Source organism: Microcoleus sp. T3_B1, assembly GCF_036700445.1.
Taxonomy (GTDB): Bacteria; Cyanobacteriota; Cyanobacteriia; order Cyanobacteriales; family Microcoleaceae; genus Microcoleus.
In genome coordinates this window covers 253,231-303,703 of record NZ_JAUBOX010000001.1, presented here as the reverse complement: position 1 = coordinate 303,703, position 50,473 = coordinate 253,231, and the positions used below count along the sequence as shown (strand labels likewise).

At 44.8% G+C, this 50,473-nt stretch carries 47 protein-coding genes and 1 tRNA gene; 31 read left to right on the top strand and 17 right to left on the bottom strand.

What is annotated here, in order from left to right:
• Together QT990_RS01290 and QT990_RS01285 are read right to left on the bottom strand one after the other, a co-directional pair.
• The coding region (locus QT990_RS01290) for a serine/threonine-protein kinase (RefSeq protein ID WP_333143666.1) at positions 1-1,055 on the bottom strand (1,055 nt) is incomplete at its 3' end.
• 309 nt (positions 1,056-1,364) lie between these two features.
• On the bottom strand, positions 1,365-1,754 hold the full coding sequence (locus tag QT990_RS01285) for a CVNH domain-containing protein (protein WP_333143633.1): 390 nt from the start codon (positions 1,752-1,754) through the stop codon (positions 1,365-1,367).
• 465 nt (positions 1,755-2,219) lie between these two features.
• On the opposite strand from QT990_RS01285, the gene QT990_RS01280 reads away from it, so the two are divergent.
• The 5 genes from QT990_RS01280 to QT990_RS01260 all read left to right on the top strand — a co-directional run bounded on the left by QT990_RS01280 (position 2,220) and on the right by QT990_RS01260 (position 3,832).
• On the top strand, positions 2,220-2,624 hold the full coding sequence (locus tag QT990_RS01280) for a Nif11-like leader peptide family natural product precursor (protein WP_333143634.1): 405 nt from the start codon (positions 2,220-2,222) through the stop codon (positions 2,622-2,624).
• Between the two features lie 46 nt (positions 2,625-2,670).
• The gene (locus tag QT990_RS01275) at positions 2,671-2,910 is read left to right on the top strand and encodes a hypothetical protein (RefSeq protein WP_333143635.1); all 240 of its coding nucleotides are present in this window, start codon (positions 2,671-2,673) and stop codon (positions 2,908-2,910) included.
• A gap of 76 nt (positions 2,911-2,986) precedes the next feature.
• Positions 2,987-3,220, top strand: coding sequence for a hypothetical protein (locus QT990_RS01270; protein ID WP_333143636.1), 234 nt, complete (start codon positions 2,987-2,989; stop codon positions 3,218-3,220).
• 64 nt (positions 3,221-3,284) lie between these two features.
• Complete coding sequence (locus QT990_RS01265) at positions 3,285-3,545, top strand: hypothetical protein (protein ID WP_333143637.1); 261 nt, start codon at positions 3,285-3,287, stop codon at positions 3,543-3,545.
• Between the two features lie 146 nt (positions 3,546-3,691).
• A complete protein-coding gene (locus QT990_RS01260) occupies positions 3,692-3,832 on the top strand; it encodes a hypothetical protein (RefSeq protein WP_333410086.1) in 141 nt (46 codons plus the stop codon).
• 362 nt (positions 3,833-4,194) lie between these two features.
• Here QT990_RS01260 and QT990_RS01255 read toward each other — a convergent pair whose 3' ends face one another.
• The 4 genes from QT990_RS01255 to QT990_RS01240 all read right to left on the bottom strand — a co-directional run bounded on the left by QT990_RS01255 (position 4,195) and on the right by QT990_RS01240 (position 12,968).
• Complete coding sequence (locus QT990_RS01255; protein WP_333307603.1) at positions 4,195-7,164, bottom strand: NHLP bacteriocin export ABC transporter permease/ATPase subunit; 2,970 nt, start codon at positions 7,162-7,164, stop codon at positions 4,195-4,197.
• Between the two features lie 294 nt (positions 7,165-7,458).
• On the bottom strand, positions 7,459-9,669 hold the full coding sequence (locus QT990_RS01250; RefSeq protein WP_333307600.1) for an NHLP family bacteriocin export ABC transporter peptidase/permease/ATPase subunit: 2,211 nt from the start codon (positions 9,667-9,669) through the stop codon (positions 7,459-7,461).
• 279 nt (positions 9,670-9,948) lie between these two features.
• Complete coding sequence (locus QT990_RS01245) at positions 9,949-11,736, bottom strand: NHLP bacteriocin system secretion protein (protein WP_333307597.1); 1,788 nt, start codon at positions 11,734-11,736, stop codon at positions 9,949-9,951.
• Between the two features lie 1,082 nt (positions 11,737-12,818).
• Positions 12,819-12,968, bottom strand: coding sequence for an isochorismate synthase (locus QT990_RS01240; RefSeq protein WP_333143642.1), 150 nt, complete (start codon positions 12,966-12,968; stop codon positions 12,819-12,821).
• Positions 12,969-13,076: 108 nt separating this feature from the next.
• Between QT990_RS01240 and QT990_RS01235 the strand changes: the two genes are divergently transcribed.
• From QT990_RS01235 to QT990_RS01185, 11 genes are all read left to right on the top strand, one after another.
• Positions 13,077-13,271 carry a hypothetical protein gene (locus QT990_RS01235; RefSeq protein WP_333307594.1) on the top strand — a complete coding sequence of 65 codons (195 nt, stop codon included), beginning with the start codon at positions 13,077-13,079 and terminating at the stop codon, positions 13,269-13,271.
• Between the two features lie 197 nt (positions 13,272-13,468).
• Positions 13,469-14,893: a nicotinate phosphoribosyltransferase gene (locus QT990_RS01230; protein WP_333464822.1), complete on the top strand. Its 1,425-nt coding sequence runs from the start codon at positions 13,469-13,471 to the stop codon at positions 14,891-14,893.
• 83 nt (positions 14,894-14,976) lie between these two features.
• Positions 14,977-15,576, top strand: coding sequence for a nicotinate-nucleotide adenylyltransferase (locus tag QT990_RS01225; RefSeq protein ID WP_333307586.1), 600 nt, complete (start codon positions 14,977-14,979; stop codon positions 15,574-15,576).
• Positions 15,537-16,286: an NrtR DNA-binding winged helix domain-containing protein gene (locus tag QT990_RS01220; RefSeq protein WP_333307583.1), complete on the top strand. Its 750-nt coding sequence runs from the start codon at positions 15,537-15,539 to the stop codon at positions 16,284-16,286. The genes QT990_RS01225 and QT990_RS01220 overlap by 40 nt, the downstream gene beginning before the upstream one ends.
• 70 nt (positions 16,287-16,356) lie before the next feature.
• Entirely contained in the window at positions 16,357-16,650 is a 294-nt protein-coding gene (locus QT990_RS01215; RefSeq protein ID WP_333105335.1) for an isochorismate lyase, read from the top strand.
• An 87-nt stretch (positions 16,651-16,737) separates the two neighbouring features.
• A complete protein-coding gene (locus QT990_RS01210; RefSeq protein ID WP_333464821.1) occupies positions 16,738-18,564 on the top strand; it encodes an NAD+ synthase in 1,827 nt (608 codons plus the stop codon).
• A gap of 19 nt (positions 18,565-18,583) precedes the next feature.
• Entirely contained in the window at positions 18,584-19,513 is a 930-nt protein-coding gene (locus QT990_RS01205) for a DUF192 domain-containing protein (protein WP_333307577.1), read from the top strand.
• A 135-nt stretch (positions 19,514-19,648) separates the two neighbouring features.
• Entirely contained in the window at positions 19,649-20,017 is a 369-nt protein-coding gene (gene crn3, locus QT990_RS01200) for a CRISPR-associated ring nuclease Crn3/Csx3 (protein ID WP_333464820.1), read from the top strand.
• A gap of 140 nt (positions 20,018-20,157) precedes the next feature.
• On the top strand, positions 20,158-20,355 hold the full coding sequence (locus QT990_RS01195) for a hypothetical protein (protein WP_333307574.1): 198 nt from the start codon (positions 20,158-20,160) through the stop codon (positions 20,353-20,355).
• A gap of 191 nt (positions 20,356-20,546) precedes the next feature.
• A complete protein-coding gene (locus QT990_RS01190) occupies positions 20,547-21,176 on the top strand; it encodes a hypothetical protein (RefSeq protein ID WP_333286513.1) in 630 nt (209 codons plus the stop codon).
• A gap of 155 nt (positions 21,177-21,331) precedes the next feature.
• On the top strand, positions 21,332-21,475 hold the full coding sequence (locus QT990_RS01185; RefSeq protein ID WP_333143650.1) for a hypothetical protein: 144 nt from the start codon (positions 21,332-21,334) through the stop codon (positions 21,473-21,475).
• Here the strand turns inward: QT990_RS01185 and ureC are convergent.
• The 6 genes from ureC to QT990_RS01155 all read right to left on the bottom strand — a co-directional run bounded on the left by ureC (position 21,472) and on the right by QT990_RS01155 (position 26,980).
• Positions 21,472-23,244, bottom strand: a complete 1,773-nt coding sequence (gene ureC / locus QT990_RS01180) for an urease subunit alpha (RefSeq protein ID WP_333410093.1) — start codon at positions 23,242-23,244, stop codon at positions 21,472-21,474. The two genes, QT990_RS01185 and ureC, sit on opposite strands and share 4 nt — an antisense overlap.
• A gap of 73 nt (positions 23,245-23,317) precedes the next feature.
• Entirely contained in the window at positions 23,318-23,989 is a 672-nt protein-coding gene (locus QT990_RS01175) for a DUF4276 family protein (RefSeq protein ID WP_333464819.1), read from the bottom strand.
• Positions 23,986-25,179, bottom strand: coding sequence for an AAA family ATPase (locus QT990_RS01170; RefSeq protein ID WP_333464826.1), 1,194 nt, complete (start codon positions 25,177-25,179; stop codon positions 23,986-23,988). The genes QT990_RS01175 and QT990_RS01170 overlap by 4 nt, the downstream gene beginning before the upstream one ends.
• A gap of 105 nt (positions 25,180-25,284) precedes the next feature.
• A complete protein-coding gene (locus tag QT990_RS01165) occupies positions 25,285-25,596 on the bottom strand; it encodes an urease subunit beta (RefSeq protein WP_333286519.1) in 312 nt (103 codons plus the stop codon).
• Positions 25,597-25,629: 33 nt separating this feature from the next.
• The gene (gene ureA / locus QT990_RS01160) at positions 25,630-25,932 is read right to left on the bottom strand and encodes an urease subunit gamma (RefSeq protein WP_006635319.1); all 303 of its coding nucleotides are present in this window, start codon (positions 25,930-25,932) and stop codon (positions 25,630-25,632) included.
• 172 nt (positions 25,933-26,104) lie between these two features.
• Complete coding sequence (locus QT990_RS01155) at positions 26,105-26,980, bottom strand: urease accessory protein UreD (RefSeq protein ID WP_333286522.1); 876 nt, start codon at positions 26,978-26,980, stop codon at positions 26,105-26,107.
• 203 nt (positions 26,981-27,183) lie between these two features.
• On the opposite strand from QT990_RS01155, the gene fmdA reads away from it, so the two are divergent.
• From fmdA to QT990_RS01135, 4 genes are all read left to right on the top strand, one after another.
• The gene (fmdA, locus tag QT990_RS01150; protein WP_333286524.1) at positions 27,184-28,359 is read left to right on the top strand and encodes a formamidase; all 1,176 of its coding nucleotides are present in this window, start codon (positions 27,184-27,186) and stop codon (positions 28,357-28,359) included.
• Between the two features lie 281 nt (positions 28,360-28,640).
• Positions 28,641-28,904: a zinc ribbon domain-containing protein gene (locus QT990_RS01145; RefSeq protein WP_333286526.1), complete on the top strand. Its 264-nt coding sequence runs from the start codon at positions 28,641-28,643 to the stop codon at positions 28,902-28,904.
• Between the two features lie 320 nt (positions 28,905-29,224).
• Positions 29,225-31,948 (top strand): DNA methyltransferase, encoded by a 2,724-nt coding sequence (locus tag QT990_RS01140; protein ID WP_333464818.1) that lies wholly within the window; start codon positions 29,225-29,227, stop codon positions 31,946-31,948.
• Between the two features lie 227 nt (positions 31,949-32,175).
• Positions 32,176-33,951, top strand: a complete 1,776-nt coding sequence (locus tag QT990_RS01135; protein ID WP_333410098.1) for an ATP-binding protein — start codon at positions 32,176-32,178, stop codon at positions 33,949-33,951.
• Positions 33,952-34,161: 210 nt separating this feature from the next.
• Here the strand turns inward: QT990_RS01135 and QT990_RS01130 are convergent.
• Positions 34,162-34,246: transfer RNA gene (locus QT990_RS01130), tRNA-Leu, on the bottom strand.
• A 198-nt stretch (positions 34,247-34,444) separates the two neighbouring features.
• Between QT990_RS01130 and ndhL the strand changes: the two genes are divergently transcribed.
• From ndhL to QT990_RS35750, 8 genes are all read left to right on the top strand, one after another.
• A complete protein-coding gene (gene ndhL, locus QT990_RS01125; RefSeq protein ID WP_193972727.1) occupies positions 34,445-34,660 on the top strand; it encodes an NAD(P)H-quinone oxidoreductase subunit L in 216 nt (71 codons plus the stop codon).
• Positions 34,661-34,966 carry a DUF3007 family protein gene (locus QT990_RS01120; protein WP_333104690.1) on the top strand — a complete coding sequence of 102 codons (306 nt, stop codon included), beginning with the start codon at positions 34,661-34,663 and terminating at the stop codon, positions 34,964-34,966.
• Positions 34,967-35,288: 322 nt separating this feature from the next.
• Complete coding sequence (gene trpA / locus QT990_RS01115; protein ID WP_333286531.1) at positions 35,289-36,086, top strand: tryptophan synthase subunit alpha; 798 nt, start codon at positions 35,289-35,291, stop codon at positions 36,084-36,086.
• Positions 36,087-36,604: 518 nt separating this feature from the next.
• Positions 36,605-37,252, top strand: a complete 648-nt coding sequence (locus QT990_RS01110) for a DUF6658 family protein (protein ID WP_333464817.1) — start codon at positions 36,605-36,607, stop codon at positions 37,250-37,252.
• 882 nt (positions 37,253-38,134) lie between these two features.
• The gene (locus QT990_RS01105) at positions 38,135-38,344 is read left to right on the top strand and encodes a hypothetical protein (RefSeq protein ID WP_333464816.1); all 210 of its coding nucleotides are present in this window, start codon (positions 38,135-38,137) and stop codon (positions 38,342-38,344) included.
• A 252-nt stretch (positions 38,345-38,596) separates the two neighbouring features.
• On the top strand, positions 38,597-41,014 hold the full coding sequence (locus QT990_RS01100; protein WP_333464825.1) for an ATP-binding protein: 2,418 nt from the start codon (positions 38,597-38,599) through the stop codon (positions 41,012-41,014).
• Between the two features lie 433 nt (positions 41,015-41,447).
• Positions 41,448-41,645 (top strand): hypothetical protein, encoded by a 198-nt coding sequence (locus QT990_RS01095; RefSeq protein ID WP_333307548.1) that lies wholly within the window; start codon positions 41,448-41,450, stop codon positions 41,643-41,645.
• Positions 41,638-41,760: a transposase gene (locus QT990_RS35750; RefSeq protein WP_445252049.1), complete on the top strand. Its 123-nt coding sequence runs from the start codon at positions 41,638-41,640 to the stop codon at positions 41,758-41,760. Before QT990_RS01095 ends, QT990_RS35750 begins: the two co-directional genes overlap by 8 nt.
• A 324-nt stretch (positions 41,761-42,084) precedes the next feature.
• Here the strand turns inward: QT990_RS35750 and QT990_RS01085 are convergent, their stop codons facing one another.
• Both QT990_RS01085 and QT990_RS01080 read right to left on the bottom strand, forming a co-directional pair.
• Positions 42,085-43,416, bottom strand: a complete 1,332-nt coding sequence (locus tag QT990_RS01085; protein WP_333138158.1) for a serine/threonine-protein kinase — start codon at positions 43,414-43,416, stop codon at positions 42,085-42,087.
• 91 nt (positions 43,417-43,507) lie between these two features.
• Positions 43,508-44,503, bottom strand: coding sequence for a pentapeptide repeat-containing protein (locus QT990_RS01080; RefSeq protein ID WP_333138160.1), 996 nt, complete (start codon positions 44,501-44,503; stop codon positions 43,508-43,510).
• Positions 44,504-44,614: 111 nt separating this feature from the next.
• Between QT990_RS01080 and QT990_RS01075 the strand changes: the two genes are divergently transcribed.
• A complete protein-coding gene (locus QT990_RS01075; protein WP_333305905.1) occupies positions 44,615-44,848 on the top strand; it encodes a hypothetical protein in 234 nt (77 codons plus the stop codon).
• A 9-nt stretch (positions 44,849-44,857) separates the two neighbouring features.
• On the opposite strand, the gene QT990_RS01070 is transcribed toward QT990_RS01075, so the two are convergent.
• Positions 44,858-46,549 carry a hypothetical protein gene (locus tag QT990_RS01070; protein ID WP_333464815.1) on the bottom strand — a complete coding sequence of 564 codons (1,692 nt, stop codon included), beginning with the start codon at positions 46,547-46,549 and terminating at the stop codon, positions 44,858-44,860.
• Positions 46,550-46,619: 70 nt separating this feature from the next.
• Here QT990_RS01070 and QT990_RS01065 point away from each other — a divergent pair, with 70 nt between their 5' ends.
• On the top strand, positions 46,620-48,119 hold the full coding sequence (locus QT990_RS01065; protein WP_333464814.1) for an NAD(P)/FAD-dependent oxidoreductase: 1,500 nt from the start codon (positions 46,620-46,622) through the stop codon (positions 48,117-48,119).
• Between the two features lie 457 nt (positions 48,120-48,576).
• Here QT990_RS01065 and QT990_RS01060 read toward each other — a convergent pair whose 3' ends face one another.
• The gene (locus QT990_RS01060; RefSeq protein ID WP_333464813.1) at positions 48,577-49,587 is read right to left on the bottom strand and encodes a leucine-rich repeat domain-containing protein; all 1,011 of its coding nucleotides are present in this window, start codon (positions 49,585-49,587) and stop codon (positions 48,577-48,579) included.
• A 283-nt stretch (positions 49,588-49,870) separates the two neighbouring features.
• Between QT990_RS01060 and QT990_RS01055 the strand changes: the two genes are divergently transcribed.
• A complete protein-coding gene (locus QT990_RS01055; RefSeq protein ID WP_333464812.1) occupies positions 49,871-50,344 on the top strand; it encodes an ABA4-like family protein in 474 nt (157 codons plus the stop codon).
• The last annotated feature ends 129 nt before the right edge of the window (positions 50,345-50,473 follow it).

The following is a 50,473-nucleotide window of genomic DNA, read 5'->3' as shown; positions in this document are numbered from 1 at the left end:
TCTTGCCTGTGACTGCTTGTGGCACAGGCATCTTGCCTGTGACTGCTTGTGGCACAGGCATCTTGCCTGTGACTGCTTGTGGCACAGGCATCTTGCCTGTGACTGCTGACTGTTTCAAAAGCTGTTAGTAAACTATCAATTTCTCGCTCTCTGCCATAAAGTTTTTGCGGAATTTGAAAGCGATCAGAAATATCTTGACATCCTAGCGAAAAAAAGGATATATTGTTATTGCTGTGCAGTTGATTTAAGCATTCTTCTAAATCCGCTTTAATGCCGATCGCACTTTGATAGCGCTCCTCAGCATTTTTCCCCATCAACTTCATCACAATATCGGAAAGAATTTGCGGAATTTCAGGATTCACCTGAGATGGAGACAAGGGCTGTTTAGCGAGATGACTGTGTACTAATTCCAGCACATCGTTAGTGTCAAAAGGCAGTTGGTATGTCAGCAGTTCGTAAAAGGTAGCGCCCAGGGAATAAAAATCCGTGCGGTAATCTAAACTTCGGTTCATCCTGCCGGTTTGTTCCGGCGACATATAAGCAAGAGTTCCCTCTAAAATGTTGGGATTTTTGATGGTGTAATTCTCGCGCGTCAACTGCGTAGAAATGCCAAAATCGATGATTTTGAGTTGTCCGTTAGCTGGATTGAAGACAATATTTGAAGGGTTAATGTCTTTGTGAATGATGTGGGCGCTGTGAATTTGTTGTAAACCTTCTGTTGTGGCGATCGCAATTCGCAAGAATTCTGCAATACTAAATTTTTGCTGCTGCATCCAAATTTTCAAGGATTCGCCGCCAAAATCCTCAACAAACATCACCAGCGTGTTTTGATATGGCTGCAAATCATAGGCTTTGATACAGCCACTCAGATTCAGAGATTGTGTAATTTTATACTCTGTGCGATAGCGGGCGAGTTCTTGGGGTGTGGGATAATTTTCTTTAAGGACTTTGATCACGACGGGGAGACAGTCGGGTTGTCGGAATGCTCGGTAAACTAGGGAGTTTGCGCTTTCGTAGATGAGTTCTGTGACTTCAACGCCAGGAAAAGTGAGCATATTCAGCCTGCGGTCAACTTTGCAGTCGAACATAGCATAAATTTGCTCCTCACACCAGATGTGCGTGAGCCATCAGTCGATTTTAGATGTTAGATTTTAGATTTTAGATTTGACTCCACATCTGAGATTTTAGATTTTAGAAGCCAAAACAGGCTTCCCAGTCAATACAGCTTGTTCGATAATGTCAGCGGCGCGCTTGACTCCGCCCGATCGCCTCTTGCATCTCGATCGCCCTTTGTTTATACGACTCTTGGGTTAGGACTTTCACAATTGCCGATCGGACTTTAGAAACGCTCAATCCTCCTATAATTAATACATTAGCTTGCCATCGTTATTATTAATTCCCAGTAATGTGACAGAAGAATGCCGATAATCACCGCTAGATGTGCGGCAATTGGCAGAAATTTGAGATCCATTAATACCGAAGTCTGTGCAAGTTCGGTTGAACGTACTTGCTTCCCCAATATTGCCTTGTACCAGTTGTCCATTTTTATTATGAACTCCTTGAATGGTAATGGAAGTGCGCTGATTAGTGCCATCTTTTTTGTCACAAGTTGCAGATAATTGAGCGCCATTGATTGAAAAATCCGTGCAACTGGTAGCAAAGGTACTTGCTTTTTGAGCATGGGTCGGCTGCTGAAAGATGGAGAACGATAGTACGATTGAAGCCGACACTCCAAACAATTTAATGAATTTCATGGTTTTTTTTGTTGATTTACTATTTTTAGCGTAAGATAATAACCCTAAAAACCTTCTAGCTTTTAGTTGAGTATGAACTTAGCCAAATAGTCAGTTGGCGACTCAGCCTCTGTGAGGTAAAATCCTAAACTTTTGGCTGGATGTCGCCCTCAAATATAGGCTGTCATTGCTTATACAAGACTTACGGAGGTATGGAACGCAGGCTTTACTCATTGCACAGAAACGGAGTATTACCAGTCTATAGTTCCGTGGAATATTCGATACCTAACCAAAAGTTCAGGTAATCTCCTCAACTAAAGGTGAGTTAAAGCTCTGTTGTTTTTATAGGTTCAAAACTAAACTTGGAGCTAGCTACTTTAGCTGGGTAATTTCCTAAACTAAATTTACGCATAGGCCAGCACTAGCCTAGCTGGAAAAAACAAATAAGGAGTTACTTCCTTAACAATTCAATTAGGAGCAAATCTCATGTCTTTTGAATTTGAAAGCGTCAATCATTTTTTTCAAGAAGTCTCGCAAGATCCAGAACTCCAGCTACAGTTCCAATCGGTAACGGATCGGGAAAGCTTAGTGAATAAAGCGGTAGCCCTGGGCAAAGAAAAAAGCTACAGTTTCTCCTCAACAGAGGTTTCTGAGTGGCTGGAGTCGGTGACTGCTCAGCATCAGAGCCAGTCAGATACTTCAGGCGAGTTGTCTGACAGTGAATTGGAGGCTGTTGCTGGCGCAGGAGTTATCGGAGCTGGTATAGGAGCAGTTCTAGGTGCTCTAGGTGGATTTCTCGGCGGTCTTTTCGCAGGAGAAGACCCCTTTAAGGAATCCGCAAAAGGAGCTATTTCTGGAGCTGTAGTCGGTGCGGCGACTCCAACACCGTAGGTAATCTTTGTCTTAATACAACACCGAAATCAAAAGGAGCAATCAGATGGACAGCACTAATCAGTTTTGCCAAGAAGTCGATCGAGATTCTGCCGTACAACAGCAACAGTCGCCAGCCAATCCTGTTGCTGAAGAATTGGACGATACGGAATTAGATGCGATCGCAGGCGGTCTTACGTTTTTCAATTGGAGTAGGCTCCAGTGGTACGGTCCGACCGAGAGAATTTCGACCGAGGATTTTGCTAGCGATTTTGCTAGCCACATAGCGGGTAAAAAGGCTGGATAGCAGCCAACTTTGCTAGGAGTTGGTTCGATCGCTTTTGGAAGCAAATTTCACTAATTATCGAAGGAGAAAACATCTGATGGAAAGCAACAATCGATTTTTGCAAGAAGTACCCTCCGAGTCGTCCGCAATCACAGCATCCGCACCGGATAACTCAACTAATCAAGAATTGAATGATACGGAATTAGATGCGATCGCAGGCGGTATCCGTACTATCACAGCCAGCGGTCCAAAGCCCGACTTTTTGTTGCGTATGGGTCCGGTCTTCCAAATAACTGAAGAAACGCTGTCCTATTTGGGACGGAAGATATGAGCTGCTTGTAACTAGAAGCGATCGCGCTTCTGCTGAGTTTAAACATCCAAGGAGAAAACATCTGATGGAAAGCAACAATCACTTTTTGCAAGAATTACCGTCCGAGTCGTCCAAACTCACAGCATCCGAATTGGGAAATTCAACCGATCGAGAATTGAACGACTTGGATCTCGAAGCGATCGCGGGTGGTCATTCTAATATGGCCGATCGCGCTCGGGCTGCCGGTATGCCTGTGGTCACAAGCAACAGTCCCCGACCTCATTTTAAAGGCCCCGCTATCAGTATGGAATTCTTTGAAGCATTAAGGAATTTCGATCGCGGATAGAAGAAATGAGTTGCTTGTAATGAGCCACTTGTAATTGCCAACTGTAACGCGATCGATGAGGCTAAAATTCGCAAAGCAATCGTATACTCTGCGATTGCTTTTTTGTTACAAAATGACAAATACAACAATCCAAATCTACAGAAAATATGAATGCAATACAGCCACTATACCTGATGCAGCAAGCCCCCGATATGAGTAACGCTACAATATTTAGCGTTGGCTTAGTTATCGCCTGCTTGCTATTGCTAATTTTGTTGTGGTTGCCCGATTTGGTAACAAAAGAATAAGCCTAATTTGGCTCGATTCATAGTGATGGCTGTAGGGGCGGGTTCACCGAAATCTCTCGGACCGATCGAACAATCCCATAAACCCGCCCTCCCCCGCCTTGATTTACATCAACATTTTCCCAATAAATTAGCGGTACATTGGTATTGTTGGTGGGGTGGGGGCGGGTTTACGAGATTGTCGATTTTTGCCAGATATTGTTGGTGAACCCGCCCCTACGGGTTGGATTTACATCAACATTTTACCCCGTAAATTAGCGGTACATTTGTATTGTTGGTGGGTAGGGCGGGTTTACGAAATTGTATATTTTTGCCAGAGATTGTTGGTGAACCCGCCCCTACGGGTTTGTGAAATCGCGTTTACATTACTCTATCTGCCGCGCCACTAATCTAGCAAATAATCCTCCCTGTTTTACCAATTCCTCAAAGGAACCAAATTCCACCAAGCGGCCGGCTTCAATTACATAAATACGATCGGCATTGCGAATCGTACTCAGGCGGTGGGCGATGACAACTCGCGTCACATTTAACTTATCCAAACTCTCAGTAACGATCGCCTGGGTGCGGTTATCCAAAGCACTCGTAGCTTCATCCATCAGGATAACCTTTGGTTTGACAACCATTGCGCGCGCAATTAACAATCTCTGCCGCTGTCCTCCCGAAAGATTCGTGCCTCCCTCGCTGACAACCGTGTGCATTCCCATCGGCATTTGTTCGATATCGGCGGCTAAACCGGCCATTTGCGCCGCTTCCCAAGCTTCCTCCTGCGTTACCATCGCCCCGCAGGTAATATTGTCAAACATCGAACCAGCATTAATTCTGCCGTTTTGCAGCACTACTCCTAACTGCCGCCGCACAGCTTGAACGTCGAGGCCTGCTAAATCTTGATTGTCGTAATAAACAGTGCCACTTTGTGCTATTTCAAATCCCAATAACAGCCGAAATAATGTTGATTTACCGCTACCCGACGGCCCGACGATCGCGATAAATTCTCCCGGTTGAATATTGATGCTGACATCATCTAAAATTGGGGGCCCGTCCTCCCGGTAGCGGAAAGTTGCCCTATCGACAGTAATTTGACCTTTTAAGCGCCCCGGATCGGCTTTTGTCGGGTCAGATTCCGGGATTCCCTGGACGATCGGTTTGGCTCGCTCCCACAGCGGTACAATTCCTAAAATATCAGTTAGGGTATTGCTCAAATCTGTGACGCCGGAAAGAAAGGTTCCGAAGGCGGAATTAAAAGCGAGAAACGTCCCCATATTCAGTCCGCTGCCTTCTGTTTGAGAGGTTTGCATGAACACAATTGCAAACCAAAACATCAGAATAGAACTAACTAACGGCAGCGCTTCGTTAAATACAGAAACGCTGTCGTCAATTCGTTTAATGCCAGTTCTTAATTTAATTTGTTTGCTGTATTTTTTCGCCCAAGCTGCAAAGGCTCGCCCTTCTGCTGCAGCTACCCGCAGCTTTGATACTCCGTTAATTAGTTCTACTGTCAGCCCGTTAATGTCGCCTTCTCCTGTTTCCATCTGCCGCTCTTTTGGGATTAAGAGCAAGCTCGATGTGACTGTTACTATAACCGCCAGAAAAGTTAAGCCAATTCCGACTAAAGTCAGCGGCAGGCTGTAAACAAACATCAGCCCCAAATTCAGCAGGGAAAATATGGCGCTCAAAAGTGTCCGCTGCGTCGCGCCGCTGAGTTGGGCGCGAATTTGATTAACTGCTAATAAGCGAGTCAGCAAGTCGCCAGAGGAATAGCTGCGAAAAAATGCCGGTTTTAATCTCAGCAATCGATCCCAAACTGCCGGCTGGAGAGTGCCGCTGGCAGCATTTTCGATCCGCAGCGTCAGAATTGTTTGGGCCATGCTAAATACAGCCCGTCCGATCGCCGCAACTAACAATACCAGCCCTAACTGCCACAGTAACAAACGATCGCTGTCAGGAATAGCATCATTGACCAAAATCGAGGTAGCTTGCGGCGTCACCATCCCCAGCAGCGTTCCCAATATCCCCAGCCCGAAAGCAACGATCATGTCTTTTTCGTAGCCCTTCGTCCCGAAGCGAAACAGTTCCGCAGCGTTGTGAAGCAATAGCGGCAGGGGCCGGTAAAACATGAGAGTTTCTGACGACAACTCTTGGGCGATTGCTTTAGTTACCCGTTTGCGAGTGCGGTCGATCGGATCGAACAAAGTATAGCGAGATCCCTTACCGGGCAGCAAAGCTACAGGTCGATTTTCGGACTTTGTATAAGCCAATAGCGGGCCGCAGTTTTGCCGCCACCAATCCCCAGCCAGCAGCACGTGGCGGGTGCGAAATTGGGACGATCGCGCGATCGCCTCCATCGGATCTTTAACTCGACTCAAATCTTCGGAACCCGCCGGGGGATTGACGGTTATACTTTGTGCCTTACCTACAGCCCCAGCAGCGATTAACAGCGGCGTTCCTTCCTCAGACAAGGCAGTTTTCCGGGGATGCAAAACCTCGGTTAAATCTCCCAAAGCTGTCTGAGTTACTTGGCGGTTTAGCTGTTCGCGTTCCTGAAAGCGGCGGAAGTCCTCTGCTTTTTGCTGGGAAACCAGCAAGTTCAAGCAGCAGCAAAAATACTCGTGCAGCAAAGCTAAACTCGCGGGCAGCCAGTCGGCATTTTCCACCTCTGCTGTTGAGAAAATTTGCACCTCAACTTCCCCGGATGCCACCAGTAGCATATTCCCAGCCAAAGGAAATGCTGGGGAAGCGGAATTTAACTGCAATTCCCCGACACTCGCATCGCCCGACGAGACGCGCACCCAGACAACTGTTTCCGGCGGCGATCGCAGAATTTGACCGGGAAGTAGCGATATCTGCTGCGAGGCTGCTGCGACAACCGCAGTTTCTGGGGCAACTTTTTCCTCCGGGGCGTGAAGCGCAGCTATCCCGTAGGGAATCACTCGTTCTCCCAAATGCTGTATCCACCCTTCCACAAGCGATCGCGTTTTGCTGTCACCAGCAGCAACTAAAGCGGCACAATCTGCGATCGCGATCGGTTCCAGTTCCGTTTCGGCGATCGCGATCGCCAGAAGTCCCCAACCTGGTTTTAAATTTTCTCCCCCCCTTGTAGGGGCGGTGCCCCCGTGCCCGCCCTGGTTGGGGGGGGTAGCAGCGCCGAACAAAGCCTCGCCGGCACCGACGCCGAACAGATAATGGCGGTTGCCCGCAGGCTTCTCACTTTGTATCTTGGCTGCAAACACTGCGATCGCGCCCGACTTAACAATCCATACCTGATGCGGGTCATTCAGCAGCAGCGGTTCATTTCCTTTAATTCGGTGCAGTTTCTTAACAGGATTTAGATCGAGCATAGCTAGTAATTTGCGAGTAGTAATATCAAGTCCGGCAGGGGTTTAAAGCCTTGCCTCAAAGAAGACAGTGCGATCGTATCGATCGGGCTAATCCACAGATCCTAGGAGTGATTAAAATCCCCGTCTCATAGCTAAAGTCGGTTTTAACCGACTGAATAGCTAAGACTCTATAGCCAACACTGAATAGCCCAATCAAACCATCGCTCATTTCAGTCCTCTTCAGAGGACTTTAGCTATTAGACAGGGAATTCATTCCCTGGCGGACTACCGGGTTGGCTACTGTATTTCTGCTGTTTATTGTTCATTCCCAACCAAACGAGCATAAGGCCCTCCCAGCTTTTGCAACTCCTCATGAGTGCCTCTTTGAACTACTTTCCCCCCTGCGAGCATAATAATTTCATCGCAATCTCGAATCGTACTCAAACGGTGAGCAACCACAATACAAGAAGTACCGCGACGCCTCAAATTGCGATCGATAATTAACTCTGTTTCAGCATCCAGAGCACTCGTTGCTTCATCCAGCACCAACACCGCTGGATTCCTCACTAATGCCCTGGCAATTTCCAAGCGCTGTCGCTGTCCGCCGCTCATATTTGTCCCCCCTTCATTGAGTTGAGCATCGTATCCTCCCGGCATATTCAAGATAAGTTCGTGAATTGCCGCATCAATGCACGCTTGCACTAAATCTGCTTCCGGTACTGTCGGGTCCCAAAGCGTGAGATTTTCCCGAACTGTTCCGGCAAATAGAAATATCTCTTGTTCGACCATTGCCAGCGAATTTGCTAGGATAGAACGGGGAATCAAATTGCGGGGAACCCCGTCAAATAAAATTTCGCCATTCATTGGTTCGTAAAGCCCGGTCACAAGTTTGGCAATAGTAGATTTGCCCGAACCGCTTCCCCCCACTAACGCTACCCGCTGACCAGGTTTTACGGTTAAGTTCAAGTTGTCAATTAGCGGCGCTTCCAAGCGGCTGTAGCCAAAACTGACACCGCGCAATTCAATGCTTCCTTGCAGGTGAAAAGAATCTGGTGCAAGGGCGATGCGACAGTTTTTACTATTAAAAGAATCGCGGTCTGTTTCGGGGTCGATCGGGTTTTGCAGAACGTCATCAAGTCGGCTTAAATCGGCTTCTAATTCTTGCAGAGTGCTGCCAAAATTGACTAGATTGTTGACGGGTCGGAGGAATTGCTGAGTGAGACTTTGATAGGCAATTAACATCCCGATACTCAAACCGCCGTTCATCACCCGCAAGCCGCCGACAACTAAGATAGCAGTTGCAGCTAATGCCGTTAAAAATGCTGGTAATATTGACAATACTTGAGTGGGCAAAGCCAATTCTTGCTGGGCGTTGCTCATTTTGGCATAGTACCCGGCAAACTTAGAAAATAAATCGAATTCTAAACCGCTAGCTTTGACAGTTTCTATAGATTGAATGCCTGCGATTGCAGCACCGCCAACCTTACCTGTTTCCTGAGCTAATCTGGTGTTAGCATCGACGCGACTGCGGGATAAAGATTGCAGTGCCAGAAAGTTTAAGGCCGCAAAAACAGCGGCAACACTGGTCAATACCCAGTCGTACATAACCATAATTATCGCATAGAAAACCATCATCACTGCGTCGATCGCAGTTGCAGCAAGTTTCCCCGATAAAATTTCAGCAACCTTATCATTAACTTGGCAGCGGCTGCTAATTTCACCTGCAAACCGCTGGGCGTAAAATCCCACAGGCAAGCGCAACGTATGCCAGACAAACTGTCCCGACATCGAAATCGCAAGCTTGTTTGCCAGCCGCCGCAAATAGAAAAGCCGCATCCGCGCTAGCAACCCTTGAATAGCAGCGGCAAACAACATTCCTAATATTAAAGGTCGCAGCCACTCGTGACGGTTTTCGACGAGAATTTCATCCACAAAAATTTGGGTAAATGCCGCGCCAGCCAAACGGGGAACAGTCAGTAATAAACCAGCAATTAAACAAAATGCGATCGCCCAACGGGAACTTTGCAATCGGGAATCTAAAGCACTGGCAATACTCGGTTTTTTCCCGCCCTTTTTAAACTCAGGCCCCGGCTCAAAAGTCAAAACAACGCCAGTATAAGCCGACTTAAATTCTTCTAGGGAAACAGTCCTCGGCCCCGATGCGGGGTCGTTGAGGTAAACGCGCTTTTTCTTAATACCCTCAACTACCAAAAAGTGATTGAAATTCCAAAAAACAATAAAAGGCGGCGGTACAGTTTTCAACTCTTCGACAGTTTTTTTAAACCCTTTAGCATCTAAGCCGTAAATTCTGGCTGCTTTGAGGATATTAGAAGCTTTACTGCCATCGCGAGAAACGCCGCACTCGCTCCGCAATTGAGCTAAAGGTACTGGGTGTTCGCAGTAACTTAAAATAATTCCTAAAGCAGCAGCACCGCATTCTACTGCTTCCATTTGCAGCAGCGTGGGAGTACGAACTCGCCTTAATTTGCGCGGTGTAAAAAACTTGTCAATCCAGGGAGTTTTCATCTGTTATAAGGCTAAAATCCATAATAAACTTTGCTTGTATTCGAGTCTAGATCCCCCTAAATCCCCCTGATTGTTGGGGAGTAGGGGTTGACTTTGACTGCTCTTGTCCCCCCCTTGTTAAGGGGGGTTAGGGGGGATCTAGACTTCGATATAAACAAGAGAGACGGTCGGTTTAATAGTAAGGTGCGTTAGACCCGAAATCCTCGATAATCATTCTAGAACTTCGTCTGACGCACCCTACAAGTCGATGGGAGTGTGACAGTTAGCCTTAGTCCTAAATTAATAAACTCCTGTCAAAGACCGAAAAATAGGAATCACGTAAGAAATCGGCGCTAACTGCCCGATTTGAACCCGCACTAGCGCAGTAGTACCGGGGGAAATCTTGAGAGGAGGCCCGTTCGAGGAAGACCATTTGTAACCGCTGATAGTGTTCGGATCTTGTTGCAATTCCACAAATATTTGCACGGGAGCACCGCCACCAGCTATGTTTTTTGCGATGCTGTCAGCCAAATTTTCATTGCCGATAATTGACGACATATCTTGATTAGTAACCGGAAAAGGAGAAACTTGGGTTACTTTGCCGACAATGCCGCCGTAGCGTTCCCGCTTGACGACGCTAGGGGTAACTTGTACGGTCATTCCCGGTTTAATTTGCTTGCCGTCTCTGTCAGCAAAATAAACAAGACTGACCATTTTTTCGCGAGAATTTTTAGATTCAACTGTCCCGATCCTTGTACCGATGTTCAGTATTTGACCTGCAACGGCGCTAACTTCTAAAACGCGGCCGTCGTATTGGCTGGTAATTTTGCTGTCGGCTGTCAACTGATTCTGCAAGTGGGCAATCTTGCGTTTAACTTCCTGAATTTGATTTGTTTGGGCGATCGACTTCTCTAAATCTTGTTGAGCTAGTTTGACCGCTTGGGTTTCCATGTCTTTAATCTTAGTTTTGATTTCGTCAATTTTATTCAGGTTTTGCAGGTACTCCCGTTCGGTGTTACTTTTCTGAACTTTAAGTTCTTGGAGATTGTTTTTAATTTCGTTAAGGCGGTTGAGATTTTGCAGGTACTCCCGTTCGGTATTGGTAGCTTCTACCTTGAGTTGCTGCCGGCTGTTTTTGAGGTCGTCAATTTTATTGAGATTTTGCAGGAATTCGCGATCGCTATTGGTTTTCTGAACGTCGAGTTCTTTTAACTGCGTTTCAATATCCGCCAGTTGCATCTGAGAGTCCGCGAATTCCTGTCTCGCTTGCAGCATTACATCCTCGCTGATCGCCCTCTCTTGTTCGTAAAGAACGCGGCGAGTTTCAAACCGCTGCTGTAAAGTTTCCACCAAAGAAGTGATGTGCTGTTTTCGCTGCAAAAGACTCTCGCGTTTTTTGGCGATCGCGGCCAGAGTTTGCTGCCGCAATATCGGTGCAACTTGTTCTCGCCGCAAACTTTCTTCCAAACTTTGGCGTTTTTCTGCTAAGGCTGTCAGAGTTTGCTGCCGCAGTACCGGCGCAATTTGTTCTCGACGCAAACTTTCTTCCAAACTTTGCCGTTTTTGCTCTAATGCCGCCATACTTTGCTGGTGCAGTATCGGTGCAACTGACTCCCTATTCAAGCTTTCTTGAAGGTCTTTTTGCTGCTGTTCTAGCGTTTTTAATTCCAGGGCAATTTGCTGTTTTTGCAGCTTATTAGTATCTTGTTTTTGCCCTTGCAGTTGGGCTAATTTCGCTTTTTCTTGCTCTAACTGCTGCTTGAGGTCTAGTTTATCAATTCTACCGATTTCCTGACCCCGTTTAACAACATCTCCCGGCTTGATATTTAGCTTTACCAATTGACCGGAACTAGCAGCTTGAAATTGCACGACTCGGCGGGGCAGAAGCAACACGCCTTGACCGGAAACAGTCAGCGGAATTCGCCCGATCGCACTCCAAACCCCCGCAGCAGCAACTAAACAGCCAATTGCAGTTAGTGGCAGCCACGATCGAGGACTAACCACCTGCATCATTTGGTCAAGGCGTTCCGGTGAAGATAAGCGATCGATCGCTTCAGTAGTGAAAAGTTTGTTTTGTTTTACCTGCATCAGCTATTCCTTTCGAGAGTGCGATCGCGGCTGTAAGCAGGGGTGTATTTGAAAGGGAAATTCCTTGCAAGTCAATTGAGGCACAAACAATTTCCCAACAAACGTTCAAAGCTTCCGTGCAATTACTTGAATGTTCTCACTCCTGTTTGCAGCTTGCCTGTAAAATCACTTTACGACAATTAACCCTCGTAAGACCTAACTAACAGTAGAGTTTTCAGCTAACAAAAAGACCAGCGTACAGCCAGTCTTCAGACGGGGGAATGACCCGAACTTTCGGCTAGGTATCGCCCGCAGCCAGGGCCTACACATTGGTCACCAGTTAAGCTAAAAACACTTTGGTCAATGGGTAGAATTACTCTAAAGTATCGAAGTAGCAACTTAAAATGTGGTGCGATTTGTTCAATGAGGTGGGTAAAACATTTACGACACCTGCAAGGATTGCTATATAGTTTGATTTTTGATAAAATTAGTGAACCAACCCCAGTGCAACAAAAGGTTCTAGTTTTGCTTGTGTTTCTCTAACTTATACGCAGTAAACCGGGCGCCCGAATCTTTCTTTAAAAAGCTTACTCTACACTGAATATACCTTTTATCTATTGGGGAAGTTCAGTGTAATTGGTGATTGGTAATTGTAGGTTGGGTAGAACTAAGGAATGAGAATTAAATAACTTACAATGCGTGATGGTTCTTGTGGGATGGGCGTCCCGCCCGTCCAGAAAGGGCGGGACGCCCGCCCGTCCAGAAAGGGCGGGCGTCCCGCCCAACCCACAAACTTGTGTAAATTATTTAATTCGCGATCCTAAGAGAAACCGCACCTACAATTACTATTAACAGTCAATCGATTTTAGATTAAAGAATTGAAGCATTGACCCCACGGATAAATTCGGGGGCTTGCTTATCGGATACAGGTTTTTGATTTCTCCGTCCTGAGTCTGCAAAGGAATGAATCACGTGGCGGGTATCCTGGATGCTTTCGGTCAAAATCAACAGTCAAAAGTTAACAGTCAACAGTTAATTGTTAACCGTTGACTGTTAAACTGAATGCCTGTGCCGAACTCGCTAGAAACGGCGGGAATGGCTGTTCATTCTTTGGATTTAGAACTTTTGGAAAGCTTACCTTCAAAAGGTTGAACTCCACTATTGGGATAGTTGTCATCGCTGGGGCTAAAAATCCGCACCGCTGCTTCCGAAACGTAACGCATCGCGTTTGCCAAAGATTTAGAAAGATTCATAGAATCTGCCTCTCTTGTCTGAGTTCTGATACTTTTAATATTACTCAGATTTTTGGGCGGTGGATGACTTTAGCAATATTTATTTGAATTACTTATTGGTCTGCAACAATGAAGCAAGCTGAAGCTTGGAGAAATTACGCATTTTTGGACGATCGACCTTTTGGTGGTAGATTTTTCCTTGCTCAACTCAAGCAGTCGCGATCGCCCTCCCGACGCTTAGAAACCGCGTTGTCTAACTCTATTCAAGGGCTGCAACGAAATATTTTCGCAAAAAACCCGCAACGCTTGAGTGTTTATGCTTAATTCCTGAGTTGGTTAAATTAAGTATTTATATGGGTTTTACCATAATATTACTCTCCAAATTAACCGAAATCCGCTATTAAAGGGCATAATCAGCGAATTTTTCCGACAAATATCTGCAATCTTTATCAAAAGTTTACAAAAAGATATGGTATTTGTCACTATAATTAAGAAAAAGAAGTTTGTCCGGGGTTTTTCTTATGGAAACTGCGACAGAAAGCCTGCAGCTCACAGGTTTTGAAGAAATCTTAGAAGACCGGGAACTGACGGTTTCCTCAGCAGATTACAGCCTTTTGACCGATCTCTACCAGCTAACGATGGCCGCTTGTTATGTCGGGGAAGGGCTCGACGGGCGGGCCGCGAGTTTTGAGTTGTTCGCGCGCAGGCTGCCAGAGGGTTTTGGCTACGCGATCGCGATGGGTTTGGCTCAAGTTATCGATTATTTGGAAAAATTTCGGTTTTCGCCGGCGCAAATTCAGGCTTTGCAGTCCACTGGGATTTTTGCTGGCGCCCCGGAACGATTTTGGACTTTACTCGCCACAGCCCGCTTTACTGGCGATGTTTGGGCGGTGCCGGAGGGGACGGCGGTGTTTGCCAACGAGCCTCTGCTGCGAATTGAGGCTCCTCTGTGGCAGGCTCAGTTAGTGGAAACTTATTTATTGAATGCCATAAATTATCAAACTTTGATTGCGACGCGGGCAGCGCGGCTGCGCGATGTGGCGGGCCCGGAGGCTAAATTGCTAGAATTCGGGACGCGGAGGGCTTTTGGGCCTCAAGCTGCTGTATGGGCTGCTAGGGCTGCCCTGGCTGCGGGGTTCGACGGAACTTCTAATGTTTTGGCTGCTTTGAAGTTAGGCAGCAAACCTGTAGGTACGATCGCCCATGCTTTGGTAATGGCTGTTGCCGCCCTCGAAGGCAGCGAGAATCAGGCGTTTGCAGCTTTTCACCGCTATTTTCCGGGGGCGCCACTGCTGATAGATACTTACGATACTGTGGCGGCGGCGCGGATGTTGGCCGATCGAGTAAACAGCGGTGAAATGCAGTTGGAAGGCGTGCGGCTGGATTCGGGCGATTTGGCGGTGCTGTCTCGGGAAGTTCGATCGATCCTGCCTGGGGTTCCAATTTTTGCTAGTGGCGATTTGGACGATCGAGAAATTGCTAAATTAAAAAGTAGCGGCGCTTGCATTGACGGTTACGGTTTGGGAACGAAGTTGGTCAGCGGTTCCCCTGTGAACGGTGTTTATAAGTTGGTGGAAATTGACGGAATTCCGGTGATGAAAGAGGCAAGCGGCAAGGTAACATATCCAGGAAGAAAGCAAATTTTTAGACATATTGAAAATGGACACATTCTCGGAGATTGTTTGGGATTGTCAGGAGAAACTATTCACAATTGCGATTCTTACTTACCATTAATGGAGTTGGTTGTAAAGGACGGCACACGAGTGCAGAACCAGGAAAGTTTGGACGATATCGCCAAACGAACTGCTGCTTCTGTCGCCAGTCTGCGCCCCGAAACTCGCCAACTTGACAACCCGATTTCGCCGCCTGTGGAAATTTCTACAGATTTGCAGAGTCTCACCCAAAAAACGAAAAAGAGTCAATCGATTTTAGATTTTAGATTTTAGATTTTAGATTGAAGTCAGTAGTCAGTAGTCAGTAGTCAACAATCAACAGTCAACAGTCAACAGTCAACAATTACCGATTACCTATGCAGAAGATTGCTCTTTTTGGAACCAGTGCCGATCCGCCCACAGCAGGACACAAAACAATTCTGAGTTGGCTTTCCCAACATTTTGATTGGGTAGCAGTTTGGGCTTCGGACAATCCTTTTAAGTCGCACCAAACTTCTCTAGAACACCGATCGGCAATGCTGCTGTTAATGATTCAAGAAATTAATTCGCCCAGACACAATCTTTGCTTGCATCCAGAACTCAGCAGTCCGAGGACGGTGGAAACTGTGGAACAAGCAAGATTGCTGTGGCAGGATGCAGATTTGACACTGGTAATAGGTTCTGACTTGGTGGGGCAACTGTCTCGCTGGTACAAATTTGAACAATTGTTAAAACAAGTGGACTTGCTGATAGTACCGCGACCGGGTTATCCGTCAGAACAATTAGATTTGTGGCAGTTGAGGCGCATGGGTGCAGAGGTGGCGATCGCATCTTTGAATGGTCCCAATGTTTCTTCTACCTTCTATCGGGAAACAGGAGACACCCAAGCCCTGACTCCGACCATCGAAGATTACATCAATAGGGAGCATTTGTACGCATGGCACGAGGCACGAAAAAGAGCGAAGGTTGCTCATTAGCTGACTTTAAAGTAGGAGTAGATAATGTGATTTTTTCCGTCGATGCCGTGCAGAACCGCTTGTTGGTACTGTTGGTAATGCGGCAAGACGAACCGTTTATGGATTCTTGGAGTCTTCCTGGTACTTTGGTGCGGGACGGAGAGTCTCTTGAAAATGCGGCTTACCGAATTTTGTCTGAGAAAATTCGGGTAAAAAATTTGTATCTGGAGCAATTGTATACTTTCGGAGAACCGGGGCGCGATCCTCGGGAAATTACCAGGGGCGATCGTTATCTTTCGGTGAGTTATTTTGCTTTGGTTCGCTTTGAGGAAGCTGAGTTAATTGCTGGGAGTGTAGTGGCGGGTGTGGGCCACCGCGTCGGCGGCATTGCTTGGTATCCCGTGCAACAAGTTCCTAAGCTGGCCTTCGATCACAATCAAATTCTCGAATACGGATACCGGCGACTGCGTAACAAACTTGAATACAGTCCGGTAGCTTTTGAAGTTTTGCCGGATGTTTTTACTTTGAGCGATTTGTATCAGCTTTATACAACTATTTTGGGGGAAAGTTTTTCGGATTATTCTAATTTTAGATCTCGATTGTTAAAATTGGGTTTTTTGTGCGATACCGGTGTTAAGGTTTCGCGGGGGGCTGGCCGCCCTGCTAGTTTGTACCGCTTTGATGCGGCCGCTTTTGCTCCTTTAAAAAATAAGCCGTTGGTTTTTATTTAGCTGTTACTTAGATGACATTCGGGGATCAATTTAGTAACATTAGAATAGAAGCTATTAAGGAGTGCAGACGATGAAAGACCCTGATGAATGCGCTAATATTCACGAAGTTCGGGAGGAAATTGATATCATCGATCGAGAAGTGATCGAGGCTTTGAGCAAGAGATTTCAATACGTCATCGCGGCCGCAAGGTTCAAAACGAGTGAAGCTAGCGTTAAATCGTTCGATCGCTTTCACGATATGTTACAGCAGCGGCGCGAGTGGGCTCAAGAATCGGGTTTGAATCCTGATGTGGTTGAAAATATTTACCGGGATTTGGTAAATTATTATATTGAAGAAGAGTTGAAACATTACAAATCCAAGTAATCTTTCGCTACATTCAAATCTAGGACTATAGGAAAGTGAGTCCGCGCGGGCGGACTGTTAGCAATATTTATTAGGTGATTTGGTGAGATGAAAATTGCGATCGCACAACTCAATCCTACTATTGGTGATATCTTGGGCAACTCCAACCTAATTCTGGAGGCTGCGAAAAAAGCTGATGTTGAGGGCGCAAACTTATTGCTAACACCGGAACTTTCCCTGATCGGTTATCCGCCGCGCGATTTGTTAATCAATCCGAGTTTCATTGCAGATGCAGGTGCACAGTTGCTGCAACTGGCGCAAGCTTTGCCGCCGGAGTTGGCAGTCATAGCAGGCACTGCCTTACCTAATGCTAATGCTGTTAAACTCGGCGGAAAATCCTTGTTTAATAGCGCTGTTTTGTTGCAAAATGGCGTGGTCAAACAAGTTTTTCATAAACGCTTGTTGCCTACTTATGATGTATTTGATGAAGATAGATATTTTGAACCGGGAGAAAACAGCAATTACTTTACTATTGGCAAAGTCAAAATCGGCGTTACAATTTGTGAAGATTTGTGGAACAATGAGGAGTTTTGGGGTAAACGCAGTTACGCGGGCGATCCTGTTTCCGATTTGGCAAAATTGGGTGTAGATTTAGTGGTGAATTTGTCGGCATCGCCTTATTCTGCGGGAAAGCGGGGAGTGCGATCGGCGATGTTGCAGCACAGCGTCATCCGCTGCGGGAAACCGATTATTTACGCTAATCAGGTAGGGGGAAATGACGATATTATTTTTGACGGCAGCAGTTTTGCTGTGAATCGAAAGGGTGATTTAATTCAGGTATTGGCTTCTTTTGAAACTGATTTTGTGGTGCTGGAATATGACCCAGCTAAACAAGATTTAGTTGGCAGCGGGAACGGGCAATATGCCCGTTCCACAACTGATTTGGGATTATGTGAAGGACGACAAAAACTAGGTTCGATCGGCAGTGGCGTTGGCAGTGGCGGGAACGGGCAAGATGCCCGTTCCACAACTGATTTGAGTTTTCATCCGGCAGAGGGAGATGCAGAAATTTGGGCTGCTTTGGTTTTGGGAGTGCGAGATTATGTTCGCAAGTGCGGTTTTTCTAAGGTTGTACTCGGTTTGAGTGGCGGGATAGATTCGGCTTTGGTGGCGGCGATCGCCAGTTGCGCGATCGGGCCCGAAAATGTTCTAGGGGTGTTGATGCCTTCTCCTTACAGTTCGGATCATTCTGTTAACGATGCTTTGGAATTAGCCCGAAATCTGGGCATTGCGATCGAAATGTTGCCGATCGGCGATTTGATGGAAACTTACGATCGCACTCTCGCCAATTTGTTTGTCAATACAACTTTCGGGATTGCTGAGGAAAATATTCAATCGCGGATTCGAGGCAATCTGTTGATGGCAATTTCTAACAAGTTCGGACATTTGCTGCTTTCGACGGGCAATAAGTCGGAAATGGCGGTGGGTTACTGCACTCTCTACGGCGATATGAATGGGGGATTGGCGGTGATTTCCGATGTGCCGAAAACTCGCGTTTATTCGCTTTGTCGGTGGCTAAATTCTGGCGGATATGTAGGGGCGGTGCCCCCGTGCCCGCCCCAGGGAAAGGAAATTATTCCGGTTAATATTATTAATAAACCGCCGAGTGCTGAACTGAAACCGGGGCAAATTGACCAAGATTCTTTGCCGGATTACGATGTTTTGGATGACATCTTGCAGCGGTTGATCGAACATCACGAATCGGTTCAACAAATTGTCGCTGCAGGACACGATGAAGCGGTGGTTAAACGTGTAGTAAAATTAGTGAGGCAAGCGGAGTTTAAACGGCGGCAAGCAGCCCCGGGTTTGAAAATTAGCGATCGAGCTTTTGGTACCGGTTGGCGGATGCCGATCGCCAAATCTTCCTTTTATTAAACGCATCATTAAACGCAAAATGGTTAACATCGACGGTACTTCCGGCTTCGATTTTCTCGCGGGAACTCTCAGCAACGATACCATTAGAGGATTTGCAGGTAATGATACTATTCAAGGTTTGGGGGGAAATGACCGAGTTTTTGGCGATCGGGAAAATGACTTGCTAGCAGGAAATGAAGGCGCTGATACGCTGTCTGGCGGGCAGGGAAGCGATACAATCTATGCAGGACAAGGTGAAGATGCGATTTTTGGCGATCGGGGTCACGATTTGCTAATAGGTGGCGAAGGCAGGGATATCTTGACAGGAGGCGCGGGGGAGGATTTATTTGTGATGGAAAAAACATCCGCCGCATCTACTATTAGTCAAGCCGATATAATTACAGATTTTGGCAACGGCAATGATAAAATTGTCTTGACCGAAGGCATGAAGTTTAGCGATTTAGAGCTTTCTGTTACCGATAACCAAACTATTATGAAAGATAAAAACTCTGGTAATTATTTAGGAGTTGTTCCGGGAAATTCTAATCTGACTGAATCCCACTTTATGTCGCTGTTTGCCGGGATAGATATGGGTCAGCTTTTGCCAATTTCTGTTAACACGATTATAGCCGATCGCGCGATCGGACTGGAAGTGGCGCAAACTCCCCAAGAACAAGCCACAGGTTTAATGTTTCGCACAGAATTGCCAGACGACAGAGGAATGCTTTTCCCCATCGAACCCGCGCGAAACGTGCGTTTTTGGATGAAAAACGTGTTTATTGAGCTCGATATGGTTTTTCTGCGGGAAGGCGTCGTGCAGGCGATAATTCCTAACGTACCGCCGTGTTTGAGCGAAACCTGCCCCAACTACGGCCCGGATGTTCCCGTTGACGGAGTTATTGAACTCAAAGGCGGAAGGGCGGCCCAATTGGGACTCAAAATTGGCGATCGGATTCCCAATTTACCCTAAAAAGGTAGATGATATCATGTCTGTTTGATTCGGACTTGTATGATATTAAATTTTGTAGGGGCGGGTTCACAAACAATAATTGCCCATAATCTACAATATAATAAACCCGCCCCCGCCCATACTACCAGACATGATATGATTTTATCGCAGCATTCAACATTTGTGCATCCCATGAATCCTATTGAATTAAAAATAATCCCCCATCAAACTCAAGACGGTTTAGCTTACCAACATTTGCGCTTGCGAATTACAACTCAAGACGGTATTATCACACCCGATGATTTACAAGGTTTGAAACTTCCTCAAGACGTTCAATTAAGCCAAGGAATTGTCATTGAAGGTAGAGGAGCAATTTGGCTGTACGGGTATTTAGTGCACGAATGTCATCCTGCTGCTTGGGTGGGATGTTACGATCCGCGATTAGAAGGTGCGGTGGTAGTAGCGACGCACAAGCACGAGGTATCTGTTGGACAGGTATTAAAATTGAGTTTACCAAGCGATTAAGACTCTCCTGAGTTTTAGGTGATAATAAATAAAAATAAAACTTCCCGTGGTGGGGGCATATTACCTGCGTTAGCGACACGCTAACACTAATGTTTCCACCACAAATCCAGGAGAGTCGCGATTAAATTAGAGCGTTTTGAGTGAATAGTCCAGACTATTGTGCACCAGACTATCCAGCTATGAATGCCGATCGCGGCAGAATTGCTGTGGGAGGAATTGATATAAATGGCAGGAGAGATAAATTCTCTAACCGTGCAGGTTCCACACCTGTGGATGAGGTAGTTGCACCTCGACTAGATATCTTTTCTACAACTCGCTATCACACCTACGAAACCTAATATCTCACCTTTACTCAAAGAACACGATCGCGAATTACGCACTCCGACAGAGAAACCGGGTTTTTTACCGAATCTGCGAGTCACAACGCAGTATTTTCCTAAAAAACCCGGTTTCTGAACCCCCGTGCAAAAGCCCTAGCAAAAAATGGTTTGACGCGCAATATACTGTTGTTAGCTTTTAGTTATTAATTATGGCAAATTACAGAACTGTATTGTTGTTCAATAGTCTAACTTTAGTGCTAGTTGGGCTAGTGACGGCGTGTCTGAGTTTGTTCGGTTCTTCAGTAAAAGGGTTATTTTTGCCGCCTTGTTCTGCCACGTATCCGGGTGCAGGTTTCTTTTTTTTGGCGTTTCAAATGTTATTTTATTTATCGGTAATGGTGTGCGCTTTTACCTTTGGATTGCTGAGAATTATTCAACCCGATCGCCCAGAAAATCGATTTATTTTATATTCGGCACTGTTTGCAGGTTGCTTTCTGTTCAATGAAGTTTTTCGCACCCACGTTCATCTGGGACGTGCGGGTTTTCCGAAAGTGACAATTGTCATATTTTACGCTGTGCTGGCAATTGCATACGGATTAGCTTTTCGGAGACAAATTCGCTCGACTCCCTATGCTTTACTGCTGAGTGGCGTGGGTTTGTTATTTGTTGCCTTTTTTGCAGAAGCGCTGCCTTTGAAAAACGAGATAATTTCGAGCTTGCTGGAGGGAATACCGAAGCTGTTGAGCGGGATTAATATTGCACTTTATTTTTGGTTTTTGTGTCAGGGTTTGATAGTGCGATCGCTCAATTTTTCTAACAGGAAATCACATCCCGAATGAAGTAAGATGAAGATTTGCCGTTGGGTGGGGGCGGGTTTTTGAGATTGTCGGTTTTTGGCAAATATTGTTGGTAAAACCCGCCCCTACATGATTGTATAATCGGTTAAAACTGAGATATTGCACCCTTTTCAATTAATTGTTTAGGAACAGGCAAGATGCCTGTTCCACAAGAAAATTTATATGTTGTGGAACAGGCATCTTGCCTGTTGCTGAAAATGGTGCCTGTTCCACAAGAAAATTTATATGTTGTGGAACAGGCATCTTGCCTGTTGCTGACAATGGTGCAAAATATCAGTTAAAACAAAAAGTATCGCTGCGCCATTGGCAAAACTGTTGCCGGTTCGCAAGTTAACAATTCCCCATCCGCCCTGACTTCATAAGTTTCTGGATCGACTTCCATTTGTGGCAAATAATCGTTGAGTTTCATGTCTCTTTTGGTAATTTGTCTGGTGCCGGAAACTGCTACCGTGGGCTTTTGCAAACCGAGCTGTGCGGCAATATCTCGATCGCGCGCAGCTTGGGAAACAAACGTCAGACAAGTCGCCCCAATCGCACCGCCAAAACTGCCAAACATCGGCCTCATATGCACCGGTTGCGGCGTCGGAATGCTGGCGTTAGCATCTCCCATCTGCCCGTAGGCGATCGCCCCTCCTTTAATTACCAGTTCCGGTTTCACCCCAAAAAAAGCCGGCCGCCACAAACACAAATCCGCCAATTTCCCCTCTTCCACCGAACCGACATACTGACTAATTCCGTGAGTTATTGCCGGATTAATTGTATATTTCGCAATGTACCGCTTCACCCGAAAATTGTCATTCATCCCCTCTGTTCCCCCCCCTTGGTAAGGGGGGGTTATCCCTCTTGTTTCCCCCCCTTGGTAAGGGGGGGTTAGGGGGGGTAAATTCCCCCTTTGAACCTTCATTTTATGTGCCGTTTGCCAAGTCCGAATAATCACCTCTCCAACTCTTCCCATCGCCTGAGAATCAGAAGAAATCATACTAAACGCACCTAAATCGTGCAAAATATCCTCAGCAGCAATAGTTTCCCTTCTAATTCTCGATTCAGCAAAAGCCACATCTTCAGGAATGCCTCGATCCAAATGGTGGCAAACCATCAACATATCTAAATGTTCTTCTAAAGTATTGACAGTGTAAGGGCGAGTCGGGTTAGTTGACGAGGGCAAAACATTAGCTTGTCCGCACACTTTAATAATATCCGGTGCGTGTCCGCCGCCAGCACCTTCGGTGTGGTAAGTGTGAATAGCGCGATTTTTAAATGCGGCAATTGTAGCTTCCACAAATCCCGCTTCATTGAGAGTATCGGTGTGAATTGCAACTTGCACGTCGTACTCGTCAGCTACACTCAAACAAGTGTCGATCGTTGCTGGTGTAGTTCCCCAATCTTCGTGGAGTTTCAAACCCATTGCACCGGCAAAGATTTGTTCAACTAATCCTTGAGGTTGACTGCTATTTCCTTTACCTAAAAACCCTAGATTTACGGGGAAAGCGTCAGCAGCTTGCAGCATTCGGTACATATGCCAAGGCCCCGGAGTGCAAGTTGTGGCGTTTGTACCCGTTGCGGGGCCAGTGCCGCCGCCGATCATTGTCGTGATTCCAGAGGCGATCGCCACTTCAATTTGCTGCGGACAAATAAAGTGAATGTGAGTGTCAATTCCCCCGGCAGTCAGAATCATTCCTTCACCGGCAATTACTTCAGTACCAGGCCCGATAATAATATCTACCCTATCTTGAATGTAAGGATTTCCGGCTTTACCAATTTTGTAAATTTTCCCGTTTTGAATCCCAACATCTGCTTTAACAATTCCCCACCAGTCTAATATTAAAGCATTAGTAATCACCGTGTCAACAGCTCCGTCTGCATTAGAAATAGGCGACTGTCCCATGCCGTCGCGAATGACTTTGCCACCGCCAAATTTAACTTCATCCCCGTAGGTTGTGAAGTCTTTTTCAACTTCTATGAATAATTCTGTATCGGCTAACCGGACGCGATCGCCCACAGTCGGCCCGAAGGTTTCCGCGTAGGCGCGGCGATCCATTCTGTAACTCATTTTAATGCACTCCTAATCAGATTTCCTAGAATTTTTGTCATTGCCCAAATACTTGAGTATACATTAATTTATGCTAAAAGCCTTCTGTGTGTATACCTTCTATAAACTCAACAAATGGTTTGAAACATTGAGTACATTTCTCGGCAATTTCTTGATACGAAGTCTTCCCTAGTATCAATTTTGCATCCACTTTTTTATTGTATCCTTTGCCAGCATCTCGGAAAAGTTGCTCTACAATTTTCGAGGGGGGGCGATCGTGATTTTGGTCTTCTACTGGTATTGTCCAGGTGACAGCTAGAGAAGTAACTCCTAGTTTACCTCGTAATGCAGATTCAGCCGCCAAAATCAAAGCTTCCATTTCGTATTTAAAACAAAAAACTTTGAAGCGTTCTTTGAGACGTTCATCCTGAATACCTTTCTTTTGTAATGCTTGATAAAAATTCTCCCTAATTCCAGCTTTTAGCTGTTGAAAAGTCTCATGGGGAAACCCTTTATTCTTAGGATATAAGTCTGGCAACAGAATTACAATTGAATTCGGAGTCCTGCAAAGAATATTAACAGCTTTTATTGGAGCATTCAGCAGCAACTCTTTTTTAGCGTCACCTCCTCTATCATTGTTCTCTCCTTTGATTGGAAAAAACTCTATACTGACACCTTCTTCAGATTTTTGGTCAATCAAATTTACTAACAATGCTTCCATTGCATTTTTATCTGATGGCCCTTCTACATAGATAATTACCCTCATGGTAGAAGCTCCAATTCATCACTGCGGTGGAGTTTTTCAATTTCCTCTGTCCCAAAGTCATCAACCATATCTGTTAAAACTTTGGAATTACCAGGTTTAATAAACTTTGATTCTCCATTCTCCTTTCGCATCACAGCAATTTGGGAAATATCAAATTGGGTTAAAAAATAAGAAGAATGAGTAGCCAAAAGAACCTGAGTGCGTTCAGCAGCTTTTTCAAACAATCCTGCTAAAAGAGGGAGTGTCCGAGGATGAACACCTTGATCCGGCTCATCAATACAAATTAGAGAGGGTGGTTTCGGGTGCAAACAAAGACAAATCCAACAAATTAATCTTAGAATACCATCGGATAAATCCGCAAGACTTAAATCCTGGTTAATCCCCTTTTCCTGCCAAAATGCGATAACTTCTCCAGGCCCGCCGCGAGCTTTTACAGTCAATTTTTTGAATCCTGGAATAACTGATTGTAAATGTTGTTGCAGGTCATCAAAAACGGCGCTATGTTCAGTCCTTAAATAGTGTAATACTGAACTCAAATTGCCTGCATCTTCATCCAACACTGGTTCTTGTTCAATGAGAACAGATTTGCGAATTTTGTGATTAGCAATGTTAAATGAACTGTAAAATTTCCAACCCCCGATATACTCTCGTAGTTTATAGAGAGTTGCTAAATCTGGATTTGTTATTGTCCTGAGTGCGAGTTGATTGCGTTTGGGAAATACGCGATTTGTCTCTGCATATCCTGGTTCGCGATACAAACCTTCAGTACCTTTAATATCCATGAACAAATGTTGAGATGACTCCACTCGCTCGAAAGAAATTTGCGGATTGCTTCTCGGCCCCATGAGTTCTCCTTGATAGGAGATATTAGACTCACCTGTATCAATTTTAAGCTCCCATTCAAACTTTTCTGAGCCGGTAATATGGAAAATCTGTTGACCGATAGAACCCTTAATAATTTCGTTAGGAATCTCGCTTTCCATACTGTCGGTCAAAAATTTTAGAAACTCAAACAGGCTTGATTTCCCAGAACCATTAGCTCCCACAATAATTTCTAGTGGTTCCAATGGAGCAGTAAAATCTCGGAATGGTCTATAACCCTGAATTTTGATTGAGGTTATTCGGGAGTGCGGTGTCATTTCGCTACCTGTCGTTTTAGTAATATTGTTGATAATACAGGACTTACGCACGGCTGCCAAAAACCAGGTTTTTCTGTCAATATCTATCGCATAGATGCACAATTTTTCTCAGAAACTGGGTTTTTCGCGTAAGTCCTATAATAGTCTAATTGTCTCTCATCCATCTAACATACCATTCACTTTTCCATTAAAGCCGTAGACTTGACGACTACCAACAAACGGCACTAATTGAACTTCCCTTTCATCTCCCGGTTCAAACCTGACTGCTGTACCTGCGGGGATATCCAACCGCATTCCTTTGGCTTGTTCTCGATTAAACTCTAAGGCTTCGTTGGCCTCATAAAAGTGATAGTGGGAACCGATTTGAATGGGTCGATCGCCTTTATTTCCTACAAGCAACCGCAGCGTTGGGCGATCGGCATTTAATTCTATTTCGCCTGCTGAAACAATCATTTCTCCTGGAATCATTTTTTCCTCCTCTGAGTCTCTGTGGTTAATTTTTTAACGGATCGGATCGTGCACTGTTACCAACTTAGTTCCGTCGGGAAAAGTCGCCTCCACCTGGACTTCATGCACCATTTCTGCTATCCCTTCCATCACATCTTCCCGCGTCAGGAGAGTTGTTCCATAACTCATTAAATCGGCGACGGTGAGGCCATCTCTTGCTCCTTCTAAAATGGCGGCGGAAATGTAAGCTAGCGCTTCTGGATAGTTTAATTTTAAACCTCTTTGTTTGCGGCGCTCTGCTACCAGGGCGGCGGTGAAAATCAGCAGTTTGTCTTTTTCTTGGGGGGTGAGTTGCATTTTTATTCTTGTAAGTGCGATCGCATTATTTGGTTATGATATCGTTTACGGTTGTTGCTGAATGATTAAGAATGATTAAACCGCAGAGGGCGCAGAGGGCGCAGAGTCAGAGAAGAGAGAGATGAATAATCTAATTAGGAGGGCAACTATAGATTGAAACTCAAAGATCATCCTATTTTATCCAAACTCTGGGCAAACAGCAAGGGCGTTCTGAAAAAGATAAGCGCAGCAAGTGCCAAATGTTGACAAACCAGTCTCTAGCTGCGGTGGTGGATGTACCGCGATATCGGCACAGCAAACCGTTAGGAATACGAGTCACGCCGACGGTGGAATTACCAGGATAAATTGTTGCCTCACATGGCAAATTTCGCACTTTTTCCACGATTTCTGTGGTTACGGGTTCGCCTACCCAAGCGAGGGTGGCGACTACGGGTTTTCCTGCGAGGCCGTGAGGACTTTCGAGCATTTTTTCTCCACCTTTGAGCAATTGTCTGTCAATCCATAAAGGGCTGTTTTGTTGCCAGATTTCGGTGTGCGAGATCCATTCTCCAGACAAGAACTTTTCGCCCCTAGCACTGCGTCCAAATCTGGTAATTTCCCACAGTAAAATCCTCGCTGTTGGTGCTAATTCTACCCGCAAATTTTGCCGATATATTGCGCCGTCAAAAACTATTGTTTCTTGTGGCAGCCATTCTAAATTAGCACCGGGTTCTAGTTTGATGTCAATATTTTGTTGTGATTCTAGTCCGCTGCTACGATATATTTTACCAGCGGCGGCGCTGGTAATCAAGGCTTTGGCGTTGGGTTGGAGGTGAAAATGGCTGGAAAGTCGATCGCCCCCGACAACTCCACCAGCCGTGTGCAAGATGACGCTGTGACAAATCTCTTTACCTTCAGGATAAAACGGGCGCTGCACCTTTAGGGGCGCTTGCATTTGATTGTGAATGATTTGAGTTGAGCCGCTGCGGTTAGCGTAGACTAAATCCAGGCTGCCGTGCCATCCATTTTCAACTTGATCTATATGTTGTTTGGTCAAATTTTCCGTCACTAATTTTTAAATTTAAAAACATTCCCAATCAAAAACATACCACGACTGCGGCGCTTCCCTGCAATTAGTTAAATAATGATAATCGTTCTCTGAAATATTTTTGGTTTCTGCACTTATTAGTATAAGAATTTACATTTATCAACCATCAGATCGGCGAAGATGCGCGTACCATGTAAAAATCAGTAACTAGAGGAGTGCAGAATATGCCTCAAGTTCTCTTCAAAGTTGATTTGACCAAACCGATGTCAGAACAGGAATTAGTCGGTCACAATCGCTGGCATCCAGATATTCCAGCAGTAGTTTCCGTCAATCCCGGCGATGTATTTCGCATCGAGTGCAAAGACTGGACAGACGGACAAATTAAAAATGACGACAATCCCGACGACATTCGCGATGTAGACTTAACAGTAGTTCACGTTTTGAGCGGGCCAATTTACGTTAACGGCGCGCAGCCGGGGGATATTCTAGTAGTCGATATCCTCGATATCGGGGCTTTGCAAGGGGACGAATGGGGTTTTACGGGAATTTTTGCTAAAGAAAACGGCGGCGGTTTCTTAACCGAACATTTTCCGACTGCTGCTAAAGCAATTTGGGATTTTCAGGGAATTTATACCGCTTCCCGACACATACCAAAAGTCAGGTTTGCTGGGATTACTCATCCGGGTTTAATCGGCTGCGCTCCTTCTCAGGAATTGTTGAATAAATGGAACAAACGGGAAGCGGAATTAGTAGCAACAAATCCCGATCGAGTGCCGCCTTTAGCAGCGCTGCCGAACTCCAAAAATGCAATTTTGGGCTCGCTGCAAGGGGCAGAATTCGATCGAGTGGCGGCAGAAGCGGCGCGCACTGTTCCTCCCCGCGAACACGGCGGCAATTGCGATATTAAAAACCTGTCGCGGGGTTCGAGAATTTATTTCCCGGTTTATGTCGAAGGCGCGAAACTTTCGATGGGAGATATTCACTTTTCTCAAGGAGACGGGGAGATTTCATTCTGCGGGGCAATTGAAATGTCGGGCTACATCGACCTCCACGTTGATATTATCAAAGGTGGCATGGATAAATACGCGATGGTCAACCCGATTTTCAAACCAGGGCCGGTGGAACCCCGCTATTCTGAGTACCTCGTTTTTGAAGGGATTTCTGTTGATGAATTTACGGGTCAGCAGTATTATATGGATGCCCACGTTGCTTATCGACGAGCTTGTTTGAATGCGATCGAATATTTGAAAAAGTTTGGTTTTACCGGAGAACAAGCGTATTTGCTGTTAAGCTGTGCTCCTGTGGAGGGTCGCATCAGCGGCATTGTGGATATTCCCAATGCTTGCTGCACGATTGCTTTACCGACAGAAATTTTCCAGATGGATATTCTGCCGTCTTAATTAGTAGGGCGGGCCGGGCCAGTCAAGGGGGTGTGAACTTAAGACTAAAGCCCTCTGTATCTCTCGCTTTTATCCGAGTCTAGATCCCCCTAAATCCCCCTTAAAAAGGGGGACTTTGAGCGCTCTTCTCCCCCCCTTTTTAAGGGGGGCTAGGGGGGATCTAGAGGAATGTGACTCAGACAGCAGACTGATACTAACTTTGACCTTAAGTTGAACTTAAATTAACACAAATGCGCGGCCCGCCCTAGTCATTGCATCCAAATTTACCCTCAAAAATTGATATGCCTCTATACGATTTTAAGTGTGAAACTTGCGGCATTTTTGATAAGTGGCGCCCTCTTGCAGAATCAGATACACCGGTGCTTTGCCCGAATTGCGAAACTGTTGCTAAACGCATCTTTTCGCCGCCGATGATTTTAACGGGAAAGCTGCGGTTGAAAGGTCAAGAAAATCGGGAACCGGAGGTAGTTAAGCGTTCTGAGCAACCTAAACCGCAGCGGAATCGCGAACACCGAGGGGGACGACCTTGGATGATCGGTCACTGATCCAGTTTGATATTCCGACAGTCCGATAGTCCGGCAGGGAATGAATTCCCTGCCTCAAAGCGAAAGTCCTCTTAAGAGGACTGTAAAGTTAGTATTTGCTTGCTGTGCGTAAGTCCTGTATTTCAGTCGGTTTCAACCGACTTTTGCTATTAGACAGGGACTTCAGTCCCTGGCGGGCCTGGCGGGCCTGGCGGGCAAAGGAAGTATGAATCAATTCTACTCTCTTTAAAAAAGGCTAGGGAGTATCGAAATTTTAAGCGATCGCTGCGTAACTTCTAACCAGATTATACTAATTAATATGCTTTTTAAATTATCCTCCCATGCCAGCCACCCCTGAAAGCCTCCAGAAATTCGTCACCTACTGCCAGCAACACATTACAGGGGATGAAAAAGGACAAGCACAAGTATTTTTAGACCGCTTCTTTCGGGCTTTCGGCCACGAGGGGGCATTAGAAGCTGGCGCAACCTATGAGGAACGCATAGAAAAAAGCAGCAAAAAAGGTCAAATGGGATTTGCTGATTTGGTGTGGAAAAAGCACGTTTTGATTGAAATGAAAAAACGCGGTGAAGATTTGACTAAAAGAGAACACCGCACCCAAACAGAACGCTATTATATTCGCCTCAAAAAAGACGATCGCCCGCGCTACGTGATGATGTGCAATTTTGACGAGTTTCACATTTACGATTTCGACCTTCAGCCGGATCAGCCTGTAGACATTATATCCCTAAAGCAATTGCCCGCGCGATCGCCCGCTTTTGCCTTCATGGAATCTACTAGCCGCCGCCCCATATTCAAAAACAACCAAGTCGAGATTACCGAAAAAGCTGCTAGCAGAATGGGGATGCTGCTGGAAATGCTAATCGAGCGCGGCCAAGAGCGCAAATTTGCTAAATTTAATCAGTTTCAAGCACAGCGATTTGTGTTGCAGTGCGTCTTAGCAATGTTTGCCGAAGATAGGGGACTTTTGCCGCCGGCACTCTTTACTCGCTGCGTCAAAGATTGTCTGGAAGGAGCAAGTTCTTACGATGTCTTGGGCGGCTTATTTCAAGCAATGAATCAGCCGGGAGTCACGCCGGAAGGACGTTATGAAGGAGTCGAGTATTTCAACGGCGGATTATTTTCGGAAATACACCCCATTGAACTGCAACAGGGAGAGTTGAAAATATTAGAAGTTTGTGCAGAACAAAACTGGAGTCAGGTACGCCCTTCTATTTTTGGCAATATCTTTGAATCGGCTTTGAAAACAGATAAAAAACAGCGCCGCGCTTACGGGATTCACTTTACTACTGAGGGAGACATTCGCCGCATTGTTCTGCCCACAATTAGCTATTACTGGGAAGAGCGAATTAACGCTGCAAATACCGTAGCCAAACTGCAAAATCTGCACCAAGAATTAGGTCGCTATCGCGTCCTAGATCCGGCTTGCGGTTCGGGTAATTTTCTGTATGTAGCTTATCAGGAACTTAAGCAAGTTGAAAAGTTACTTTTAGATAAGCTAAACGAGTTCGACGGTACAAGAGGTTATATGAATTTAGTCACGCCGCAGCAATTTTACGGCATGGATATTAACTCGTTTGCGGTAGAGTTGGCGCGGGTGACGTTGATGATTGGCCGCAAGGTGGCGATCGATAATTTGGGATTGAAAGAACCTTCTCTGCCTTTAGATACTTTGGATAAAAATATTGTCTGTGCTGATGCTTTATTTACTGATTGGGTGAAGGCTGACGCGATTATCGGCAATCCTCCGTTTTTAGGCGGAAAGCACATGAGGATTGCCCTGGGAGATGAATATATTGACCGCGTGTTTAAACGCTTTCCCGACGTGAAAGATTCGGTGGATTTTTGTGCTTATTGGTTTCGCATAGCTCACAATAATTTAGAACTCAATGGCAGGGCAGGTTTAGTTGCTACTAATTCAATTAGTCAAGGTAAAAGTCGTGCTGCTGCTTTAGATTATGTCGCGCAAAATGGCGGTCACATTTATGCGGCAGTTTCTACTCAGCCTTGGTCGGGGGAAGCTAAGGTTCATGTTAGTTTGATTAACTGGAGCAAGGAAAAGCCGAAACTTTATTATTTAGATAACCTCGCGGTTTCTAGTATCAACTCTTCGCTGCAAGCTACGATTGATGTTTCTCAAGCTGCTAGGTTGTCAGCGAATTTAAATAAATGCTTTCAAGGGGTAATTCCGGTGGGTATGGGATTTATCGTTACTCAAGAACAGGTTAATGATTGGATTAAAGAAGATACTAAAAATCAAGAGGTTCTTAAACTTTTTTCAATGGGTGCAAATCTAGCAAAGAATCCTAACGGTATGCCGGAACGCTGGATTATTGACTTCAATGATATGAGCATTGAAGAAGCGAGTGAATATGTGCTGCCTTTCGAGTATGTAAAAGCTCATGTCAAGCCTGAACGAGATAAAAACCGCAGAGAAGTAACTAAAGTTAATTGGTGGAAATATGGCGAAAAACGACCAGCAATGAGAAAGGCGATCGCCCCTTTATCTCACTACTTTGCAGTTCCAGAGGTATCCAAATGGGCTGTTTTCGTTCCTTGCTCTTGTGAATGGCTGCCCGGAAATAAAACTAAAGTCGTTGTCTCTGATGATTTTTATATTCTCGGCATTCTCTCATCTAAAATTCACCGAATTTGGATGCACGCTCAAAAATCAACTCTCAAAGGAGATATCGCATACACCCACAATACCTGCTTTGAAACTTTCCCATTTCCCCAGACACCGACTCGTAAATCAGTAGAGCAAATTCGGGCAACGGCGGTCGAATTGCATCAATACCGCACTCAACAAATGTCAGCAAAGCAGTGGGGAATTACTCAACTTTACAATAAATTTTTTGAAGAGCCAACAAGTCAACTTTATAAACTTCATGCTAAGCTCGATCGCGAATGTAATGCAGCTTACGGATTTACTGACAGCGACTATATTTTACCAAAAGTGCTGGAATTAAACCGAGAACTGGCAGAAAAAGAAAAACGGGGCGAATCGGTAGTTGGGCCTTGTGTCCCAACTGACTACAAATACTAATCGCTGTTATCAGAAATTTTGTAAATCTGGGTATAATCACATAGATTGTTGATAGAGATCACAAACACTCTAGTCTAAAAAGAGAGATACTAGGGGAAGCGTTGAGTTTTGAGTGAAAGATTTCAAAATTCAAAATTCAACACTCAAAACTGCTTTCGACCTTCAGCATAAGTGCATTCTGCTTTTCTTCGCTCAATTACTCCTGATTAGTTTGGGAGGAACTTCCAATGTTATTATTTAACCACAGTCAGTCCAAGAATAGCAAGGTAGAGCAAGAGCACTATGCTCAAAAACATTTGTTACAAAAATCAACTATTAATATAACTGGGCTAAAGGCAGAATGCAACCGTTTGCGGATCGGTCAAAAGATTAGCTATGGCTATGCTTTAGCTATCGGCATAGCGATTTTGGGAACTGGTGCGGGACTGAGATTGGGAGACTACTTTCGCAAGCAAGCTTTAGTTCAGGTGAATGTTGCTGGGCAGCAGCAGCAAATGTTGCAAAATTTGCAAAATACCGTATTTGAAGCCCGATCGCACGCGGCGAGATTGCCGGCCGTTTTGGGAAACACGGTGTTGCTGCAATACGAACAAGATCGGTTTTTCGGGCAAATCACTCAGGCGAAAATCCTGATTTCAGAAATTGAATCTTTTGCACTAGAAAATCATGATAGACTAGCAACAGAAGAGGCAGCATTGCAGGCTCTCTTGAAGAAATCTGCCCTCGTCATTGATTACTACGCTCAGCTAATTAAATTGCAGTTAAAAGAAGCGGAAGTAGGGAACTTGCCACCCAACAGCATCGAGTCCGCACAGCTACAAATGTTGAGGACTAGCAGCGGCAAAGAGGCGATCGTACTAGATAACCTTGCTCAACGTTTAACTGACCTAATTTCAACAGTAGAACTTCACAAACAGGAAGGAACCCAAGCATTAGAAGAATCTGAAAATTTGCGAAACCGAATTATTCTCGGAAGTATGCTAATTTCAGCACTCATCGCTGTGGCACTGGCGGACAAAACCAGCCGCGCGATCGCCCAACCCCTCGAAACCGTCACTAATGTGGCTCAGCAAGTCACTCGCGAATCAAATTTTAACCTGCAAGTACCAGTCACAACCGACGACGAAATCGGAGTTTTAGCGGTCTCTTTCAATCAATTAATTCAGCGAGTTAGCGAGTATACAAAAGAACTAAAAGAAACTCAATCCCAATTAATTCAAACCGAAAAAATGTCATCTCTCGGTCAAATGGTTGCAGGGATAGCCCACGAAATCAACAATCCTGTCAACTTCATCGGGGGCAACATTGACTATGCCAACCAATACATCAAAGATTTGGTAGATTTGGTAACTCTCTATCAAGAATATTATCCCAACCCACCAGATGCCATTCTAGAGCGCATCGAAGACATTGAACTCGAATTTCTCAGAGAAGATTTACCAAAAACTCTCTCTTCGATGAAAATGGGAGCCGACCGCATTCGCGAAATTGTCGTCTCCATGCGGAATTTTTCGCGATGCGACGACGGAAAAATGAAATCAGCCGACATTCACGAAGGAATTGATAGCACCCTCGTAATTCTCAATCATCGGCTCAAACAAGGTATTCAAGTTATTAAACAATACGGCAAGTTGCCTGCGGTTGAGTGCTATCTGGCCCAACTAAATCAAGTATTTATGAACGTGATAGGCAATGCAATAGATGCGCTGGAAGAGGTGAAAAAGGAAGACAAAGGCTATTCGCCAACGATTTGGGTTAGCACGGAAGTTACGGCCGACAATACTGTCACCGTCAAGATTCGGGATAACGGGCCGGGAATTGCCTCCGCAAGCGTCCAACAGATATTTGACCCATTTTTTACTACAAAGTCGATCGGCAAAGGTACTGGATTAGGATTGGCTATTTCCTATCAAATCCTTGCCAAGCATCAAGGCAAAATTGAGGTAAATTCTCAAATAGGACAGGGCACGGAATTTGTGATTACTTTGCCAGTTGCTGCGTAATATAGGACGGGCTAGAAGCCCATTCCACAAATTTGGGACGGGCTAGAAGCCCATCCCACAAATCCTGCAAGAATTACTATAAGCTGGCGCGCATCTAATTTGAAGAATCCTCTTTCTGAAAACTCTTGTGGGCTGGGCTTTGAACATCGCCCGAAAAAAATAAAGTTAAATGCCGCAACAGCTTATTAACTCACAAATGATTGAAATGGATGGGGGCGGAGGGACTTGAACCCACACGACCGTTTCGGGTCAACGGATTTTAAGTCCGTAGCGTCTACCATTCCGCCACGCCCCCCTTTGGTCAAGCTGCTGTGGTTTTGAGCCACTAAGAGCAACAGCCTTTTATTCTACAGCCAAAACCCCAATTTACGCAACCCCTAATCAAAAAATTCCCAAAAGTCGCGCTGGATCTCCGCAAGCGGTACAATAGTTAACCAGCTAACGCAGCGTGCCAACTGACTTACCCGTGTTATTATTCCCCTAAAGCAAATCTATGTATATTACCTTACTGCTTTACGCCGTCTTGGCAGGAGCCTACCTCCTGGTAGTACCCGCGGCCACCTACGCTTACCTGAACAGCCGCTGGTACGTCGCTACCTCTTTTGAGCGCGGCTTCATGTACTTCTTGATGTTCTTCTTCTTCCCAGGTATGTTTCTGCTAGCTCCGTTTTTGAATTTTCGGCCCAAACGGCGGCAGATAGAAGCATAAATGCGACGTATTGACGTAATTGGAATCAGTGTCGGCTTTTTTGTAGCAGGTGGGTTTGTCTACTTGCTACTGCAATTTGCCGGACTCGACAGCATGAATGCAGGGATTTGGAGTCAGTTATTTTTGGTCGCCGGCTTGATTGGCTGGCTGGTGACTTATTTATTTCGAGCACTGACTCAAAATATGACCTACAGCCAGCAATTGCAAGACTACAAAGAAGCTGTCTTGCAGAAGCAGCTAGATGCACTCACTCCTGAAGAATTAGCCAAACTTCAAGCCGAAATTGAGCAGGAAAAAGATAATTAGTCAGTGGTTAGTTGTCAGTTGTCAGTTGTCAGTTGTCAGTGGTTAGTGGTTAGTTGTTAGTTGTCAGTGGTTATATCATGTCCGGTCGAGCGATCGCGCTTTTTGTAGGGGCTCCCCTCGCCAACAATACCTGCTAATAATTGACAATCTCAAAAACTCGCCCAGACCGGGATATTATGGTTAATCGATCGGACATGATATTAGTTGTTATTAGCTAATACCAACTGCCAACAACCAACTGCCAACTGACACCAGACAACAACCAACTGCCAACAACCAACTGCCAACTGCCAACTGACACCAGACAACTGACAACTGCCTAATGACTATTTCTAATTGTTTTGAAACGTTACGCAAGAACCACCAATGTGCCTTGATTCCTTTTATTACTGCTGGCGACCCAGACTTGGAGACAACGGCTAAAGCACTGCAAATTTTGGATGATAACGGTGCAGACGCGATCGAGCTTGGTGTTCCATATTCTGACCCGCTAGCTGACGGGCCGGTGATTCAAGCCGCTGCTACAAGGGCTCTACAGCGGGGGACGCGGTTAGATTCGGTGCTGGAAATGGTAGCGAAAGTTAGTCCGAATTTGCGATCGCCCATCATTCTATTCACATACTACAACCCGATTTTGTACCGAGGTATAGAAACCTTCTTGCAGCAAATTAAAAGTGCTGGAGTTCAGGGATTGGTTGTACCAGACTTGCCCTTAGAAGAAGCCGACAGTCTCATCCAACCTGCTAACAAATTAGGGATTGAACTAACATTATTAGTTGCTCCGACAAGTCCCAAAAGTCGTATAGAAGCGATCGCTCGTCAGTCTCAAGGATTTATTTACTTAGTCAGTGTGACGGGGGTTACGGGAGTACGCGAAGGCTTAGAAACGAGAGCAAAAGAGTTGCTGCAAGAACTCCGCACCGTCACCGACAAACCCATCGGCGTCGGGTTTGGTATATCGAAACCTGAACACGCTCGCCAAGTGAAAGAATGGGGTGCAGATGCTGCGATTGTTGGCAGTGCTTTTGTCAAACGCTTGGCCGAAGGAACTCCAGAACAGGGTTTAGAGGCGATCGGCGAATTCTGCAAAAGTCTAAAAACAGCGATTCAAAATGCTTAGTAAGTGTGCACATACTTTCAGCCATTAGACAGATGTGTGCGATCGGGATAGGCCACGACAATTGCGATTAAAGACCTTGTTGTACTTGAGATCATACATCCACTGCCTTCTGGTTCCTGACCGGAAGGTTTTTTTTGAACTTAAAAGGCAAAACATCTTAACCTAGTGCGCGCACAGAGAACCAAACAGCTATCTAGGGAAACAGCATTGCCGTGTCCGGCACGGCGTGCTGCGACTTTTAATAATGGGTAAAATATTGAGGATTGTCCATTCCTTCTTCCTGATTGCTGATTTCTATCCGCTCGCAAAGCCGAAGAGCCTTCTTCCTTCTTATTTCTTCCTTCTTCCTTCTTCCTTCTTCCTTCTACTATAACTTTAGGAATCTAACTTGAGATAGATGAAAAGCTCCTGTTTCTATTCGTATACTAAAAAAGTGTTTAAGTGCCTAATTTGGTAAGGCTAGACATCTACAAAGCCACAAGGCATTTGAGAATCTCACAATAGAAAGGAGCATTTTTATGAAGAGACTAACTGCATTTCTGAAAAAAATTCGAGCTGTACAAATTTTAACCGTGTTTCTGGCTGGCATTTTAGTATTAGTGAGTACGGCCTGCAGCGGCGCTGGTGTGGCGGCAGGAAAAACGGATGTGATGGCAGGAAAAGCTGATGCGAGGGTAGGAAAAACAGCCGACCAAATTAGAGAAGAAGTACCTTCAGGGGCTGTAACGTCTGAATTCAAAGGGGGCATGAACGACTACCCCGATGTCGATCCCAGAAACAAAAAGCTTACAACACAAGAAGCAAAAGCTCAGCTTCTCAAAGAGGAAGCGCAGCACCGCATCGATACCAAATCTAGCAACAATGTAGGCGAAAACGTGCGACGGGTAGCGGATGACGCCCCTGAGAAACTAGGCCAAATTGGGGACAAGGTGAAGGAAGATGCTCGCACCGCCCAGCGCAAAGCTGATAACTTTGGCGACAAAACCAAACAAGGCTTTTCTAATCTTAAAGAAAACACTCGCGAAGGCTTGCAGGGAGCAAAAGATATTGTTAAAGAAGCCACCCAGGGAGCCAAAGAAAGAGTATCAGAGGGTACTGAGTCTCTGAGATATGGTACCAGCGGCGGCCAAGAAAATATCAATGATGCAGCACGAGATGCAAGATAGAACGCTGAAGAGGCCTCGGACAAGGTTCCCTAGAAAGTGAGTCGAGATATTGACTGACCTCAACGAGCGACAAAAAGAGCGACAGACGACTAATCTCAAATAACGCTGTTTCCTTCTCGGGAAGCTACATTCCGACAGGGGTTAAAACCCCTGTCGGAATGTAGGTAAAGTCAATCGATTTTAGATTTTAGATTTTAGATTTTAGATTAAAGAATTGAAGCCTTGACCCCACGGATGAATCCGAGGGCTTGTATCCTGGATGCTTTCGGTCAATCGATTTTAGATTTTAGATTTTAGATTTTAGATTAAAGAATTGAAGCATTGACCCCACGGATGAATACGGGGGCTTGTATCCTGGATGCTTTCGGTCATGTGAAGACTACTGCCTATTAATATTTGATTGGGTTTTAACCCCTGGCAGGGCTATTAGCCCGGAAGTAGAGTGCAGGGGGGTTTCACCACAATGCAACGGCCCTGTCCTTTTCTAGGGGGGAGTGGAGTGTCACTCCTTTCACGACGGATTTTTTATTATTTCTATACATTGTATTTTCATTTTTTAAGGTAAAAAATTTTCCATATAGTAGCGGAAAGTTGGTCGATCGCGCTATATTAAATTCACTTAATTAGCAATTGTATTTTTCAAGACATGATAAGGCAGCGTTTCTACCGTATTACGCCTCCATTGAATCGCATTTGAGATTAACAGCAGAAACTTATACGTAAGTAAAAAGCTTTAATCCCGATCGCCAAAGTATAAAATGTTTTTTATTAACACATAATAAGTAGAATTTCTGATCGACCGCTGGAAAATTATGGTATTTATGCCCTAAGATAGATACACTACGTTTTGTTACCTTAATGTCTGGGTGGAGGCCAGCGGATATGGACGCCATAGTAGATGCAGTAGATTTGACTGCGGTAAGGCAGGGATATCGCCCGATCGCGCAATTGTACACAGATTCTCGATCGGCTATCGATCGGTTCCTGCGCGAGAAAGACCGACAACCCGCCGCTAAAATTCTCCAACCTACCTCGTTGTGGCGGAGGATTTCCGGGACGCGGTGCTGCCCAAATCCCAAAAAGTTGCATTAGCGATCGTTAATTGCATCGGGAGAAATAGTCCTCAACCGAACAGACATTCTCGACTAACTCGAACGCAGACCGATTATTTACAAATACATTAAACCTTTTAATCTTTCAATTAATCTTGGCTGTTATCTTCCAGATGGAGGTGTATAAATTTTAGGAAAAAGAGGCTAAGGATTCGGGATATATTCGAGCCGTAATCCGTAGCAAATCGACAGGGGAAATGGAGGCAAACCTTATCTTAGGAATTCTGTTTTGATGCTAGTAACTATGATGCACGACTTTTATGATGCGCTGGCCGATTTGGGAATCTATGCAGATGCCACACCGGCGGAGCGCCAACAAATCCTTAATCGCGTTGGGGCTAGTCAGAAAAAACTCAAAGAATTCGCGCACCATACGCCGATCAATTACCAACACAAGTTCGATCTGGTTGAGGCCGAATTGCTCGGCGTTTTGGGACAGACAGCAGAAGCAATGGAACTTTATGATCGAGCTATTACCGGAGCTAAAGCGAACGAATATGTCAATGAAGAAGCTCTTGCCTGCGAACTCGCTGCTAAGTTTTACCTGTCATTGGGAAGAGAAAAAATTGCCCGAATCTACATGATAGATGCCTATGATTGCTATGTGCGCTGGGGAGAACGAGCAAAAATTGATGACTTAGAAAAACGTTATCCTCAATTATTAAAACCGATTTTAGAACCCGCAAAACTCCCTGCAAATCCCTTAGCAAATTTTCCAACACCTGCTGGGCAAAATCAATCGCTTCATCCATCCATTCATCCATCCATTCCTCCGTCTGTTTCGGCGAGCGTCTCAGATTTCGGGAATTTTTCAACACTGCTAAAAGCTTGTCAAGGGCTCTCTAGTGAAAGAGAACTCGATCGACTGATTGCCAAACTGATGCAACTGGCGATGAAAAATACAGCAGCTAACAAAGGGGCGCTGATTTTGCCAAATGGCAATCAATGGGAAATCGCGGCTACAAGCGCGCTCGACAATTCGGGACTCGAATGGGCCATCAACTTATCATCCGCAACACTCAATGAAAACAGCGATATCTTGCCCCTTAAAATTGTTGAGTGCGTTAAAAATTTATTGAAACCTGTGATTGTTCGAGATCTCGCTCAACAACGTGATTGGGATTCCGACTCCTACATCCTCAAATATCAACCGCAGAGCCTGTTGTGTTGGCCGATTCTCGATCGAGGCAAGTTAGTCGGCATTTTGTATCTGGAAAATCGCTTAACAGCAAGAGTTTTTACCCGCGATCGCCTGCAACTTCTCAATCTACTGTGTTCCCAGGCAGCCATCTGTTTGCAAAATGCTCTGCTTTATAAAAAATATCAGGATTACAACCAACAATTAGAGCGATCGCTAGTAAAAATTAGTCGAACCGAAGCTCAGCTTGCAGATCAGAAAACAATGCTCCAAGCGATTCTTGATGTCGCTCCGATTTGGATTTGGATGGTGAATCTCAGTGGTAAAGTACAGTTTTTGAACAAGACATTTTCTCAAGATGTGGGCGTGTCTCTGAGCGATTTCCTAGCGGTCGAGCATTATAAAGATATACTGGGGGAGAATGCAGCGGGCTGTCTGGTTTCAGATGCCGCCTGCCTTGCTCAAGATTTGCCGCATTACTCCAGCGAAATTCTCAGACTTGTTGACGGCAAACTACACGATTTAGAAATCACGAAAGTCCAGTTAAAAAATTCCCAGGGCGAGACGATCGGGATTATTGGTTTGGCTGTTGATGCCACCGATCGCAAGCGAGCAGCCGAACTTTTGCAAGAGCAAAATCAACAGCTAGAAAGAACTTTAAAAAATTTACAACAAGCACAACTGCAAATCGTGCAAAGTGAGAAAATGTCTGCCTTGGGTAATTTAGTCGCCGGAGTTGCCCACGAAATTAACAATCCGATTGGGTTTATTTCTGGCAATTTAAGCGAAGGTAAAAGAAGTTTGGAAGATGTTATCGAACACTTAGAATTGTATCGCTCCGGTGCATCCCAATCGGAAATAGCCGACCACGCCGAAGAGATAGACCTCGATTATCTTTTGGAAGATTTACCGAAGATGATTGATTCAATGCAACTTGGATGCGATCGCATTTGCAGCATCAGCAACAGTTTGCGTACCTTCTCGCGAGGCGACAAAGACTACAAAGTTCCTTTTAATATTCACGAAGGCATTGATAGCGCTATTTTAATTTTGAAACACCGTCTCAAAGCAAACGAACACCGCCCGCAGATCGAAGTGATAACTAAATACGGCAATCTCCCTAAAATCGAATGTTTTCCCGGTCAATTGAATCAAGTTTTCATGAACCTGCTTGCCAATGCGATCGATGCCTTAGAAGAGTCAAATATAGGACGCAGTTTTAGCGAAATTACCGCCAATCCCAACCGCATCACGATTTGCACGGAGCTAGTCGGCGAAGGGTACATTAAAATTAAAATTGCTGATAACGGCATCGGAATCAAAGAGGAAATTAAACAGCAGATATTCGACCATTTGTTCACGACGAAAGGTGTCGGAAAGGGAACGGGATTGGGGTTGACAATTGTCCACCAGATTGCGGTAGAGAAACATGGCGGAAGCATTGAGGTGAAGGGAGAGCTTGGAGTTGGCACTGAGTTTGCGATCGTTTTGCCTGTGAAGGGAGAAATTTGAACTCAAATTCAATGTTTTTTGGGCGATCGCGTAATAAGATATACTGAATTTTATTGGGGTCTTTTTTTGAAAGCCTTGGCATAACTATTTTAAAGTAGCATCATTTTTTTATCCAGCAGTTGTTCAATCACATCAATTTTTCCAACCAACTTTAAGGAAAATCCGCCATCGGTAGAAAGGGAAGCTAGATTTTTTAGTTCTCCCTAAGCTGTTGTGCACCTAATTTGACACTCAATTTTTCTACAATTATTGTGGAACGGGCATCCTGCCCGTCTCTGGATTCAATTTAAATGCGTAGCAGCTTAGCCAATGGGCGAGTTTTTGAACCAAGCTTTGAGCTACCTTAAAATGTTATGAGTTGCTCGCCCTCATAATAGTAGAGGATTGGTGTGTACGAGGCCAAAACGCTAATGAATTTTACTGAGTGTACCTTATGCGGTTGATAACTGCTATATTGGCTCAGGTGATGTATCTGACGGAGGAAGTAAAAACGATGAAACTGCAAACCATTGGCTCGACGTTACTCTTCTCACTTCTAGCCGCGCTGAGTGGCGGCGATTTTCCCTTCCTCCCTAGTGCTCAAGCCAAAATCCCTTCTCCTATTGATCCCTTGATTCAATCGGCTGGCTAAGCGTCTACTCAATTTATCACCCTATTCTCCAGACTTTAATCCGATAGAATTATGGTGGTCACAACTGAAAGCTTTTTTACGTCATTTCTCTCCAACCACTACCACTCCAGCTTGATGTTTTACTTGCTACTGGACGCTTATTTACTCAATACTAAATAATTCACAAAGGGGTTGACAAGCTGTTGCTACTGTACTTCATGAAGCGGGAATTGGTTGTATTTTAGACACCCTATAAGGAATGAGAATTAAATAACTTCCACAAGTTTGTGGGATGGGCGTCCCGCCCGTCCTTTTTGGACGGGCGGGACGCCCATCCCACAATAACAATTAAAATTGTAAGTTATTTAATTCGCGATCCTAAGTGAGCGCGTCACCCATTTTGAGTTGGGAAATGTCTATTATACAAAAAAAAATCACCAAGGCTTCGCCCTACAAAAATTTATCTTAAATTTAACCAATCTTGAATTTCTTGCGCTAACCAAGCCGCCTCAACCTCTTTCAAATTTGTTGCTAAAGTATAAAAGTAAGTTCCCCTCTCGTTACCTGAACGAATCCTGATTTCATTTCCCTGATAAGTATTGTATAGAAAAGCACCCAAAATCTCAGAAACTTCCCCCCTTTGTCCTAAATAACTCCAACCAAATATCTGATGTTCCAGTTTAAAGTAGTTCCGGTTAAAGGTAATTTTAGTACCATTGCCCAAAATCTTAACTAAGATACTTGCTATAAGCGGAAAAAATCCTAATCCCATAGTCACATTTACTTGCAAATATGCTAAGACTATCGGCCAAGATAGCAGTATAGTTAATATTCCTATAAAAGCACCTGAAAAAGGCTTTCTGACTAAACGAGACGGAATTTTAATCTTTAACTCGGTCGCTGATTTGCTAACTTGAATGCGACTGTGACGCGGTTTAGCAATTTTCCTCACAGTCTCAATTTGAAGATTAGCCCCTTGTATGTTTCCCGATTTCAAAGCTGCTAAAGCCTCTCTAGCCTCGCTGAAACGCTTTTCTAACGCGATTTCCGTCATCTTCTCAATCCAGCTTACCAAACTAGGACTCACACTCACGCGATCGCTAAACTGAATCCGAGAATCTTTCTGTGGCAAATCCGCAGGAGTCACCCCCGTTAACAAATGAATTAAAGTAGCTCCCAAAGCATACAAATCCGAAGCCGCCACCGCCCGCCCCCAAAACTGTTCTAAGGGTGCATAGCCACTCGTTCCTACCACTGTAAACGTTACACCTGTCACCGCCGCTTGAGCTTGTACCGCACCAAAATCTACTAGATAAACCTGCTGATTTTCCCCCAAAATTAAATTACTCGGCTTAATATCTCGGTGCAAAACCGGGGGACTCAATTCATGCAAATAAATTAAAATTTCTAGCACTTCAGTGGCAATTTTTCGTACTTGTTTTTCTGAAAAATGCTGACCATTTTCTAAAAAGTCCTGAAGCGAAAACCCCGGAATATAATCTTGCACTAACCCAAACCAAGGGAATCCTGCTCCGGCTTCCCGCTCCAGGGAAAAATAATCTCGATAGCAAGGAATGCGGGGATGATTTAGCGCCTGCAAAACTTGTGCTTCTCTTTCAAAAAGCTTGAGTTCTTCCCACTGCATTTCCGGGCTAAAAGCTAACATTTTCAGCGTCACCTGTTCTTGAGACTCTAAATCTACTGCTAGCCAAGTTTGATGACCGGCCGCTGTGCGTCCTAAACGCTGTTGCAATTGATAACGTTCTTGTAAAATTTTTCCGGGATTTAACACAGCCTAGTCCTATTTTGTTTAAATATATGAAATTTCCTTAACTATTAAATTAACTATTTTGCCGACAGCGTTAAATTGCTAGTACAAGTAATTATCCGTGGATTTCTCCATTCGGCATAATTGTACCGCGCCACTGAGCACCCGTTAAATTAGCAGTGCTCAAATCTGCCCTAATCAAATTTGTGCGGTGCAAAATTGCCTCCCGAAAATCTGTTCTAGCCAGGTAAGCATCAGTCAGATCAGCTTCACTCAAATTTGCCTGATTCAAATTAGCTCGACTCAAATCAGCCCTCACCAAATTAGCGCGACTCAAGTCAGCCATAACTAAATTAGCATTGCTCAACTTAACATCAGGAAGAAATGCACCCCGCAAGTTAGCGCCAGCAAATTCAGCATCAATTAACACAGCTCTTTCCAACTTAGCATTTGTCATTACAGCCCAAGAAAAATTTGTTTCTACCAAAGTTGCTTCAGTCAAAAATATGCCATCTAAAATAGCTTCGCTCAAATTCGCCTGAGTCAGATTTGCTTCCCCCAGAGATGCTTCTGTCAAATTCGCGTGACTGAGATTAGCTTTAGTCAAATCGGCACCTTGCAAATTGACGCCCCGCAAATCGGCACCTTGCAAATTTGTACCCCGCAAATTTGCACCCTCAAAAATCCGCACCTCCTTCCGCAAATTTGCACCCCGCAAGCACGCCCCGCGCAAATCGGCACCTTGCAAATTCACACCTCGCATATCTGCATCGCTCAAATTTGCATCAATAAAAACTGCCAAAGAGATGTTGGCTTTGCGAAAGTCTGCACCTTGCAAAGTCGCTCCGTGGAAGTCTGCATCAGACAAATTTGCTCCGCTCAAGTTCGCTTGATTTAAGTTAGCACCGCACAGCTTTGCATTAGTTAAATTTGCGCGCTGAAGGTTAATTCTGCTCAGGTACGACATCGCTAAGTTTGCACCCCAGAGGTCAGCATTACTTAAATTGACGCCAATTAAATCGGCACCGCTCAGGTATACCCCTCTGAGATTCATACCTTGAAAATCTAGTTCTCCTGATGTATATCGCCTTAAAATTTCGCTGGCATTCATATTTTTTTTGTTGTTAATTAGGTACAATCTGCTATTTCTAGGCTGCTTAAATTTCTGTTCGCGCAGGCGGACTTAGTTTGTGTAGCGCCAGACTTGAGTCTGAGAAATTTGATGAAATTTCTTGAATTTCAGTTGACGCAGGCCGACTTAGTTTGTGTCGGGAGCATCTCACCTTTGCAGCCCTCCGCTAGAAATTGGAGTTTTGAGGCAGGAGGCAGGAGGCAGGAGGCAGGAGGCAGGAGGCAGAAGGAAAGAGGAAGAAGGAAGGAGCCAGAAGAAGGAAGGAGCCAGAAGAAGTATTTTTACAAATATGAGATGCTCCCGTTTGTGTCACCCCAGACTTGAGTCGAGCGTTTAATGAGTTTGATTGACAAATTCTTGAGTCCAAAAGACTGTTTTGTTGCCTAACTGTCGCCCGTGAATTTTCACATGAGTAAGATATTTGGATTTTAAAGTACACAGTTTTTTGTGAATGTAGGTAGCTGTAGCCTGTTGGTTTGGTACTTCAGCCGACTCCAGAATCACATGGAGCCAACCGTCTTTAAATCCTACTGTAGCAGCAATTCCTTTAGGCTGTAGCAATTGATTAATCAATTGGGCGATCGCCTTTGGTTTGCCTTGTTTTGCCATTTCCAGAAGCTGATACTGATTTGCTTTATGGCTCGAGTTTTCCTGCGGGATGTCTGAAATATTGTCAACCAAGTTTTCTGTGCTTTCAGAAGGATATTTTCCGCTTTCTTTTGACTCCAATTCGCTCAAAATTTCCAGCAATTTATCGGTAAACTTCTGAACTTTTCCTACATACTCTCGGAGATTTTTATATTTCCAGTACAAACGCTCCTCTACACTTCCCGTAGAAATTTTTCCGTTCAAAGCAGCTTCTAACTGGGTGAATATATTTTCTATTTGCGCCGTTGCGGAGTTAGCACTTTGACTGACTAATTCTGTCATTTCTTCTTCCAATCCCAACTTTCGTTTGATGGAATCGCTAATATTTATAATAACAGGAGCCGCCGGTTCTAAAATTTCGATAATAGTCGGCATTTCTGCAACGGGGAAGGTTTCTACGATTTCCGGTCTGAACTCGGTAGCATAATTATTGCTGGTTTCGGGTTCTTTAAACTGTAGATTTTCTGCCGTGTCCGGCACTAAGTAACTCTTCTGGGGGTCATAATGATAGTGAGGTGGAGCAGCTTGAAGGATGTGAGTAATCTCGCCTGGATCAAAATAATCGGTGGGCCTGTCCACCATCTCGCTCTCTTCATAAACACTGTTGTTTAAATGTGTCTGATCGTAATCTTCACTAGCCGAAGATTCGGCTTCATAGGATTCTTCCTGTTGCATTTTTGCGTAACAAGGATTCATCGCTTTGATGATTACGCTCGCAGCTTGATCGTTTTCATCTCTGTTGTCGAGATTGCTAGCAGTTCTGTATAAATGAGATTCCAGTTCGGCTAGGCTGCCACAGACATTAAACAGTTGTCGCAGCAGAGTGTCAAGTTCTTGAGTTTTCAGCAGTAGCCAGTCGCGATCGCTAAAAGTAAACTCGTGATAAAGACTCGAAAAAATTAGGATTTTCGCCCTCAGCGGATTTGTTTGCTGCAAAATTTTTTGTCTGACATCAAATAAAGAACCGGGGTTTCTTGTCCTTTCTTCGCTGCTGGGTATTTCCGAACTAAAGTGATCGTCAAATGCGGGAGCTTCCTGACCGCCAAAACTAGATATGTTTATTTCTAATTTGGTGAAGTCTTCAAATTCATACAGCCTGCTAAGTTGACAGACTATGAGGTCTGCTACTAAAGCATACTCGGTTTTTTTATTAACCTTAGAGACTATACTGTTTAAAACTGCTTCAATATCTTCTAACCTGCTGTATTTGGCGCACAGTTCTTCGATTAAAATCCTTACATCGGCGCTGGCGAGTTGGGCGGGGTCGTTTTCCCAGAACTCTTTACAAGCAAAAAATATTATTTTTTTAATGCGCGAGAGATTCACGTCTTGTTCTAATTCGCGAACAACTTCATCTAAAATAGATAAAGCTTTCATAGTTTTCCTCCCATAAAAATACCCTGTCAACACTCAGCAAGAAATAATACAATTATACCACATTTGATAAATGCAAGACTTTGATGCGATCGTAATTGGCAGCGGTATTGGGGGCTTAGTCGCAGGCTCGATGCTAGCCCGCTACGGGAAGCGGGTGCTCGTCTGCGAGAGCCACACAATAGCGGGCGGGGCAGCTCACAGCTTTTCGCGCCGGGGATTTCACTTTGATTCGGGGCCTTCTTTTTATTGCGGTTTGACTGACCCCCTGTCGTTCAATCCTTTGCGACAAGTTTTTGATGTTTTGGAGGAATCGATCGCAGCAATTTCCTACGATCCGCTGGGGCATTACCATTTTCCAGAGGGAAGTTTACCGATTTATGCTGATGCCAGAAGTTACTTAGATGCTGTAGCTAAGTTCGCACCGCAAGGTGCCGTAGAATTGCAGCAATTTCAACAAAACTTATTAGTTTTGTATGAAGCTTTGCGTGGAATTCCGGCTTTAGCGCTGAGATCCGACTGGCAGTTGATACCTGTTTTGCTGTCTCGGTACTCGCCTGCTTTGCTGAAGCTGTTGCCGCTAGTAGGTGCGATCGCGGGTTCAGCAGGTTCCTTGATGGATCGCGATGTGCGTGACCCTTGGGTGCGGCGCTTGATCGATTTGGAGTGCTTTTTGCTGTCGGGTTTGAAAGCGCACGGAACTGTCGCGCCGGAAATAGCTTTTATGATTGGGGAACGATCGCGCTGTGCGATCGAATATCCTGTAGGTGGCAGCGGTGCGATCGTCGATGCTTTAGTCAGAGGTTTGCAGCGCTGGGGAGGAAAATTGCGCCTGGGAGCTCCCGTCGAGCAAATATTAGTTGAATCCGGCAAAACCACTGGCGTTCGCTTGAAAAATGGCGAAGTTATCCGCGCCCCAATTGTCATTTCAAATGCCACAATCTGGGATACTTATACAAAATTACTGCGGCCTGAAGATTTGCCGGAAAGCTATCGAAAAAACGCTTTGTCGATGCCAGCAGTAGACAGTTTCATGCACCTACATTTAGGCATTAAAGCCGAAGGACTCGAAGGTTTGACCGGCCACCACGTCGTCGTTCACGACAGCAAGATTGACATTACAGTACCCGGAAATACTTGCATGATTTCGATTCCTACAGTGTGGGATGCAACTCTCGCGCCGCCCGGACATCACGCCGTTCACGCTTATACATTGGAACCTTACGAAGGTTGGGAATATGGCGAATTGTATCAGCAGAAAAAGCAAGAGCGATCGCAATCTCTGTTTCAAGCTTTAGAAAAAATTATACCCGATTTGCGATCGCGGATAGTCTTAGAGTCGATCGGTACACCGCTAACCCACGCCCGATTTTTGCGCCGATATCAAGGAACTTACGGGCCTGCAATTGCCGCCGGAAAAGGCACATTTCCCGGCCCGCAAACACCAGTCAAAGGCTTGTATCGGGTGGGAGACAGCACCATGCCCGGAATTGGCGTGCCCGCTGTCGCAGCATCGGGTATTTTGTGCGCGAATACTTTGGTAAATTCCCATGTTACAGCACAATTTTTGTAAGCGAAGGAAGTTCGGCAACGGATTTTGTAACGGATGTAACGGATGTAACGGATGTAAAGGATAGAAGGAAGAAGGAAGTTCGGCAACGGATTATGTAACGGATGTAACGGATGTAACGGATTAACTGGTTCCCAGCCAGAGGCGGGGAACCGAGATCCAGAGGCTCTGCCTCGCTGGCAAAAAAACAGGAGGCAGAGCAATAGTGAAATGCGTTCCCAGCCAGAGCCAGGGAAGGAGGAAAACGAGGAAAAAACTACTTTTTACAAAATCTGCCTGCTGCCAAAACTGATTATCCACCAGCGGCAAAAGCGCCCATAATTGCGATCGACAAAGCCAAACCTGGCAACAGCAGCAATCCTAACATCAAAGCATCGTGTCCGCTCATCACTTTCTCCTGATATTTACCTTAAATATTATACTCTATAAACTGCCATCTTGCCTCGACCTTAATAATTAATTAAAACCGGCATATAGATTCAGGATTGACAGGGCAAATTTTATTAACAATGGGATTCCCGCGCAAGTCCAGGGTAGTTAACTTTTGCAAAGATTGCAGGGAACTGATATCAGAGATTTGATTGTTGTACAAGTCTAGTAAAAATAAGTTATTTAAACCTTGTAGCGCGCTGCTATCCGAAATCGGATTGTTGAACAGATAAAGTTGAGTCAAATTAGTTAACGATTTCAGGGGACTGATGTCTGATATTTGATTGTTACCGAGGTTGAGTTCACTTAAATTAGTGAGCGATGTCAAAGGACTAATATCTGATATTTTATTTTGGAATAAAAGCAATTTATTTAAGTTAGTTAGAGAACCCAGCGGAGTAATGTCAGATATTTCATTTCCGAACAGAAACAGCGTATTGAGATTTTTTAAGGAAGCCAGCGGGGTGATATCCGATATTTTATTATTGTAAAGGTAGAGTGTCTGGATTTCAGTTAAATTAGCCAGAGGAGCGAGATCGGAAATTTCATTTTTGTAGAGGATCAGCGCATTTAAGTTAGTTAAATTTTGCACCGGAGTGATGTCTGAAATTTTGTTGTCAAACAAGACAAGTGCGGTAAGATTAGTTAAAACTGCTAGGGGAGTGAGGTCGGAGATTTGATTGGTATCGAGAACGAGTATACTCAGATTTATTAGAGATGAAAGCGGACGGATATCTGATATTTGATTGACATCTATAACCAGAGCTTTCAGGTTAGTTAAAGATTGCAGGGGAGCGATGTCAGATATTTGATTACTGCCGAGGATGAGATTAGTAAGTTGAGTGAAAGATGAGAGGGGGCTGATATCGGTAATTTGAAGATTTTTGAGGTTAAGTTCTTTTGTATTGGAAAGCAGTTCGTTGGCTCGATCGCACTCGGAAGTCTCTGATATTTGCAACAGTATGTCTACGGTATGTTTGGCACCGGGAGAGATGTTTTCTTTCTGCTTGCACCAATCGGAAAAGTTATTATAAGTTGTCATGGGCTGTGCTGCCTTAATCGATTTTAGATGGGATATTTGAAATTTTAGATATAGCGGTTCTCAAACGTGGTGAGGTATGGGGTGAGTCCTATGCCGATGCCCGATGCCCGATGCCCGATGCCCGATGAGCACCTCATGTTACTGAGAAAGGCTATAAGTATAGCAATTCTATTCCATTTGTGAATGAGATTTTTTTCGGGTTTTAAGAAATTTCCGCAAAAATTGTGTAAAGTAATCTTAACATCTTTAATTGCATTGCCTTCGCAGGAGCCAAGAGCCAACTATGACACCAGAACTAATTTTTAATGCCGGTAATCTGTTCGTTGTGCCTTTCTGGGCAATTATGATTTTATTACCAAACTGGGGAATTACCCGAAAAGTGATGAATTCCTTTATTCCGTTTGCAGTGCTCGCCGTTTTGTACATATATTTGTTTGGTAGCAGTCTAACTGCGGAAAATGCGGCTGCTTTGTCCAATCCCAAGTTAGCAGATATTGCTAAGTTTCTGGGGGAGGAAACGGCGGCGGCTACGGGATGGATACATTTTTTAGTGATGGACTTGTTTGTCGGGCGCTGGATTTATTTGGAAGGACAGCGGACAGGAGTTTGGACTGTTCATTCTTTGGCTTTGTGTTTTTTTGCGGGGCCGATGGGATTGCTTTCTCATATTGTAACTGCTTGGATTACTCAAAGGTTTTTTCCGAGTTCGGAAAGTCTTTCAGGGGCCGGTTCTGGAGCCCACCCCCAAGAAAATTGATGTATTGTGGAACGGGCTCTCTGGCCCGTTCGTTCCTAAGAATGGCGCAAGATATCAATAAGAATATAGATCGTAGCTAAACCCGCTCCTTGTATTTTGAAAGAGGTAGATGGCGGTTTACCGTTGGGT

Bases quoted from the DNA above. Each gene is read 5' to 3' on its own strand.
- QT990_RS01065 (WP_333464814.1), top strand. From the start codon at position 46,620: ATGCAAGACTTTGATGCGATCGTAATTGGCAGCGGTATTGGGGGCTTA.
- crn3 (WP_333464820.1), top strand. From the start codon at position 19,649: ATGATTTTATCGCAGCATTCAACATTTGTGCATCCCATGAATCCTATT.
- QT990_RS01095 (WP_333307548.1), top strand. From the start codon at position 41,448: ATGCGGTTGATAACTGCTATATTGGCTCAGGTGATGTATCTGACGGAG.
- QT990_RS01060 (WP_333464813.1), bottom strand. From the start codon at position 49,587: ATGACAACTTATAATAACTTTTCCGATTGGTGCAAGCAGAAAGAAAAC.
- QT990_RS01145 (WP_333286526.1), top strand. From the start codon at position 28,641: ATGCCTCTATACGATTTTAAGTGTGAAACTTGCGGCATTTTTGATAAG.
- QT990_RS01225 (WP_333307586.1), top strand. From the start codon at position 14,977: ATGCAGAAGATTGCTCTTTTTGGAACCAGTGCCGATCCGCCCACAGCA.
- QT990_RS01230 (WP_333464822.1), top strand. From the start codon at position 13,469: ATGGAAACTGCGACAGAAAGCCTGCAGCTCACAGGTTTTGAAGAAATC.
- QT990_RS01070 (WP_333464815.1), bottom strand. From the start codon at position 46,549: ATGAAAGCTTTATCTATTTTAGATGAAGTTGTTCGCGAATTAGAACAA.
- QT990_RS01240 (WP_333143642.1), bottom strand. From the start codon at position 12,968: ATGAATCTTTCTAAATCTTTGGCAAACGCGATGCGTTACGTTTCGGAA.
- QT990_RS01250 (WP_333307600.1), bottom strand. From the start codon at position 9,669: ATGAAAACTCCCTGGATTGACAAGTTTTTTACACCGCGCAAATTAAGG.
- fmdA (WP_333286524.1), top strand. From the start codon at position 27,184: ATGCCTCAAGTTCTCTTCAAAGTTGATTTGACCAAACCGATGTCAGAA.
- ndhL (WP_193972727.1), top strand. From the start codon at position 34,445: ATGTATATTACCTTACTGCTTTACGCCGTCTTGGCAGGAGCCTACCTC.
- QT990_RS01265 (WP_333143637.1), top strand. From the start codon at position 3,285: ATGGAAAGCAACAATCACTTTTTGCAAGAATTACCGTCCGAGTCGTCC.
- QT990_RS01215 (WP_333105335.1), top strand. From the start codon at position 16,357: ATGAAAGACCCTGATGAATGCGCTAATATTCACGAAGTTCGGGAGGAA.
- QT990_RS01220 (WP_333307583.1), top strand. From the start codon at position 15,537: ATGGCACGAGGCACGAAAAAGAGCGAAGGTTGCTCATTAGCTGACTTT.
- QT990_RS01210 (WP_333464821.1), top strand. From the start codon at position 16,738: ATGAAAATTGCGATCGCACAACTCAATCCTACTATTGGTGATATCTTG.
- QT990_RS01080 (WP_333138160.1), bottom strand. From the start codon at position 44,503: ATGAATGCCAGCGAAATTTTAAGGCGATATACATCAGGAGAACTAGAT.
- QT990_RS01075 (WP_333305905.1), top strand. From the start codon at position 44,615: ATGAAATTTCTTGAATTTCAGTTGACGCAGGCCGACTTAGTTTGTGTC.
- QT990_RS01235 (WP_333307594.1), top strand. From the start codon at position 13,077: ATGAAGCAAGCTGAAGCTTGGAGAAATTACGCATTTTTGGACGATCGA.
- QT990_RS01165 (WP_333286519.1), bottom strand. From the start codon at position 25,596: ATGATTCCAGGAGAAATGATTGTTTCAGCAGGCGAAATAGAATTAAAT.
- QT990_RS01120 (WP_333104690.1), top strand. From the start codon at position 34,661: ATGCGACGTATTGACGTAATTGGAATCAGTGTCGGCTTTTTTGTAGCA.
- QT990_RS01245 (WP_333307597.1), bottom strand. From the start codon at position 11,736: ATGCAGGTAAAACAAAACAAACTTTTCACTACTGAAGCGATCGATCGC.
- QT990_RS01185 (WP_333143650.1), top strand. From the start codon at position 21,332: ATGCCTGTTCCACAAGAAAATTTATATGTTGTGGAACAGGCATCTTGC.
- QT990_RS01205 (WP_333307577.1), top strand. From the start codon at position 18,584: ATGGTTAACATCGACGGTACTTCCGGCTTCGATTTTCTCGCGGGAACT.
- QT990_RS01270 (WP_333143636.1), top strand. From the start codon at position 2,987: ATGGAAAGCAACAATCGATTTTTGCAAGAAGTACCCTCCGAGTCGTCC.
- QT990_RS01260 (WP_333410086.1), top strand. From the start codon at position 3,692: ATGAATGCAATACAGCCACTATACCTGATGCAGCAAGCCCCCGATATG.
- QT990_RS01255 (WP_333307603.1), bottom strand. From the start codon at position 7,164: ATGCTCGATCTAAATCCTGTTAAGAAACTGCACCGAATTAAAGGAAAT.
- ureA (WP_006635319.1), bottom strand. From the start codon at position 25,932: ATGCAACTCACCCCCCAAGAAAAAGACAAACTGCTGATTTTCACCGCC.
- ureC (WP_333410093.1), bottom strand. From the start codon at position 23,244: ATGAGTTACAGAATGGATCGCCGCGCCTACGCGGAAACCTTCGGGCCG.
- QT990_RS01140 (WP_333464818.1), top strand. From the start codon at position 29,225: ATGCCAGCCACCCCTGAAAGCCTCCAGAAATTCGTCACCTACTGCCAG.
- QT990_RS01190 (WP_333286513.1), top strand. From the start codon at position 20,547: ATGGCAAATTACAGAACTGTATTGTTGTTCAATAGTCTAACTTTAGTG.
- QT990_RS01110 (WP_333464817.1), top strand. From the start codon at position 36,605: ATGAAGAGACTAACTGCATTTCTGAAAAAAATTCGAGCTGTACAAATT.
- QT990_RS01100 (WP_333464825.1), top strand. From the start codon at position 38,597: ATGCTAGTAACTATGATGCACGACTTTTATGATGCGCTGGCCGATTTG.
- QT990_RS01135 (WP_333410098.1), top strand. From the start codon at position 32,176: ATGTTATTATTTAACCACAGTCAGTCCAAGAATAGCAAGGTAGAGCAA.
- QT990_RS01175 (WP_333464819.1), bottom strand. From the start codon at position 23,989: ATGAGGGTAATTATCTATGTAGAAGGGCCATCAGATAAAAATGCAATG.
- QT990_RS01055 (WP_333464812.1), top strand. From the start codon at position 49,871: ATGACACCAGAACTAATTTTTAATGCCGGTAATCTGTTCGTTGTGCCT.
- QT990_RS01285 (WP_333143633.1), bottom strand. From the start codon at position 1,754: ATGAAATTCATTAAATTGTTTGGAGTGTCGGCTTCAATCGTACTATCG.
- QT990_RS01105 (WP_333464816.1), top strand. From the start codon at position 38,135: ATGGACGCCATAGTAGATGCAGTAGATTTGACTGCGGTAAGGCAGGGA.
- QT990_RS01275 (WP_333143635.1), top strand. From the start codon at position 2,671: ATGGACAGCACTAATCAGTTTTGCCAAGAAGTCGATCGAGATTCTGCC.
- QT990_RS01280 (WP_333143634.1), top strand. From the start codon at position 2,220: ATGTCTTTTGAATTTGAAAGCGTCAATCATTTTTTTCAAGAAGTCTCG.
- trpA (WP_333286531.1), top strand. From the start codon at position 35,289: ATGACTATTTCTAATTGTTTTGAAACGTTACGCAAGAACCACCAATGT.